Genomic DNA, 56420 nt, shown 5'->3' with positions numbered 1-56420 from the left:
ACCACGGTTTCGATTATGTCTTGGCAGCAGAACCGAGGTGAGGTTGGACTGCTAAAGTCGCGCATCTCGTCGGCAGTCGCCCACGAAGCCGCCTTTTAGAAGCCGATTAGCGATCATCGAAAGCTGACCTTCATTCAGGTTGAAAAGCCCGGACAGGGCCGACTGTTCGGCGACCGAGCGGGCGCTCATGCGTTAAGCGAGAGTGCCACCCAAAGAAGGTCGATTGATGTCCGAAGACTACGCCCACGGCCGACGCGATGGACTTCGATTGGCTTTGGCAATCCTGGCCGCGGAAGAAGCCAAATGGGCCGTCTTACTGGGCCAAAGCCGCTCGTGGCGTACTAATTTGACCCGAGAGGTGCGGTATAAGGCGCTGCACGTAGCACAGCAACGGATACGCACCGCTCTGAATCGCCTGACACCCAAGAACGCAGGCAAAATTGATCCTGAGGTGGCTGCGGCGCTCGATGAGATCGGGCTGTAAATGGCTTTGATGGGCGGGATGCGCAGGGATTGATTCTGACGGTGCTCACCGATCGCGAGCCTGGCGCAACGGCGGCTTACTTCGCCCGGAAGCGACGACTTTGCGGACGGAGTGACGCCCGTTGGCCGTTCCCAAATCCTGCCATTCCACCGTTCGCATCGCGGCCTTCGCTCAAGCCTGCCCGACATTTCCCCGGAACGGCCTCTGCCCCAGCATAAACGGCCTGAGCCATTTGGTCACCCACGGTTCCGCCCATCGTGTCATGGCCCATGCCGTGGCCATCATCATCATGAGCATCAGAACGGGAATTGCGGGCCACACGAAGCGGGGGAGTATATGCGGAGAGGCGGCGATCAGGCCTATGCCGATCTCGTTGTGGAGCAGGTAGAGTGGGTAGCTGATCGCGCCCGCGAACAGCAGGAAGCGCGTCGACAACCCACGCTGCAAGGCTTCACTCTTCTGCGTAACGGCGAACAGGGCAACCACGGCCGACAGATACAAGGAGGACAGGAAATCACTCGGCTGCCAGAGGCCGGACGTGAATACGCTCACCAGTCCAACGAGGGCCGCCAGGACGAATAGCGGCGCCGAACCGCTCTGATGCGATTTGAGAAACAGGGCTCCACTGACAAACCAGCCGAAATATGCCGCTCCACTCCATTGCGCGACCTCGACCCAGGCGAGCACAGTAGCCGCGCCCGTCAACCGTGCGAGCGGCGGGAGAATGAGCACGGCCAGCCAGATGCCGGCTAATGCCAAAAGCCCCTTTTTCCATCCCAGTCGGAAATAGAGCAGGCCGAAAATGATGTAGAACCCCATCTCGACGTAGAGCGTCCAGAAGACTCCATCCAGTTCGTCCACCGGCGTCTGCAGCACTGCCTGCCAGAACGTAGGAATGATGAATGTAAGCCCCTGCAACAGATTGATGGCATCCGGTTGCCCGTGCGGCATGTATGAGCCAAGGAAGCGGGAAATCGCGAAGATGCAGAGCGAAGCGATCAACATCGCAGGGAACAGCCGAAGCCATCGCCGACCCATGAACTGCCCAAAAGTTGAGCAGCGCTCCAGCGTCAAAAGAATGACGTACCCGGAGATCAGGAAGAAGAGGTTCACCCCTACCCAGCCATGATCAAGGACGGGGATCCCTGCAAACAAGGAGCCGTAGGGAAAGAAGCGGACATAATCCCAATTGGTGTAGTGCCACAGCGTTACTGACAGGATTGCGAGACCCCGCAGGCCATCAAGATAAGCGATGCGGTATCCGCGATCATCCATGACAGCTCCAAATACGTCCCGATCCGTGACGGCGAGGTTCCTGCGTCCATATATCGACGTCACTGGCCGGCCAAGGCGGTGTGGTACGCATCATACTGTTCGCGAAATCGTCGCGTTCCCGGTTCCCGATCCTGGTTGAGCCTGCTTGCAGCACCCGGGTAGCGCCGCGGCCGTTGCGTCGACAAGGCGACCACTCTCCACCGGCATCGCGCCTATTGCGGACACTTGCTTTCGCTGCTCAAGTGGCTGGTCGAGGAAGCACCTGCGGCAACGCTGCGATCCCTCTAAGCCTCCGCCTTATAGGTCATGGGGGAGGGGCGGTGACGATTGTCAGGAAAGAAAAAGCGCCGCCGGCCTGTTGGCCGACGGCGCTTTTCCTCACCCCTAATGATTTTCAGGCGGCGAGCGCGCGACGCGGCTGACGCATGCGCATCGCGCCGCCGACCATGCCGAAGCCCGTGATCAGCATCGCCCAGGCGGCGGGCTCCGGAACCGGGCTGCCAACGCCTTCGCTGATCAGCGTGACAGTTGCCTTGACCTTGGGATTGGAGATGGAGAGGCCCGCGAGGTCGCTGAATTCAACCTGGTAGGTGGCTCCGCCGATCGTGATCGGCGCGATGTCTTCCCAGTTCAAGCCGCCGCCGGAGACGACGAAACCCTTGACGTAGAAGCCGTCGCCCTCGCTGGTGCCGGATCCACCCGGCGTCAGGAAGGAAAGCTTCGCTTCGAGCGAGGCGGTGCCGGCGCCCAGGAAACCGCCAATGTTGAGCGTGGCGAAGTCGAACGTGAAGCTCTCGCCTTCTTCCAGCGAGAAGGCGCCCGGAAGGCTGGCGAGGCTCGCCGTGAAGTTGGTGAAGCCGATCTGATCGAACGACGTGACGTTGACATAGGTGTCGGCAGCGTCGGTATCGATCTGGAAGGTGGTCGCAGCCTGCGCCGGAGCGACGGCGGCAATGCCAAGAGCAGCGGCAGCAGCGAACTTCAGGAACGCGAATTTCATACTAATCCCCCGGTGTGTTAACTTGCCGTTTACCGATAGCAAGAAGCGGGCCAGCCGAGGCAGGCCTTCTTTTGTCAACGGCGACGCGCCAATTTTGTAAATGTCGCCGACATTCAATGCGATCTTGGCTTGATCTATGTTGCTCGAGGGCCTTCGGCCCCACGGAAGAATTTGCCGAAAATGGAGGGTCTTGCCGCTGCCCGACCTTGGGAGCGCACGAGAGATCATCTTTGTGGTCGACACCGCGACCACTGGCAGAATGTTGGCATGGATCTGCATCTGGAAGGGCGCGATTCAGTACGTGGCAGGTAAGCCCATTGAAAGCAGTGTTCGGACGATCGCCCCTCAAGGGCCTTGGGTAGGTGCGGCGCCTGGCTGGAACAAATCCGATGTCATTCGTGTCTGTCATCCTATGGATCTGTTCGAACCTGACCTGGCGCTTCCGATATTGGGGGCCGTTCTCGCGGGAGCCGTGATCGGCGCCGAACGGGAGTTTCGTGCGAGCCCGGCGGGGTTTCGTACCCACATTCTCGTGAGTTTGTCCTGCGCCTTGCTGATGCTGGCGGCTGTCCATCAGATCCGGTGGCTGACGGACACGCCCGATGAAATAATCCGGATTGACCCGGTGCGCATGGCGCATGGGGTTCTGACCGGTATCGGCTTTCTGTGCGGTGGCGTCATTTTTCGCGAGGGGTTCAGCGTACGCGGCCTGACGACCGCGGCGTCCTTGTGGATGACCGCCTCACTGGGAATTCTGTTTGGCGTTGGCTTTTACAGCCTCGCCATCGCGGGCGCGGTCGCGACCGTTCTCATCCTCGCCGCGGTCGGCGCTACCGAGAAGATCCTTCCTCAGCGCCGCTACGCGCACGTCAAACTATATTGTAGCCGAGATGCTTCGCTTTCCGAGGAAAGCCTCGCCTCGCGGCTGGCCGGCTTCGGCCTCCGGGTCGAGGCCACCGGCATTCGTATGGAAGGCGATTGCGTGGAGTTTCAGGCGACGGTCAGAGGCGATAGCGAAACCAGGAGGCAACTCCTGGTCGATGCCTTGAGGCGGGATTCTGCCATCAGGGGGTTCGAGTATCTCCTCCAGCATCCCTGACATGACGAACGACGTCTCCGCGGCCGGTGCGAGCGAAGACCCTCAAATTTCTAACGTACCGTCGGGACAAGGAAATGAATCCGTTGGCGCGCGCAAGCTCACGGTGGGGTTGCGTCTCCGTCACGTGTGACTGGTCCGCTTTTGAGCCAACATACCCTCATTCGTGAATTGTCTTCGCCCGTCACCTTCGGGTCTGGCGGTCGAATGCAGCCTCCCGAAATCGGGTGCATTGAAATATATCGTAATACGATATAATCGCCTCGATCCCGGAGGTGAGGAAGAGGCACTTTGAATGTTAGGTGGGGCGGCCGAAGAAGCCGGGAGGCTGGGCGACCACAGTGCCGATCGGCGGATGATCCTGCTGACCGGCATGGCCCTGATCGTGGGCGCTGGCGGAGCCGGAGCCGCCTGGATCCTCCTCAAGCTCATTGCGCTGGCATCCAACCTCTTCTGGTATCAGCGGATCTCGACCCTGGACGTCGATCTCGCCGACAGGGCGATTGGATTGAGCACATTGATCATACCGGTCATTGGCAGCCTCATCATCGGCCTGATGGCACGCTACGGGTCCGAGAAAATCCGGGGGCACGGCATTCCGGAAGCCATCGAGACTATCCTGTTTGGCGAGAGCAAGCTCTCCTTCAAGGTCGCAGTCCTGAAGCCTCTGTCCTCGGCTGTCTCGATCGGCAGTGGGGGCCCTTTCGGCGCGGAGGGGCCGATCATCATGACGGGCGGCGCGATCGGATCGCTCTTCGCTCAATGCTTTCATCTGAGTGCGGCCGAGCGGAAGACCCTGCTTGTCGCCGGTGCGGCAGCCGGGATGACCGCAATTTTCGGGACGCCGTTCGCCGCCATCTTACTGGCCGTCGAAGTGCTTCTGTTCGAATGGAAACCGCGAAGCTTCGTGCCCGTGGTCGTCGCGGTGCTGGTCGCCTTTGCCGTGCGACCCTGGTTCATCGGTACGGGGCCGATGTTCGCGATCGATTTGGCCGTTCCGCACGGATCCTGGGCACTGGCGACCGCAGTCGGCCTCGGCCTGCTCGTGGGCGTGGAAGCCATAGTTCTGTCGAAGGCGCTCTACCGGATCGAGGATGGCTTCCATCACCTGCCGATCCATTGGATGTGGTGGCCCGCGCTGGGCTCACTCGTCGTCGGATTGGGAGCCATGATCGATCCGCATGTGCTGGGCGCGGGATATGCCAATATCCAGGCTCTGCTCGACGGCCGGATGGATATCCGAGCCGTGGCATTGCTCCTCCTGATGAAGGCGATCGTCTGGCTGGTGGCGCTGGGCTCGGGGACTTCGGGTGGCGTGCTGGCGCCCCTCCTGATCCTGGGCGGTGCCTTGGGCTGCCTGGTGGGACATTTTGTCCCGGGCGGCGCGGGTTTCTGGGCCTTGATCGGAATGGCGGCGATCATGAGCGGTGCCATGCGCGCGCCAATGACCGGTGCCCTGTTTGCCGCTGAACTGACCCGGCAATTCGACGCCTTGCCTCTTTGCATTGCCGGTGCCGTCGGCGCCTATGCGGTGAGCGTGCTCATGATGCGCCGGTCGATCCTGACGGAGAAGATCGCCCGGCGCGGGCGGCATATATTCCAGGAGTACAGCGTCGATCCACTCGACCTGATGCAAGTCCGCGAACTGATGACACCCGATCCCGACACGCTGTCCCACGCGATGACTGTGGGCGAAGTAATTGAGTTCTTTGCTGGCAATGCCCGCCATCGCAGCTATCCCGTCACCGATGACACAGGGGCTCTCGTCGGACTTGTGTCCCGTTCCGACGTCCTGCGGTGGCAACTCGGGCCTATCGACCGCAAGGCGTCGCTTGCAGAGAGCCTCTCCGACGCGTCCCAGCCGGTGGCCTTTCCCGACAGCCCGAGTGGCGTGGTTGCAGACCTCATAGTTCAATCGGGGACGGGTCGCGTGCCGATCGTCGAGCAGGGCACCCGCAAGGTTGTCGGCATCCTGTCACGCCAGGATCTGCTGAAGGCCCGGCAAAGGATCCGAACCGGGGAGTGGGCGCGTGCGAAGCACATCGCCTGGGGTCGGGCCGGCCGCTAGGTCATGGCCGCTTGGGCGTATTGGAATATATATCGTAGTGCGATATAAAAGCCCTGTGGGCCGTTAAGCTCACAATGACGAAGCCAGCCTGAGGAGTGCTGGTCGATGTTCGTGCTCCGGATCATTGCGGAAGCCATGGCCCTTGTGATCGGAGCCCTGGTTGTCGCGGGCGTGATATGCGTTCTGGCGGCAAAACTGGCGCTGCGACTGAAACGTAGCGGATGGATGGCATGGCCAGCGCTTTTCCTCCTCTCGATCCTTTGTCTTGTTGGACCATTGCAGAGTCCGTTCCTTCGCCTGAGCGCCTGCTGTTGCGCCCTGGGCGCGGCCTTTCTGTGGGCATCCGGCGCGGGACGAGACCAGCGTTCGCAAATTCACGCTGATCAAGGAGACCGTCGGTGGTGAAGCCTTGCTGGGAATATCCTGCGCTCATGGCCAGTATTGCGGGCGGGCACGATCCCGGCTTTGCGGCTTTGCACTATCTCGTTCGCCGAATCAGGCATGAGACCTATCCGCGCGTGCGTGAATCCGCCGAGCTCCGCCGGAGAGTGCGAGCCATCATTTCCGCCCTGGCGGCATGATCCTGGATCCGAAGGCGTGCCTCACACCGGCGATCCGGCGGACCATTCAACTCGGCTATTGTCGAACGTTCGCGCGACGCTCGCTCGTCGCGCTACGAGAGCCTCGTCTATGATTGCGATCCATTGCTGTGTGACGCTTTCGACCGAGTAGCGCTCGGATGCTCCCTGGGCTGCCTGGCCCAGGGTGGCACGAAGGCTCGGATCCGCCATCAACCCTCGCAATGCCTCTGCCAATGCGTCGACATCGCCGTTCGGCACCAGCCAACCATTGACGCCATGGTCGATCATGGTGCGAGGCCCCCAATCGCAGTCGAAGGCGACCACCGGCAAACCTGCCGCGAGGGCTTCCATGAGCGCATTGCCCCATCCCTCGTAGCGGGAGGACAGCACAAACATTGACGACCTGTCGACCCAGCCGCCGGGCTGATACGAAACCCCGGGAAGGGATACCCGGTCGGCGAGGTCCAGGGACTGCCTGAGATATTCGAGCGACCCACGTTCTGGACCTTCACCCCAGATAACGAGCCGCCAATCGGGATAGTCTGTCGCCACCTTGCTGTAGGCGAGCAGGAGCAGGTCGAGGCCTTTCTGGGGGACGAGACGGCCGACCGCGGAGATCGTCCTGCTACGATCGACATTCCTGCTGACGGCGGCACGAGGCTTTACCGGATTGGGAACAACCCATTCGCGCCGACGCATGTAGTTTGGGAAAGCGTGCATCGCCTCGCGCGTCATTGTCACAAGGCCGAAAGCTTGGGGGTAGAGACAGGCGCGCAGCCAGCTCCACATGAAGCCAAATCGCTGTTTCCTGGGATTGTTGCGCTCGGAGACGATGATCGGCACCGACGAGCTTCCGAATGCGAGCAGAGTCAGGATGTTCATGCGGGTCAGGAAGGAAACCACCACGTCCGGCTGGAGTGCGTTGAGCGCGTCGCGCAGCGCCTTCACCCGCCGGAATGTCATCGACAGGCTGGATAGCAGGGGCCGCCGGCATGGCGGAATCCCGATCCGAACGAGATCAACGTGCTCGTCATAGTCAAAATAGGAACGGTGATCCTCGCTCGACAGGGTCACCACGCTGACGTCGTAGCCACGCGCCACGAGATCATTGGCGACGATGTTGACGACGCGTTCGGCGCCACCGGCATCGAGGGCGGGCAGTAGAAAGCTGATCCGGATACGGTCCCGCTTGGTGCCCTTATCTTCTTCGCGGGGCGGGGGCACGACCCCGTCGCCGGAATGGCGCCGCACGACGCGATGCAACCCCACGACCGTAAGCGCCCGGCTCAGAACACCCATAATCACGCCCCCCGAGGCTGTTCACCTCTTTTGTCGGACGCCTATGGCCCGCCGAGCCCCGAACATTGCGAACCACAATTCCCCGGGCCTTAAGGACAGACGCCTCTTGTATCGCAACACGAATATATCGCTATACGATATGAATTGCCCCGTAGCCGCAAGCCTCTCGGACGGGGTAGCCGAGGCTATTCGGCACGATCCAGTCGTCAGATGCGAGGTGGGAATGCGCTCACGCTTAAAGGCCGGCCATCAATTCCGGATAGGCGGGATCGCCGGCGTCGCTGCTTATGGCTGCAAAGGCGTTCGGTTAGCCTAGTCCAGGCGCCCCAAAAGCTCCGAAAGCAGGGGTTTCAGGCGGAGGATCTCTTCGCGATGGGCGGTCGACAGCGCAGCCAGCAGCGCCTCGGCCTTGTCACTTAGGAAGAGTTGCGTTTGGCGGCGATCATGTTCCGCCGTCTGCCGTGTCACGAGCTCCAGATCGACGAGGCGATCGACGAGGCCGGTGGCGCTATGGGGCTTAAGAAACAATCGTTTAGCAACATAGCCGATCGTGGCCGCGCCACGTTCGGCGCCACGGATCGCCAACAGCCCCTGATGCTGTTGCGGCGTAAGCCCAACCTCTATCGCACGCTCCTCGCTAAAGCGCACGAAGCTCCGCAGCGTATATCTGAAATCGCTCAGCGTAGCGTAATCGGCATCGCGCAGCTTGTTGGACTTTTTCATGGGGGCCTAGCTCTGCTCATCGCGGTTCGGTCAGTTCTAGCAAGCCTCGACCGGAAGGGCGCCAATTATCGCCTATAAACTATGATGTTCGCGACAGATCATCAATGAGGCCTGACCAGGAAGGAGCGGCTTTGGTCTCCGCTTTTCACTCGCATCTTGCATCGCGAGCTTCGACGAGAGGTTCACAGGTTCAATCGCTGCAATCCGCTCACGACGTACGATGTAATCAACGGGAACCTTTGCCACCCTAGAACGCTTCTGCCGCGCGTAGAAACGACGCGTGGGGCGTCGTCTCACCAGGGTATTCCGTCGACGAGGGCGCGGAAATGCCTCGTCGGCGGGTACTCGGTCCTTGGATGCCCATTGCCAATTTGTGACGTGGCCAGGCGGCGCGACGCCACTCGAAAACCGTCAACCGTTCAGCTTTGGATGCGTGCCGAAATCACGGGCAGCAACGCGAACTCCTGGGAGAACGAGCATATCGCTGCGGCGTCACGCGACAAGCTTGCCCGATCCGTTTCGGCAGGGCAGGGGCGGTCGCGTCCCGGATTTAGCTTCCCTCGGTAGCCAGCGGAGCAAATCCGTCGTTCGGCACGTAAGGTGGATCCAATATTCGACATTTCCATTCTTCGATCGGATCACTGGTACCTGGACAGGCAAACTCGGCAACAGAAGATTTATTCACTTCCACGCCTCCTCGACCGAGATAAAGCGCGTCAAATCCGGTACAGGCGCGAGTTGTCCTAGGATCGCAGGCGGCCTCTCGCATTCCTACAATCTCATAGCCCCGTCCTTCTATCGCTTTGACCGTCGGGGCATCGGCGTCGGTGACGGGTGAGAGCATGGGATCTGGAACGCGACCCATCGGATCGCGACTAGAGCGTTCCTGACAGGCGCATAGAAGGGCCGGCATCAGAACAAAAAACCATTTCCCCATACAACACCCAATTGGCACTGGCTGATTGCGTCACGCCGCATGATTTATGTCCGAACGCGGGATAGCTGCAATTCGGCTCACGATAAAATGCGGTGTAGACATCCGCGGGATTTTCGAAAGGCTTTTAACTGCACTCCCTTTCCCTCCTGTTCGCTTACGTGCGCATTGTCCCTCCTGGTTGGAACGAACGGACCGCACTCGCCGCCAAAGCGGTCATCCGGAGTTCAAATTCGGCTGCCCGATAGCCGCCATCCATTCAGCTCCATGAGAAGACGGGCCGCACGCGATGTCCTGACGGAGGGCAAGGTCCGGCGTGTCGGAGAAGGCGGAAGATTAGGAGAACCGGTCATCCGGCTCGGCCTCGACGTTGTCCTGTCGCCGCGGTGAGCACCGGGCAGGACCACCAACAAAGAGGATTCGGGTCTCAGTTCGCCCTCTCCAAAAGATGAATCACTATCCAGGCGCGGCTCGTGAGCTTCAATATTTGTAGGATTGCCCTCCGTCGATCGGGATGGTGGCGCCGTTGATAAAGGCCGCCTCGCCCGACAAGAGAAAGGCGACGAGGGCCGCCACCTCTTCGGGTTTGCCGAAACGCTTCATTGGATTGACGGACACGAACTGACGTCCAGCCTCCTCCCAGTCTTCGCCGCCAATTTGACGGAGCGAACCTTCGACCATCGCGGTCATAATCGCACCGGGCGCGATGGCGTTGATCTGGATCCCATAGCAGCCATACTCGACTGCTGAATTGCGCGTGAGCCCTACGACGCCATGCTTGCTGGCCGCATAGCCGCTCTGGTTTCCAACCCCTCGAATGCCGCCCACCGACGCGGTGTTCACAATGGCGCCGCTGCCTTGCGCGCGCATCACCTTCAGCACGCTGGCCATTCCATAGAACACGCCGTCAAGGTTGACCGAAATTACGCGGTGAAACTCCTCGGCGCCGAATTGCTCGGTCAGGTTCTGGCGGCCCTCGATGCCCGCATTGTTGAAGAAGCCGTCGATTCTTCCATGCGCCGCGACCGCAGCGTCCACATAGGCTTCTACCTCTGCGAGTTGAGAGACGTCTGCCCTGAAGATCGTCGCATTGGTGCCGACCGGAAGGCTGTTTCGCGCTGCCTCCAGCCAGTCCTCCCGCAGATCGACCAATACCAGCGTGGCTTGTTCGTCGGCCAATCGTTGTGCCGTGGCGAGCCCCAGGCCAGAGCCCGCCCCTGTGATGACCACCACCTTGTCCGCGAAGCGCTTCATACGCTCTCCCTTTCATCGCTATTGTTCGAGATTCGGCTTCTCCTCATCGTCCCGGCGCTACAACTCGCACTAAAGGCAGCCATCGCCGGCGGGCGCATGGGACTTCGAGCCGTGTAATTCATCGACCGGCATCGTCGGCACGCACTATTGCCGGCGGCACCCATGCCTTGGTCAATGCGTCAGAACGAGGAATGTAGAGCCGCATCATGAGATAGAATGGGCCATCGGGAGTCGGCAGCCAGTTCGACTGCCGGGCGGCCTCGGGTTGTTCGTGCTGAAGTGTGATCGTCAGCGAGCCGTCGTCGGAGTAAGTAAGGCCGCGGGTCCGGTCGCCAATCGAGTAGCGCTCGATAGGGTTCGCGACCATGTAGCCGTCGTCTCCATAAAGCGTGATCGACCAGAAGGCATCGGCCGGAGGCAGCTGGTTGCGAGGAAAGACGATTTCATAGGCGTTCCGACCGTCGAGAGGTCGATCGTCCGCGTCGGCGCGCGCGATCGGATAAAGCGCTTCTTCAGGCAGAGTGACGAAGATCTGATCTTTGGCGACACCGGCACGGAGCAGGTAGTCGCTGCCTAACCGCGCGCCTTGGTAGTTAATCGTCCAGCCGTTGACGTTTTCGCCGAGGTGCAGCGACTTGCGGCGAACAATCTCGGCACCGTCGGCGAGACCGCGTGCAATCTCCGCTCGCATCGCAGGCTCAAGCTGACCGGGGTCGAAACCCTGATTACTCGTCAAGCCGATTGTGGCGAAGGAGGCGACCAACGCGCCATCCTGCGGTGGCACGGTCCAGTCCTTCAGCACGGCCCCCAATTGGTAGAGGAAGGAGAGGTCCGCATCGCCTGGTGGAACCGCGGGAAGAGGACGCTGAGGTGGAGGCGCGACCTGGCTTCCGTTGAGCGGTCGGAGGTGGATGCCCGATTGCAGCTTGCGCACCGCGGCGACATCCTCTTCGCCGTCGACAAGGAAGCGGCCGGCGATCAGCGCATAACGCGTGGCAATCCGCTGTCCGAGCATGCCATCAGGAACAGGGCCCTGATAGTTCGACCCATAGATGAGGACGGGCGGTAGTTTCGCACCATGGGTCCGCTGTCCGGGTGAAAATTCGGTCGAGGAATCCGCCAGGCCCAACTGGAACGTATAGTAACGCTTCCCGAAATCAGGCGTCTCGAGCACCAGCGGGCCTTGCGAGAGATCGATCCAGGCGAGACTGTACAGTGTGTCGTTGTTCGGCCCGACCCCACCTCGCCAACTGGGATCGACGAGGCGGGTCGCGTGGCCGAACTGGTTGAGCGGTGCAGGCGGAAAGCTGGGAGCTCCCTTCGAAGAAGTGCGGGCCAAGCGGATCCTGGCGGCCTGCACCAGGGGCATGCCCCAGACATAGGCCCGGACCGCGAGATCATGCGCGTCGCTGGTGGCGCCGTCGAAGATGGCGGCGGTGGTGGTAGCTTCGATCGAAATGGCGGCGGATGCCGCTCCGGGTGCGACAAGCGCCAGGGCGGCCAGTAGCATATAGCGGCTCATTTCGGCTCCACCGGTGGTGGCGTCCAGGCACCGGACAGAATCTCTGGCTCCGGCCCTTGCGCGCGAAGCGCGAGATAGAAGGGACCACTCGGCACGGGCAGCCAGTTGGCTGAACCGCCTTTGACAGGAGCGTGCGGTCGCAATTCGATCGTGACCGAGCCGTCGGGCCCCCGCCGCAGGCCCGGGGTGCGATCGCTTATGAGGTAACGGTGGATCGGATTGGGATGCAGCTCGCGTGTCTTCGCGTCGTACACCGTCACCGACCAGAAAAAGCGGACGGGCGGCGGCGGGGCGAGGACCAGGCGGTAGGTATGTTGTGCGCCATCCAGCGCATCCCCCTTGCCGTCTTTGAAAGTCGTGAAGGCGTAATTCTCGTCCGAGACGTTGGCGCCAGCACCCAGGGTCGCAGCCGCGGCTCGATAAAGATAGTTGAAACCGTATCGCCCGGCATCGACAGCCGAACGCCAGGTGCCGACCGGCCAGCCCGTCTGGTTGACCGTGCGACCGATCACGGTCTGGGCCTCGGCATAGCCCTCGGCGATTGCCTCCCGGACGACCGGATCTTCGCTCGCCTTCGCCAGGCCGACCGCACCGCCGACGCCAATCCCGTGGTAGCGTTGGACAAGGGCCTCCTCGCCCTCGGGATGGCCATTGCTGCGCAGCACGAAATCGAGGATGCGGAAGAAATCGAGTGCGCTCTCGATGCGGGCGGGAGGATATTCGACTGCCGTGTCAGCCCTGGAGCCGGCGAACGGTGTAAAGCGGAAGCCATCCTGCAGCGTATTGGCTGCTCCTATATCGGCGGCGTGGCCATCGACGAGAACGCGCAGCAAGACCCACATATAAGGCGTTGCCACACGGAACAGTTCCACTCCCTCGGGGACCGTTCCCTGCCAACCCACGGGTGCGATCAGATAGCGACCGGCCGCAAAGCCACGGGTGCGCGCGCTGATATTGGAAGCGTTGCCATAGGCGTCGATGAAGTTGGCGGTGAAGTAGCGCGTGCCCATCTCCGGCACGTCGAACAGCACGGGTCCGCGGGTCAGATCGAGCCAGGCATTCGAGTAGAGAGTATCGGCATTGGGCGTCTTGAAAGCGGCATAGCCCGGCCCGGCGAGGGTGCGGCTATGCGCGAAGCGGTTGAAGCCGGTATAGTCCGGCGACGTCCGATCGACTGCCTGTCGGTGCATCTCCTGATATTGGATGACGGCCATCGTCCCGTAGATCGTGGCATCATATGCGAGCGAGCGAGCCCAGATGCGGCGCGCTTCCGGGTCGGCAGGAATGCGATCAGGATGGACCGGCATCTGATGCTGGGCGGCCCCGCCCGGGTCATAGGACGACGACACTTCATCCGATGCCGCCGACGGCGAAGCCCCCACCATCAAGGCGATAAGCGAAACGAGGAGCGCACCTGCCTTCATGTCCACCTTATCCGGGAAAGCCCAAAAAAGGCCCCCGCCGAAGGGTAAGGCGGGGGCCAGAGGGGAGCGATGATCAGTATTTCCAGGTGAGTTGCAGTTGCACCGTGCGAGGCATGGCGATGAAGCCGATTTGATCTGCGAGACGCCCGCCCGGGGTGCCGGTGCCGGATCCCGTGCTCGGCGCATCCGTGCCGCCGGTTGCGTAGAAGTGATTGGTCAGATTCTTGCCAATCAGCGCCAGCTCCCATTGATCGTCGGCAGTGCGGACGCGAACAGAAGCATCGAGATTGACGTAGCTGCCCTGGCGGGTGAACTCGTTACCGAATGCCGAGGTCAGATAATCGTCGCTGTAGCGGCCATCGACCGAGACGGCGAAATTGAAGTTGTCGGTCAGTGCCGTTTCGTAGCTGACGCCGAGCGAGCCAGTCCACAGCGGCGCCATGGCTGTCGGCAGGCCATCCAGATTCTGTCGCGGTCCCTGTCCGGGAACGATGGTGCAGCCCTGTGCCGGCGTCGCGCCTTGATAGCAAGGCGAGTTCGGCGAATTGCCATAGCGTGCCTTGTTGTAATTGATGCTGCCATGGACATCGAGGCCGTCGACCGTCCGCGGCGCGTACTGGAATTCGAGCTCGATGCCCTTGGTTGTCGCCGAACCGGCATTGATGGTGCTGAACGCGAAGATGTCCGAGCGGAAGAAATCGAGCTGCAGATTCGTGTATTTGTACCAGTAGGCGCCGACATTGAGGCGAAGCTGGCGGTCGAACAACATCGTCTTGACGCCGCCCTCGAACCCTTCCGCCTTTTCGGGGTCGAACGCGAAATCCTCGACGCTTGCCGACGGGCTCAGGATGCCTGAATTGGAGAAACCACCGGATTTATAGGCCGTCTTGTAGGCGCCATAGAGAGTGATGTCGTCGGTCGGCTTATAGGTGATCGTCGCTTCCGGCGACCAGTTGTTGAAGGTCTGGTCGGCATTGATTGTCACGTTGGGCAGGAAGATTCCCTGTGCGACGCGGATCGGGTGCGAGTAAGGCTGGACGAAATAGCTGTCCTTGGTCTCGTGCGTGTAGCGCACGCCGGCCGCGACTTCGACCTCCGGCACCACTTGCCAGATCACCTGGCCGAAGGCGGCGATCGTCTCACCCTTGGTCTGGGAATCCTTGCTGTTGGCAAGATAACGCTGCGAAGGATCGGGGGCAGCGCTGTTTTCCAGGCCGCCCGAGGCCGTCCAGGCCAGATAGTCGCGCTTGGTATTTTGGTAATAGGCACCAGCCATCAGGTTGACGGGGCCGTCATAGGTGGTGAGCGCGCGGAATTCGGTCGAGAAAGCGTGGAATTCCGACCATTCGGTCGCGAACACGCTGGCCGCGGACACGCTGGATGAGCCGCTGTCCGCGTCGAACACGAAGACGTTGCGATTCCAGTTATAGTTGGTGACCGACGTCAGCGTCAGATCATCCATCTCATAGTTGATGGTGCCGGTGATCTGCCAGGAGCGGTAGTCATTGCCGAGATCACCGCCATCCTTGCCATAGGGGATCGAGTCCGCGATCGCGGTGGGAAAGCGGTTCTGATAGACGTTGAACTTCTTCTCGCACGGCTGGTTCGGGTTGAACTGGTAGGTTCCCGAAAGGCAGCGATAGATGACCGAGTTCGAGCTCGGGCTGTTGGTCTCGACGTCGCCGATGCTGCCCTTCAATGTCACGGTCAGATCGTCGATCGGTTCCCATTTGAGCGTGAGGCGAGCGAGCAAGTCACGCGTACCCGGCACTTCATTCGCGGCAGCCGGAGACGCATGGACCGTCGGCGTGCCGGGGACCGCGGTGCTGGTGCGATCGTTGGAGGTATAGGTCTGGTCGACCGCTTCATTGTCGAAATAGCCGCCCCACATCTTCGAGGCACGGATTGCGAGACGCGCGCTCAGCGTGTCGGTGAGCGGGCCAGAGGCGATCGCTTCACCGATCAGATTCTTCGTGCGGAACTCATAGCCCAGGCGCGCCTGATATTCGGGCTTGTCGGTGGGATCGGCCGTGCTGATCGAAACCACACCAGCGGTCGCATTCTTGCCGAAGAACAGGGCTTGCGGACCCTTCAGGATTTCGATCCGTCCGAGATCGAAGAAGCCTTCGTTGATGATGCGGCCCTGGCCATAATAGACGCTGTCGACCACGACCGCGACCGACTGTTCGAGGCCGATCGACGTGGTGTTGGATCCGATGCCGCGCAGCACCAGCGTCGCACCCGATCCGGAAGGAGACCGGCCGATGACGAATTGCGGGGTCGTCGCAGCGACGCGCTCGAGATTGGAGAGGTCGTAGCGCTCGATCTGCGCGGCTCCCAAAGCGGTAACGGAGACAGGCACGTCCTGGGTCGTCTCGACGCGCTTGCGGGCGGTGACGACGATATCCTCGATGCCGCCGGACTGGGCCTCCGCCGGCGCTTCCGCGGCAGCCGGCGCCGCGGGCGCGGGCGCGGGCGCGCCCGATTCCTGTGCCTGCGCCTGGCCAGTCATTGCCAGCAACGCCAATATGCTGGTCGCCGTCACGGTTACGCGGGTGGTCCCGCCGCGACCTTCGATCCGTCCGTATTCAACCATGTTCCTGGCCCCTCATCCTGTTTTCTATCCGTCCGCCCCACGCGGGCCGGCGTCATTTCACGTCGAAGATGATCTTGCGGAGGTCCCCGTCGAACCTGCTGGCGGGGATCGTGTAGTCGTCGTTGATCGGCGTGATCGTGTCCTCGCCGACGTCGAAGCCTTCGGTATGGGAGACCCAGCCGAACAGCGTGTGTTCGACGCGGCCGCTGCCGATGATCTTCCCGTCGACCGAAAGGGTGAGGGTGCCGCCGCCGCCACGCGCTGCGCTGTCGGCCTTGAAGTCCGCCAGGATCTTGTGCGGCCCAGGTGGCAATGCCTCGGTCGCACTGATCTTGTACTGGCGCGGACCGACCGCGTTGTAGTGGAAGATCGGCCGCCCGTTCTTCAGGTAGAGCGCATAGCCGCCGAACCGGCCGCCCTGTGTGACCAGAACGCCATTTGCCGGCCTGTCGGGTAGTACCACATCGGCTGTGATCGCATAGGAATGGCCGATCGTGTGCGGAACAGCGCTTTCTGCCGCGCGCGTCAGCCCCGGATAATAGACGAACTGATCACGCCCCTCGGTAAGGGTCGGTCGTCCTTCGGTGCCTTCCGCGAAATCGTGGATCGGCAGGATCTTGCTGCGCGCGGCTTCCGCCCAGAAAAGCTGCTGCATCTCCTGCAGCTTGGCAGGGTTGGACGCCGCGAGGTTCTTCGCCTGCGAGAAATCCTGACGGATATTGTAGAGTTCCCATTTGCGCGTATCGAGATCGATCTTGATGTTCTTGGTGACATCCCAGGCGGATCGTGCGGGCGTGGTGCCCGCCCACCAGCCATCCTGGTAGATCCCCATATTCTCCATCATCTCGAAGACCTGGGTCTTGCGGTGTGACGGCTCCGCCTTCTGCGTGAAGCTGTAGGCCATGCTGACGCCATCGATCGGCTGCTGGGCGACGCCATTGACCATGGAAGGCGCCTTCACCCCCGCGGCCTCGAGGATGGTGGGCATCACGTCGGTGACATAGTGGAACTGATCCCTCACGCCGCCGGCATCCTTGATGCGCGCCGGCCAACTCACCACCAGCCCGTTGCGGATCCCTCCGAAATGCGACGCCACCTGCTTGGTCCATTGGAATGGCGCGTTCAGCGCCCAGCCCCAGGCAGCGGGATAGTGGTTGTAGAGCGTCGGCGAGCCGATCTCGTCGATGCGGCTCAGCATGTAATTGAAGTCTTCGTCATAGCGGGCGATGCCGGATTGTTCGAACAGTAACCCGTTCAGCCCGCCTTCGCCGCTGCCCCCATTATCGCCCTGGATGAAGATGATGAGCGTGTTGTCGAATTCGCCCTTGGCTTTCAGATCAGCAACGATCCGGCCCATCTGCTCATCGGCATAAGCAAGCGAGGCGGCATAGGCCTCCATCAACCGCGAATAGAGCCGCTTCTGATCGGCCGAGAGGGAATTCCATGCGGGCAGCGATGCCGGCCGCGGCGTCAACTGCGTCGTCGGCGGGATGATCCCCATCCGCTTCTGGCGGAGATAGGTCTCTTCGCGGATCGCATCCCAGCCCTGATCGAACTTGCCGCGGAAGCGGTCGAGCCACTCCTTTGGCGCATGATGCGGCGTGTGCGCGGTACCCGGTGCATAATAGACGAAGAAGGGCTTGTCCGGCGCGAGCGCATGCTGTTCCTCGATCCAGCGGATGGCGTGGTCGGCCATGTCGCGATCGAAATGGTAGCTCGGATCGTTGTGCGGGGGCTCGACCGGACGGCTGTTCTCGACCAGGTTCGGCGACCACATGCTCGCGTCCGCCGAGAGGAAGCCGTAGAAATATTCGAACCCGAGGCCATTCGGCCAGCGATCGAACGGACCGGCCTGGCTCATCTCCCACTCCGGCGTGAGATGGCTCTTGCCGAACATGGCGGTATTGTAGCCGTTCTGCTTCAGCACCTCGGCGGTAGTGGCTGCCGACTTGGGGATGACGCTGGTATAGCCGTCATAGCCGGTCGGCAGATTGGTCACATTGCCCATGCCGACATTGTGCGGGTTACGGCCAGTCAGCAGGGCCGCGCGAGTGGGCGAGCACAGGGCCGTCGTGTTGAACTGGTTGTAGCGCAGACCCTGCTTCGCCAGCGCATCGAACGTGGGTGTGGGAATCGGGCCGCCAAAGGCACTCGATGCCCCGAAGCCGACGTCGTCCGTCATGATCAGCAGGACGTTGGGCGCGCCCATGGGGGCGGTGGGATTTCGAGGCCACCGCACTGGCCCCGATTCTGCCGGCGTGCGGCCAAGTTTTTGGGGCGGCGCTGTTTCGATAGCGGGAAACACCGTTTGCGCGGCGGTGACGCTCGGCATGAAGGCCGTGCCGACCAGCAGCAGCCGTGTGAGGCTTGCGACGGATGCACCTCGGACGAACTGGCCTGCTTGCTGCACCACGCATCGCTCCCCTTAAACCGAGCCCTTCGCGGGCTTCGAATTAAGTCATATGCGTTCAATAGCGCTGGCGCACCTATTGGTAGTTGCAGGCCGGAATACGTGACAGAATCGCGTGATGAGTGGTGCTTCATTACATGTGAGGAGGAGGATTGCGCGACAAGGTGGGCCAAATGGCGTTGTTTTATAACGCATATGACTTATATTTTCGACAGTCGCGGGAACGAGTCGCTCGGATAGGATGGGCTCGATGAATGCTTCGCCCGATTTTGTGTCGTCGACATCGCCCGACGAGGATGTGCCTCGGCTGGGGCGTCGTGCCACGAGCGCTGAAGCGCGAGAGCGGATCATCGCTGCCGCCGAAATCCTGTTCGCTGAACGCGGGATCGAGGCGGTGTCATTGCGCGAGATCGCCGTCGCCGCGGGACATGGCAACAACAATGCTGTGCAATATCATTTTGGCTCCAAGGCGGGACTCGTCCAGGCGATCTTCCATCACCGTGTCGGCCAGATGGAAGAACCGCGTCACGCCATGCTCGCGGAGGCCGAGGCACAAGGTCGGCTCGGCGACGTCAGAACACTCCTGGATATCCTGTGTCTGCCGCTCCTTGACCTCGTCGATGGTGATGGTCGGCACACTTATGCGGGTTTTCTCGCCCAGTATGTCACGCGCTATCGGCCCGGCGGCCTCCAGCACGCAGCCGATGAGGTGAGCGAGGTCTCCACCTCGATCCGGCGGCTGCTCGAGTTGATTGCCCAACGCATTAGCTACGTGCCGCCCGCACTTGCCCAGTCGCGTATCGCGCTTTGTGCTCTCGCGTTCCACAATATGCTGGTCCGCGCCGATGCCGAGCATCTGAAAACCAGGGATCGTGCAGCTTTTGATGCTCTGGTGCACGACACGATAGAGATCATGGCTGTCGCGCTAAGCGCGCCCTATCGTCACAGTTAAAGCTCATCCTGAACAAGCCGCCTTAAACGATCCGCCCCGCTTTTGGTGGAGCGGTGCGTCCTCGGCGGCCTCGGGCGACCTTGATGAGACGCTGGAAAGTCGGACATTCCATATGGTCGGGAGCCGGACATTCGGCGGCATGGCGCAGTCCGTTCCTGAGAGCGATCATCCGCCGAATACTGAGGTCGAGCTCGTCGGCCTTAGAATGAAGAAGCTGGCGATCAATGCGTGGTGGCGCATCGGTCGCGAACATCGCCCTGATCTCATCGAGCGAAAAGCCCGCCCCTTGGCCTAACGTGATGAGGGCAAGCCGGTTGAGCACGGCCGCGTCGAAGACCCGTTTCAAGCCGCGGCGTCCAATCGACTGAATGAGGCCGCGCTCCTCATAGTAGCGCAACGTCGACGCTGGCGTTCCGGATCGCTTGGCGAGTTCGGCAATGTCGATCGCTTTCATCCTTGACCTCAAGTCGACTTGAAGTGGCACTCTCAGCTCATCAAACCTTCCGAACAAGGGGAATCAGCATGGTCAACAAGCTGTCGGCGAACGATGAGATGTCGGGGCTGTGGAACGCGCATGGCGGCGAGACATGGGTTGAATTGCAGGCGCTGCTGGATCGGCTGTTCCTGCCGTTCGAGAATTTTCTTGGCGACGCGGTGAGACAGAGCGGGGCATCAAATGTCCTCGACGTGGGCTGCGGGACGGGCGCCACGACGCTCGCGGCCGCGCGCGCGGTTGGCTCTGCGGGCATGGCGACCGGACTCGATATCTCGCGGCCACTCATCGAGGCCGCGCAGTACCGCGCGCAAATCGCCAATGTGGCCAACGCCCACTTTCTTCTCGCCGATGCGCAGACCGCGCAGCTCGCGCCCGCCACATTCGATTCGATCATTTCTCGCTTTGGCATCATGTTCTTCGATGACCCGACGGCAGCCTTCGCCAATCTGCGCCAGGCTGCGGTCAGCGGCGCCTCGCTTACCGCGTTCGTCTGGCGCAGGCCGTCGGACAACCCCTTCATGGTGGCGGCCGAGGTCGCTGCTGCATCCTTTATACCCGAGCTTGAGCCGGTCGCTCGCAATGCTCCGGGGCAGTTCGGCTTTTCCGACCCCGAGTATGTTCAGGGCATCCTTGACTCCGCTTGGCGTGATATCCGCATCGAGCCCATCGATGCGTTGTGCGAACTCGAGGAAGGGGATCTCGACCGATACATCCTCAAGCTGGGCAGAGTGGGTAAGATGCTCCCGCATTTGAGTGAGAACCGCCGAGCCGCCGTCGTTGATGCGGTGCGGCGGGCATTCGTTCCGTTTGTGAGCGGCGGGCTGGCCCGCTTTACTGCAGCTTGTTGGCGGATCGAAGCCAAGGCCGGACAGTGACTAGGCGGATGTGCGAAATCCGAAGCCGCCGACACAGCAGCCATTCCGCGGTCGATCTCGGCTGCCTGTTACCTTCCCTGCGTTCAGGTTGAGCACGATGACCGCTTCCAGGGGTGTCGAAGGCTTCAGAAGGTTCTCGGCTTCAGAAGAGGTCTAATTCGGCATCGCGAACAGATGTGCAAGCTTGTCAGGATTTTTGACGATGTAGATCGCGACGATCTGACCCTCGCTTAGATCGAGGGCCGTCGTCCGAGGCAAACCAGCTTCATCGATGCTTAAATACCCTGGCAAGCCGTCGATCATCGCTGTCCGCAGCAGAATCGGTGGACGCACAATCTTTCGACCAAGGCTTGCGAAAAGGCGTAGCGCATTGTCCACGCCGCTAACGACGTTGCGGAATGCCAGAACGTTTCCGCCACCATCGGCGTGAATCTCGACGTCCTCCGCCAGAAGCATCGAGAGGGTCGCCATATCGCCGTCCCGCGCCGCAACGAAGAAGGCACGCGCGATCCGGTCCGCTTCCGCCGCGTCGACGCTGAAGCGCGGTCGCGCGGTCTGGATGTGTTTGCGCGCACGGGACGCAAGCTGACGCACCGCAGCAGGTTGTCGTCCCAGCGTTTCGGCCACCTCGGTTAATGCCACTTCGAAAATGTCGTGGAGGAGAAATGCCGCGCGCTCCAATGGTGAAAGGCGTTCCATGGCAAGCATGAGCGAAAATGGGATGTCGTCAGTAATCACTTCGTCCGGTTCTACCGGATCCACCAGGGGATCGGGGAGCCACGGCCCGATATAAGTTTCCCGCCTGGCCTGCGCTGACTTCAGCCGGTCGAGGCAGAGACGGGTGACGGTTCGGGTGAGATAGGCAGCTGGGGCATCACTGGCGGACTTTGCCTGAGCCCAGCGCAGCCACGCATCCTGTACGGCGTCCTCCGCCTCGCTGACCGAGCCGAGCATGCGATAGGCAAGGCGTAACAAGTGCTTCCGCTGGGCCAGGAAGTCAGCCGTCCGTTTGTCGAGCTGCAGCAGCCGCCGGCTGTGACCATTTCTGCACGTGCCCACAGACACTGATACCTCCTCGGCAGACCGTTGATAAGACGATGCAGCGCGCGCTGGTGTGACACGAGGCAGGGCCAGGGTGAAAATAAATGTCGGCGGGCATGTCACACTGCCTCCTTCTGCCTCGTCAAGTAGGCGAGCGTCAGAGCGGCGCCCCAGACGAAGGAGATTGGTATGAGCCAGGACAAACGCGCTGTCTGGCACGAGGTCGCGCCGGAGGGTGCCAAGGCGCTATTCAGCATCCATCATTATGTTACCACCGGCACCAAGCTTCCGGAGGAACTGATACATCTCGTGTTCCTGCGTGTTTCGCAGATCAACGGCTGCGCCCATTGCATCGATTTGCACACACGCGATCTGCTGAAGACGATGCCGATCGATAAGGTCGCGCTGTTACCAGTCTGGGCTGAGGTACCTCACTTGTTTTCCGACCAGTATCGCGCGGCGCTGGCCTGGGCCGAGGAGGTGACGCTGCTCAGCGAGACACACGCATCGGATAGAGCGTATGCAGCGGCGGCGGCCACCTTTGAGCAGAAAGATCTGGTCGATCTCACCATCGCGATTGCGGCGATGAACGCGTTCAATCGGCTCGGTTCACCGTTTCGTCTACCGGTGACGGCTCAGGCCTGATCCGTGCCAGCGATTTCCGTACCGCGCAGCGAACGAAGCTCTCCTCACCATATGCAACGAGAATTTTTCCGAGCAATTCAAGGGCTGAGCTTTGCCGCGCGTCGGAAAGATTCATCGTCGTTCCTCAGGATTTGAACTCGATGAATGTGCACTATTCGCTTGCGCCGTGCGCGCGATCGGAAGCATTCGCCGCCATAGCGGTCGTCCACGCCATCTCGCGGACCCCCCGAAACCCGCCCTCTGTTCATGCCAGAATCCGTGCAGCCGACGTGCCGACAAGCGCGGCGACCTTCCTCAACGCTTGATCAGCGTCGGCGGAAAATAGCTGCCATCCGCGACTCCGCCGCGGGGACCATAGAAACGGAAGGTGAGGCTCCAGGGTTTGCCTTTGGTGGGAAGCCAATTGCCTTGTGGCGCGTCGGTCGGTTGGTCGGGCGCAAAATAGAGGGTGAGTGAGCCGTCGTCCGAATAGGTCAGCTTCGACTCCTTGTTCAGAAGGAAGCGATCAAGCGGGTTGGGCAGAACGCGACGGTGAAGCCGATCGACCGCGATCACCGACCAGAAACATTTGGCATATTTGGACGGAAGGTCATCGGCCGGGAAGGTGAGCGTGTAGGTTCCGTCGGCCTCCAGATCCTTGCCTTCGCTGTCCAGCGCGCCGCGATAATAGAGCACTTCCTCGAACACGTTGGCCCAGATGCCACCATAGTTGACCGTGGTCCGCGTCATCCAGTCATCGCCCCAATGGCCGCAGCATGCCGGACGGGCCCATCCGTTCCGGATCGAGCCTCGCCCGATATAGGGGGCAGCAGCGGCGAAATCCCGGTGGGCCTTTTGCCGGACGATTTGGTCGATCCGTTCGCGCTCAACCGGATCTTCGATAGCGGCGGCGATCGCCCGGCTATTGGCCTGGAGCGTTTTCATGCCGGGGCTCAGATCTGGCTCGGTATCGAGCGCGAGCTCGGCGGAATCGAACGCCTCGACGCCGGGGAGGGTTGCCATGTCGAACATAACCGTTCGCGGGATGTCGGGCAGTTCGGGATTGCCATGGATCTTGAACTTGAACTGGTGCTGGAGTGCGATGGCCTCATCCCAATTGGCACCAAGCTCGACACGGAGAAGCACGCGTGAGACCTTTACAGGCACATCAACGCGTTGTGCGCCGACCGGAATGTCGACATTGCTGCCCTTGAGGCAAACCGCGAACAGGCCGTTCGGGTGATCCGGATAGACCCGCTCATTGATATTGGCGACGGTCTCGCCCCAGCCGTTCAGGAATTCGACGACATAATAGCGGCCCTCGATGACGGGCACTGTAACCAGCAGAAAGCTGTGCTCGTCGACCGCCACCCACGCCTCGGAATATGCGACGTCGAGATTGGGGTTGGGCCAATCGACCTGGCCAGGCTTGCGATGGAGCAGTTCGTTCCAGACAAAGCCTTCCTCGTCGAAATCTACCTGTTGCTGGCGGGTGATGAGGAGTCGACCGAGCAGGTAGATCCAGGCATCACTGATGTCCTGATCGCCAAGCCCGGCAGCTGCCGACGGCGTGGACTGAGCTTCGACGGTCATGGCATCTCTCCGGATAGGGGCGGTGGGAGCGTCCTATGCCCTCGCCAAGGCGACCCGATGCACGTCGGGCAGCTTGTAGCTGCCGTCCAGCAGCGGTTCGGTCGGCACATACGCACGTACCAACAGCGCGAATTGCTCGCGCGGGGCGGGCAGCCAGTTAGCCTGGGCGTCGGCGTCGTTCGGCTCATCGGCCGAGATGGTGATCGTCAGCGAGCCGTCCGCGGAGAAGCGGAGTTCGTTCGCGGCGATGTTGACCGTGCCGATGTTGGTGCGACCATTCGGACTGTCGGGCAGCATGAAATAGTCCCGATCATACATGGTAAGCGACCAGAAGCCGCCACGCGGGCCATCCACCGGAGGCAGCGCACCTTTCGGGAAGGTCATCGAATAGGTGTAGCGGCCCTGCAGCAACGCGCCGTCAGCATCGGTGCCGCGGATCAGATAGATCGCCTCCTCGAACTGGTTCACGAAGATATAGATGGCGGCTGCCTGTGCGCGACCCAGCCAGTCGACATCCCAATGGCCGGCATTTTCCTGCTTCTGCCAGCCATTGCCGGCATCGGTGCCAACCTGCTCATAGCGGGCACTTTCGAACAATTCGGTATCGGCGGCGAGCACCGTGCGATCGAGCAGCGCGGCCCAGCGCGGATCGCTTTTCCGCAAGGCCACGAGGACACGCGCCTGCTTCGCCATCGCTGCATCGTCAGGGCCTACCACGGGATTGAGATCCAGCGCCCTCTCGAGATCGTCCCAGAAACTTGTCCCGTGTACCGGGCGGTTACGAAGGAGATCGGGATCGGCAGCGAGCATTTCGGCGTTGAGGTTGGGCGGATAGACCTTGTTGCGCGCGCTTGCCTCACAATCGAAAGCGAGCCGGCCCGGCTTGTCCGCGCTCAGCGGCACGACCCCCATCTGGTTGAGGACGCGGCGGGCCTCGGCCTTTCCCTCCGGCGTGCGGGAGGCGAAGCTGCGCGCCATGATGACCGCGACATTGGTGGGCGAGCGCAGGACGTCGAGAAAGCCTTCGGGTTTCTCGCCCTGCCATTCCGGGCCGACCATGAGGATCTTGCCGCCGGGTGTTCCGGCGGTCGAACCCAGCTGGCGGATAACAGTAGTGAAGGCGTCGACGATCTGGATCGTCCAGTAATGCCCCGCCGGAGCATCGTCGGGCGTCTGGATGACGACCGGTTCCTCGCCGAGATCAGCAAAGCAGGCGCCGTAGATCGTGTCGTTGTTGGGCGTGACCACCTTGCGCTGGGCGGGCGGCAGATAATCGTCGACAAAGCCCATGTAGTTCTTGGGCGACCCCGGGAAGAGGCCCATTGCCATGCCTGGGCCGCGGCCTTTCATAAGTTCCCATGTGCTGGTCCGGCCGACCGCGTTCACAAAGGGATGGCCCCAGACATAAACGACGCGCGCCAGCGCCTCGACATAGCGTTCATTGGCGAGCTGCGCGGGGGCTCCGGCACCGTTGGCCAGGGCTGGATGAGCCGGTGTGAAGAGACAGGGTGTGTAAGGAAGGCTGCCGGCTTTGCTGGTCACGTGCGGCTCCGATCCGTCCAAGGAGTGCGGAACCGGGAAATGAAGGGCGGATCCGTGACATCAGCCTATCGCGTTGATCTCCCCCTTCAATCAGGTGACTCCCTGAGAATGGGTCGGGATTTCCCTTATGGTCTAGCCTGCCCACTGGTGCCGCCATTGCCGACGTTGGAGGGGTATTTGCGCCCCCCGATTGCTGCCCTGTGTTCAGATTGAGAACGAAGACCGGTTTCGGCAGGCGTCCGCACGACCCACACCCGGGGGCGCCAAGGCGCAAATAGTGTATTGAACACGAGCGCCCGTCACCGAACAGAAGGTAGCGAATGGTCCCCGCCGCGAGCTCAACTCGTACAATAAGTCGCAGGATGTTCTTCCGAGCGGGCGCCGGGGGCTTGGCGGCCTTCGCAATTGGTTCAGCGCCCGGCCGAGGCCTGACTGCCGTTCCCGTCGTTGATACGCTCACGCTGCAAGTTCTCGTCGACAACGCCACGTTCGGTCCGTTTCTGCCCGACCTCGTGCTTCCTGGACTAAGGGTAAAGCGCCACACCGGTGATCCTGTCGGTGGAGTCATGTCTCGAACTGCGCTTCATGCGGAGTTCGGGCTGTCGATCCTGGCAACCTCATGGCGAGATGGATCGACGGTCCGGGTGTTGGTCGACTTCGGCTACTCACCTGAGGCGGTTCGCACCAACCTCACGATGCTCGGCATCGACATCTCCGGGCTTGACGCCGCGGTACTGAGCCATGGACACCTGGATCACTATGGCGGATTTCCGGGATTTTTCCCGAGGGAACCGCGACCTCAGGTGCCGCTCTATGTCGGTGGTGAAGAGGTGTTCTGCGAACGCATCGCCCTCATCGGGAACCCGCCGCCCATCATGGGAACACTCGATCGAGCGGCGCTCGCAGAAGCTGGGTTCATAGCTCGCATTTCGCCCAAGCCCCAGATTATCAAGCAGCAGGCCTTTACCACCGGTGTGATCCCCCTTGCTGGGTTCGAGCGCGCGGCGATCCCAACGCAAATGCGGCCGGGTAGAGGTTGTGACCGGAACGCGCTGAACCCGTCCAAGCGCCACCTCGACCAACTTCCCGATGACGGCGAGCACGAGCTCGCTACGTGCTACAACGTGAAGAATCTCGGCCTGGTCGTCATTGCGTCCTGCAGCCACCGGGGCGTGATCAACAGCGTGCGGCAGGCACAGAGGGTGTCCGGCATCGACAAGGTACATGCCGTTGTCGGAGGATTTCACCTTGTACGCCCCAGAACCGAGGATGAGGCTCGCCGCACCGTCGCGGAATTCGCCACCATCGATCCCACTTACATAGTGCCGATGCATTGTTCCGGTGACGTGTTCATCCAGGAGGCGATGCGGGTCATGCCTCAGAAAATCATCCGTCCATATGTTGGAACTGAGTTGCAGTTCGCCGATAGGTAGCGGACTTGACCAACATTCGACGAACTAGTTGATGGTCACGCCAATGTGGCGGCAGCGGATGGCGGCTGGCGCCCACATAGCCGACATCCAGAGCTCGATTTCGGCCGCCTGATACCTGCCCTACGTTCAGATTGAGAACGATGACCGGTTCAGGGGGGGCGTCGGGAAGCGCGATAGGGTCAGCCTTGTCGGGTTGGCGGAGGTTGCCACCAGCCTTGATCGCATCCGCCTCGGGGTAAAAAGCAACCACTGCACGGGTTATTCCCGATGGCTGGTCTGATGCGGACGCACATATTGTGGGCGCGAAGGGAGCATTCATATGAAAGTTCAATGGCTTCTCGCTTTTGCTCTGTTGACTAGCTGTCAATCGAAGGAACCGGCACCCCACAATAATTCGTCGCAAAAGGTTACAACGGACAATTTTGTCCGCGCCGAGAGCGACAACTATTTTGCGGGCTTTGTGAAAGAAGGCGCGCTCGGCAGGTTCAAGCACAATCGCGAGTTGGCCGACGTCAAGAACCAAACGGTAGTTCGGCTCAATCGAGACACGCTCTATTCCTTTGGCGTTTTTGATCTGGATGCGGGGCCAGTCACCGTCAACTTGCCGGATACGAATGGCCGATTCATGTCTTTACTACTCATCAGCGAGGATCATTATAATCCAGCAACTTATTATGACCCGGGACCGCACACGATAACACGAGAGCAGGTCGGAACTCGATATGTGGCGTTGGCCATCCGCACATTCGCCGATCCAAATGATCCGGCCGATCTCCAAAAGGCCCATGCATTACAAGACGCGATCAGAGTTGAGCAGCCTGGCGGCCCCGGAAAGTTCGAAATTCCTGTTTGGGATCAAGCTTCGCTCTTGGCTATTCGCGAAGAACTGAAGAGCAGCGCCGCGGGCATGACCAATATGAGCAAGGCCTTCGGCACGCGCGAGGAGGTGGATCCCCACCAGCACCTGGTTGCGACGGCAGCAGGGTGGGGCGGCAACCCCGCTCGCGACGCACTTTACGTCCCGGTTAACCCAAAGGGCAATGACGGGAAGCAGGTGCATCGCTTGACCGTGAAGGATGTTCCCGTCGACGGCTTTTGGTCGATCACGGTTTACAACAAAGAGGGCTTCATGGAGCCCAACCCGCAGAACGCCTACTCACTCAACAACATCACGGCGAAGAAGGATGCCGGCGGGGCTTACACGATCCAGTTTGGCGGCTGCGACAATGGCGCCAGCAATTGCCTGCCCGTCATGCCGAATTGGAACTATCTGGTTCGCCTTTACCGGCCCCGTGCGGAGATCCTCAACGGCATCTGGAAGTTCCCGGAGGCGCACCCCGTCGGCTCGAACCGCTAATGGCCGAAATGCGTCAATAGCTGACGTAAGCAGCGGCGGCAGCTTCGTCATCGACTCCGGAACGGCCGCTCGTGGGCGAAAATTGGGAAAAACCGACCTCGTCACCGAACGTCTCCGCCCAGCCGGGTTGGGTAGGAGCCGCCCACAAAGCCGACATTGAGCATGCCTCGAGGCACTCCCAAAACCCGCCTTTGGTTCAGAGAGACGTCGCTACCCTTGGAAGCACGAGTGTCTACTCATCCGGGCAAAACTGGATAGTCGACGTATCCTTCAGGGCCCGGCGTGTAGAGCGTTGCAGGATCGAACTCGGCCAATTGCGCTCGTCGTTCGAGCCGGCTGACGAGGTCGGGGTTGGCGATAAATGGACGGCCGAAGGAAAAGGCATGGGCGACGCCCTCATCCAGAAGTCGCTCCGCTCGCTCGCGCGTGATCCCTTCATTGAGGATGAGCGGGCCTTTCCAATGCTCTTGAGCGAGAGCCAGGCTATCCACCTGCGGGTTGGATACATGGATCAGGTGAAGGTAAGCGAGTTGTAGCGGCGATGCTGCTTCCAGCAGGAGAGCGTAGGTTTCCCGTGGATCCTTGTCATAAATATCGTTGAACGGATTACCGGGGCAAATCCGGAACCCCACTCGCCCAGCGCCGACGGTCGCGGCCATCGCTGTCAGCGCCTCTATCACAAACCGGATCCGGTTGGCCGCCGGACCTCCATAGTCGTCCGTGCGATGGTTGGTATTCGACGACAGAAATTGCGCGGGAAGATAGCCTACCAGATCGGCGGCGTCGTGAATGCTCGAGAAAGGGGCCGCGATCTGCCGACCGCGGCCCTTCAGCTCAATAGTCCATCGCGGGCATGGCCGCCGCTGGCTTCTCGTCCTTGGGCAGTTCGGCGACGAGTGCTTCCGTGGTGATCAGCAGTGCGGCAACGGATGCGGCATCCTGCAGCGCGGTGCGCACGACCTTGGCCGGATCGATGACGCCCGCTTTGACGAGATCCTGATACTCGCCCGTCGCGGCGTTGAAGCCCCAGTTATAGTCCTGGTTTTCAAGCAGCTTGCCGACAATGTAGGCGCCGTCCTCGCCGGCATTCTCGGCGATCTGACGTGCGGGCGCGCGGAGCGCCCGCCGGACGATGTCGATGCCCGACTGCTGGTCATCATTGGCGGCCTTGATGCCATCGAGCGCCTTGATCGCCCGGAGTAGCGGGATGCCGCCACCCGGCAGGACGCCTTCCTCGACCGCGGCGCGGGTGGCATGGAGCGCGTCGTCGACCCGGTCCTTCTTCTCCTTGACCTCGACCTCGGTCGCGCCGCCGACGCGGATCACGGCCACGCCGCCGGCGAGCTTGGCGAGCCGCTCCTGCAGCTTCTCGCGGTCATAGTCGCTGGTCGTGGTGTCGATCTGCTGGCGGATCTGGACGACGCGGGCATCGATGTCCGCCTTCGTGCCGACGCCATCGATGATCGTGGTGTTGTCCTTGTCGATCGTCACCTTCTTGGCGCGGCCAAGCATGTTGACGGTGACATTCTCAAGCTTGGTGCCGAGCTCCTCGGAGACAACATTGCCGCCGGTCAGGATGGCGATATCCTCGAGCATTGCCTTGCGACGATCGCCGAAACCCGGTGCCTTGACTGCCGCGACCTTGAGGCCGCCGCGCAGCTTGTTGACGACGAGCGTGGCGAGCGCCTCGCCCTCGACATCCTCGGCGATGATCAGCAGCGGACGGCCCGACTGCACGACCTTCTCGAGCAGCGGCACGAGCGCCTGCAGGTTCGACAGCTTCTTCTCGTGAATCAGGATGTAGGGATCGTCGAGCTCGACCTTGAGCTTCTCGGCGTTCGTGATGAAGTAAGGCGAGAGATAGCCCCGATCGAACTGCATGCCCTCGACCGTTTCGAGCTCGGTCGCGAGGCTCTTGGCCTCCTCGACGGTGATCACACCCTCGTTGCCGACCTTCTCCATCGCTTCTGCGAGAATACGCCCGACCTCCTCGTCGCCATTGGCCGAGATGGTCGCGACCTGCGCGATCTCGCTGTTCGCCGAGACCTTGCGGGCGTGGCTCTCCAGATCCTTCACCACGGCACCGACGGCGAGGTCGATTCCACGCTTCAGGTCCATCGGGTTCATGCCGGCGGCGACCGCCTTGGCGCCCTCGCGCACGATCGCCTGAGCGAGCACGGTCGCCGTCGTCGTGCCGTCGCCAGCCTTGTCGTTCTGCTTGCTGGCGACCTCGCGCAGCATTTGCGCGCCCATATTCTCGAATTTATCGGCGAGTTCGATCTCCTTGGCAACGGTCACGCCGTCCTTGGTGATGCGCGGCGCGCCATAGCTCTTATCGATCACGACGTTGCGGCCCTTGGGCCCCAGCGTCACCTTCACGGCATTGGCCAGCACATCCACGCCGCGCAGCATGCGATCACGCGCGTCCGACGCAAATTTCACGTCCTTGGCAGCCATGGTATTTGTCTCCTGTCCTTTCAAAGATTGTGGTTGATGGTTCGGAGCAGGATCGGTCGATCAGGCCGCCTGCTTAAGGGGCACGACATTGTCGATGATGCCGAGGATGTCGCTCTCCTTCATGATGAGCAGATCCTCGCCATCGACCCGGACCTCGCTACCCGACCATTTGCCGAACAGCACCCGGTCGCCGGCCTTGACGGCCAGTTCGACAAGCTCGCCGTCCTTGTCACGCGCACCGGCGCCGACCGCGACCACCTCGCCTTCCTGCGGCTTCTCCTTGGCGGTGTCGGGGATGATGATCCCGCCGGCCGTCTTCTCCTCGGCCTCGACACGGCGCACGAGTACGCGATCGTGAAGGGGACGGAAATGCATGAGCACAAACCTCCTGTTGCTTCAGCGATGATAGGATCTGCCAGCGCTCGCGCGACGGCAGTCGCGGGCGGACCACAGGGGAACGGACAGCCGCCTCCTGGCACCCGCGCAGGGAATTTTTAGCACTCGTGATTTGGGAGTGCCAAGAGGAAATTTTTTTCGCGGACCCTGCGGCCGCCACTCTTGACCAGACGATGACCTCGACCAAAATCTGCCGGTTGCCGGCGCCACGCCGGCCGAGAAAGGAGCGGCAGTCAGACAGGAGGTATCGCCATGTCCGAACCTTTTTCCCACTATCTCCATCCCTTCGATGTTGTGCGTCACCCGAGCCTGGAGCCCGAGGTTAAACGTGCCATCCTCGCATCCTGGGCGTCCGATCGATCCGCGGTGACAGACCAGCCCGCCTTGCGTAGGCCACCGGGTGTGAAGCAGGCCGTTTCCGTCGATGACGTGTTTGCTGCGATGCGAGCGCTCGATGAGCGACTGGCCAGCGGCGCATCGCTGCAATGAGCGACCGGGCTTTCATCGCGCAGCTGGAGGGCTATGGGCTCACCACCGCCGAGATCCATTATTATCGGCCTGATGCGCCTTCGCTGCTCCAGCTGTTCGTCTGGCAGGAATATGACCTCGCGCCCGACTTCCCGGTGCTGTTCGACTTCCTGGGTTATTGGGGTCTCGAGATCAGGGCGGCGCTCCATTCGGTGAGGATCGCCCACGACCGGTTGATTCGGCCCAGTGAATGGCAGGCGGCCAACGGGATCATCACTCTCCAGTGAGTTGTCGGATTACATCCCGCCTCGACGAAAATTTTTTCGTCGAAAATCTTGAAGGCCGATTTTCCGTTTCCTAGCTCATCGGTGCCGGGCGCCGTGTTCGGGTCCGGTGGGACATAGAGGGCGCTGGCTCCCGACATTGCCGGCGCTCCTCGTGCCCAGATCGCTTCATTTGGAGGATTTGGATATGAGGACCAACTTCGACTTCACGCCGTTCCGGCGTTCCACGGTCGGCTTCGACCGGCTCTTCGATCTGCTCGAAACGGGTACGCGTGCCGACACGCCGACGGATGGGTATCCGCCCTTCGACATCGTGCGCGAAAACGAAGACGGCTATCGCATCACGCTCGCGGTCGCCGGCTTCGCGCCGAACGAGATCGAGATCGTCGCCCAACAGAATCAGCTGACCGTCATCGGCAACAAAGCCGACCAGGACGACCAGCGTCAGTATCTGCATCGCGGCATCGCGACCCGCACCTTCGAGCGTCGTTTCCAGCTCGCCGACTTCATCGAGGTGGGCAATGCCCGCTTCGAGAACGGTCTGCTTTCGATCGAGCTCAAGCGTGTCGTCCCCGAGGCGATGAAGCCGCGCAAGATCGAGATCGGTGGCAGCCATCCCGCCAACGATCGGATCGAGGCTCCGAAGGCCGCACACCAGGCGGCTTGATCTTATTCCGAACTGGCTCGTCGGCGTCGCCCCTACGTGGGGCGGCGACCGGCGGGTCGCTGGCCTGGTTCAGGGACACAAGCGGGACGCCAGACAGGTCCCAAAAATCCGTTGCCGCCGTCGCCGGCATAACCAGCTGGAGCCGGCTCACACCGCCATCCTTCCGCCTTGGCTAGCCGAATAGTCGCATCATTCCGACGGCGGGGTCGATCCAGCCCTCGCAGATCATTTTGACAGCCACATAGAGGATCACGGCGAGGCCGACATAAGCGATCCACCGGTAGCGTTCGATATATCGGGCGATGAAGTTGGCAGCTAGGCCTCGACGGGCTCGCCGTTAACGTTGCTCAAGGGCGCCTTGTAGGTGGGAAAGTCCGTGTAGCCGACCTCTCCGCGGCGGGTGTAATAGGTCGAGCGGTCCGCCTCGGTCAGCGGCCAGCCATGCTTGAGACGCTCGGGCAAGTCCGGATTTCCGATGAACGGCCGCCCGAACGCGATCAGATCAACCAGGCCGGTGTCGAGCGCTGCCTGGGCTTCCTCGCGGGTGGTGAAGCCGCCGCACCATATGATCGCGCCTGGAAAGGTCGAACGGACCCGGCCGAGAAACTCATGCTCGACATGGTGCTTCTCGAACTCGGCGGTCTCCATGTTGCCCGTGGGCATCAACTCGTAGACGATGTGTAAGTAGGCGACGCCGCGGAGGCCCAGTTGCTCGCTAACCGCGCGTTCTCGCCGGATCCGACCCAGTTAGGCTCAGACGATTTGAATTCTGCGCTTGGGCAATCGGTCACAGGACATCGGCATCTTCATGCGGGAGACGGCACTCGAGTCCGTGTTCGGCCGCGCCTACACGAACTCGACTAAGCCAAAGGCGACGGCACGGCGCACGCTCGGGGCCCTCCGGGATCTGACAGCAATGTGGTGCGGCGGTCGAACGCTGGTCGAGATCGAAGAATGGCTGCTCGCATATGTTCGAAAGCATGAAGGTGAAGTCACGAAGAGTGCACCTCGATCGTCAACGGCCCAGCGGGCGCGTCGGTTTGCCATCCGAATTGCTCCTGACCTCGGCTTTCTGTGTGGCGTTCTGGGACAGGTGGTTGCTCACCGAGCTGCCACCGGGGAAGGTCCATTGCTTCCCGTTGTTGAGATGCTGCCGCAGATGGTGCGCGCCGGCGACCATGACCGCCATCATACCGCGCTTCGGCAGATGAGGACGGTAGCGTCACGCGTCGCGACTTATGAAGCGTCAGTCACACTAGCCAAACATTTCTCGGCCGGATCGACGGCGGAAATGGACGCGATCAGGGACGAGGTCACCCAGGCGATGATAATCGAATCTCTCGAGGACTTCGGAGAGGAAGACTAAGAGGCGCCCGTTGCCGTGCACGGCTGTCAGTGTACTCTAACTCGACGATCGACCGATGGAGCTGCGGGAATTCTGCGCTAACTACGTGCCCTACGGATGACCGCTTTTATGAAATTTGGTAGGCGCTTCGAACTACCGATATTAGGGCGCATTGCTGCCGAACGGTTTGACGCCGACCGAGCGGCAGGTTTTGGCCGAGGCTGTCGTTGAAAGCGCGACCGGCGAACGACGCATCTTGGTCGGATGAAGACGCGGCGCCGTCCGTAGGGAATGTCCGCTTCCCGCGATTGGCACCTAAGTCCTGACTTTCCGGATCGTCCGACGAAGCGGCCCATTGTAATCACCACTGAAATTAACAGGGCTCGATACGATCTACATCGACCAGATCGAACTCCGAGCGCGTGCCGGTGATGCGCACGCGGCATCCAATTAGTTCGACAGGGATGCGATTGACGTCAAGGCGCCAGGTGCCGCCAGCATCACGCTGGAGGATGAGCCCGCGATCCCGGATGAGGAGCCCCGTGTCAGCAACCCGTTTTCCGCGCGGCATCAGCTGCAAACCTTGTCGCCATGATAGGCTTTCCAGCGAAGTGCTGTCCCGGAACGCACCATGGCACAGCTAAGATCGCCGACGCCAGGCAGGTTGCACAAGGCCTGGGTTCGCTCCCGCATACCTGAACCGTCGGATCGGCAATGCATGGTGGGCGCTACTACCAGGATATGGCCGGAACGCGTGCGCCCCCTGGCACCTCCAAGCAGCATGACGAGCTGATCTCGCGCTGCCTCGCCGCTGGCGCTTGGGCAGGGGTGGCCGCGACGGCAGCTGCCGTCAATTTCGCGCGCCGCGATACCTTCCAGTCTGATCTTTGGCCCTTCCGCGCACCAGATCGGACCGTCGCCGTCCCAGACGCGTGTCGGCGTGCAGTCGAAGCTGGCGCCCGCGGGCACGACGGCAAAAAGCAGTGAGAGCAGAATTGTCATGGAGCGATGGTGTCAGTTGAGTTGGGCAGATGGTGGTGGCGCGGCTTCGAGGGCATTGATCCGTGCAAGAATCCGCAGCCATGTGCGCTGGCCCTCAATGTCGCCGTTTACCAACAGCTCCTCCGCGCGCTGCGCCGCATGCAAGGTCGCCGCGTCGCCATACTGGCTCAAAATTTGGTTGGCGCAGGCCCATATCTCGCGGATCATGGACATCCGATAAGCGGGGAACGAAGCCAGTGGCAAGCGGGTGATAAATCCGAGCCAAATCTCGGCACCGATGGCGATCAATCGACCACACGGAGTTCCGGCTTATAACGAAATCCCTTCAGCTCGAGCGTCTCCATATCCAGGGTCCATCCAAACCGCGGGTCGGATACTGGAAGCAAAGTCCAGAAAGGCGGACCGGAAACCTCCACACCGTCATCGAAGCCACATTCGTAAGGCGGGAGCATGAGTTGCCATTCAGCCGGAATCCGATCGGTCCTGCCATTCTCCCATTCGATCTCGACCGACTTATGGGCAGGCCGGCGAATAACATGTGTCTCCCGATCGACAGTCACATCGGGATAATCGTGCAGCGTAATGCCTGTAAAAATGGGGTCGCCACTGACGTCGAGATAATTGCCATCGGCATCGCGCTCCGGCGCCTCGGATGCGTCGCGCGATTTCAGGCGAAATATGTGGTCGCCGCGGGCAGGAATGTTCACATCGATTATCACGTCGGGAACCGGCCCAGCGATGAGCACGCGGTGCGGTGGGCCGGAAACGTAAGTGTCGCAATCCCAGACCGGGCTAAGGGCCGTCGGCCAGCGCAATTCGTAATGAGCCGGAACTCGTGCCGCACGACCATCGGCGCCGCGTGTCATGACCGTCAGCCTCGCCGAATCCATGCCGCCGAAGGGATCGAATCCGAAGAAACCATAGGCGATGTTCACATCCCCCTTGGCCTCGGCAATCCCCATGAGATCGACCGCATCGATCCTGTTCGCGCGGGTCAGGGCGATTAGATCATCAGTGTCTGCCGAATGACCCATGACAGTCTCCTCGAATCTCCCTCGGCCAACTGCCTAATGTCGAGCGAACCAGTATAACGGGCTTTCGAGAACAAAAAAAGAACAAACTTATGCGGCATTCAAGAGATCATCGGACCTTCACGCTGGCGCCCGAATGTCCAGCTGACGCGATCCTCGCGAACGATCCCGCTGACCTCCTTGCCGATCTGTCGATCTAATACGCGGCGCCAGGGCACGAGACTGAATTCGCGACCATTGTCGATCAACGCAAAGCGCCCACTGACCAGGTCGACACGACGGCGGACGACACCTTCGATGTGCGAACCATCTTGCGGCTCGGTGAAGGGTATGCCCAGCTCACCGGACAGTCCTGAAGCGACCCGCAACAGCTCTCGCCGCTGCAGCTGGGCGACGAGGTCGCGGGGATATTGGATCGTCGTGCCTGAATGGTCGGCCAGACCCTGCTCGACGAGCCAGACCTGTCGCGATGTCTGCGCCTGCCGTATCTCGCGCCCGAACCCGCCGTCACGCAAATGCACCGGCTGGCTACTCGTCATCTCGCGGTCGAGCCAGGTCGCGCCGTCGGCATGAGTGAGCGCTTGAAGCGGCGACGCTGACAGGACCTCGACGGCGAAAGGTCGTCGAGCTTGAGCGAGAGATAGTCGCGGCCCTCGCGCGAGGTCTTGGACCAGCCCGCGCCGAACTCGGTGACGCCGGCATAGACCCGATGGTCGGGGGCCTTGTCATTGTCCGTGGCGACCGGCTTGATGCTGGCCTTGACGTTGAGGGTGAGGGTCCGGATGGTCCCTGCGAAGCTGCCGTCCTCGCCGCGGGTGAAGGTGCCGATGGTAGCCATGATATGCTCCTGTCCTTGGTCGCGCCGCCCAATGCGATTGCGATGACGGTCGACGGTCGCGGGTTCCGGCCGCGCGCACCCGGCAGGGCCGCAGCGCCAGCGAAGGAGGGCAGCCGAGCGGTCTTTTTGATGCGCGAGGAGCGTGGGGAACCCGCGCGGGGAAAAAGATTGCGAGCAGCCGTTGCGCGCCCGAGGCCGGGACCGCGGCAGACCTCAATCATCGTGATCGAAGGGCAGTGAAGCGCAAGGAGAGGAGTGAAGTTGCAGCGCCGTGGCGCCAGCCGCGGAAGGACGGCAGATCGTGTGCCGGGAGAGTCCTTCAATCTCGGTGGAGCGCCCGCAAGATGGGGGCAGGGCCAGAGCGTCATGCGGTCCTGATCAATTCCGGTGTGGACATCACCGGGTTCGGCGCGGGCGGCGGGCGGACCTTCGCCGACGATGTCGCGGCCCAGCGTCCCTGCGATTTCCGCGAGGGTTTGACGCATATCAATTCGAGGGCGTGGAGCAGGGTGCTAGCGGAGGAAGTGTGCTGCTGCCGGTCGTGGGGCTGGCGCGCGCGCTCGTGCCGCACGATCCCTCTCCGTTAGGCACGGCCTCTGCATCTTCCACAGGGGGATCGCAGCATTGCCGCGCGCCGCATATATGCGGCGCGCGGACTTTTTGGGAGCCTTCGATGGCCCGATCCCGGGCAGCGGGCGGGCTCTGATCCGAATCAAATCGCGCGCCGCCGGACGATGCTATAGGAATATCCGACGTCCGCTGTGTGGGGCACCGGACGCTCTTCGCTCCGCTACCCCCCGGAGGCGGACCGGGAGACTGCAGTCGATATCCAGGCGGCTTGCAGATGCGCCGCGCGCCACTTTCGAGTGGCGCGCGGCGACCCAATTTCAGGCCCATCCGATTGATGGAAAGAAACGGGGCGGCCGATGGCAGCCCCGTGTCCGTCACGCCGCGATGGCGTGATCGGGAGCATCGTCCGGCGGAGCATCGCCATCACCGGAACCGGTCGGAACGGCGGCTTCCTTGCCGGCGTCCGGGGCATCCCCATCGCCGATGAGATCGGCGATGGTGGCATGGGACGCGACCGTCCCGACGCCACCGCGTGGCGTGTAAGCGGATGGTGGAAACGCCATCCAGCGCGGCACCCATTTCTCCACCCTGTTGCGGCCATTCTCGCCGTTCAGATGGTCCGTGATGACCGATTTGATGAGCTTGCCCTTGGCATCGGCGTGCGCGCTGGCGACGGTTTCACCACCGATTTCGGCGAGCATCCGGGTCAGCACCTCGCGGTCGCGAACGCCGTCGAAGAAGGCCTGATCGGCTTCCCACCACGCGGCCATGTCGACGTTGAGGCGATGTCCGAGCAGATCGACGATGGCGCTGCCGCACGCCAAAGTCTCGCCCATCACGACCGCGACGACGGCGAGGAAGTCGTCGTCCGAAAGCGCCGCCAGCACCGTGAACAGCCGCGCCAGATCATGCTCGCCGCCATGGCTGCCGGCGACGTTGGGCGTTTCCGCATCCATGTCGAGCAAGGCCAGCACCGCGCGCCGTTTTGCATCGAACACGGCCTCGGCCGGGGCTTCGTCCGCACTCGCCTGCACCGAGTCGTTGCGCGACAGGCGCGGGTCGGTGCGGACATGCCAATGGCCGGCGGACAGCAGGACATGCGCGACCATCAACCGCAGCGCCAATGCCGGAGCGTCGAGCAATGTCGCGCGCACGGCGGCGTGGCGATGGAGATCGACATAGGTCTGCATATTGCCGCTGATCTCGGGTCGGGTGGCTCGCGCCACCTCGCCCGAACCGTTGTTCGCGCGCTCGCGACGCTGGGCTTCCGTGCGCGACAGATAGCCTTCGTGGAAGGTCACCTCGCCATTGGCCCGGACATCGACATAGATGCGCCCGCCTTTCCGCTTGGGCGTCTTTTCATATTCCCAGCTGTGGAAATGCGTGTCCGGCGGGACGATGACGACATCGCTCCACCCGGCCGCGATATAGGCGTCGCGCCGCGCTTCGATCTCGGCGTTCTGCGCGGTCCAGAACTGGTCGCAATCGACGAAATAGCCGCCCTCGCCGAACAGGTCGGCGACGATCGGACCGGTGAAGCAGCCCATGTCGAACAGGGCCACGCCGGTCGCGATCGACTGGCCGCCGAACAGCCATGCCTTCAACTGATGACCGCGCGGCAGACAGGCGTCGGGATCGTCGCGCAGCGCGAGCCACGCTTTCTGCTGCGCCTTGGATGCGAGCGTCAGATGCCGGATCGAAGCCGCGTCCACTTCCTGCCGGGCATAGAGGTCGCGGATGCGGGGCAACAGATTGCCGAGTGCGAGCGTGCGGCGGACGGCAAGCTCGGGCAGGCCGAAGGTCGAAGCGATTTCCTCGACGCTCCGGCCTTCCTTTACCAGCCGGACGAAGCTCGTCCAGCGCGTGACCTCGTCGGGATCGGCGCGCGCGACATTCTCGATCAGCGAGGCTTCGAGCGCGGCCGCATCGTCCGTTCCTTCGTCGCCGTCCATGATCGCGCAGGGGAGTTCCCCGACCTCGCCGGTATCTGCCGCCAAGGTCTGAGCGCAATGATAGCGCCTGCGCCCGGCGACGATCTCATAATGGCCGTCCGCGCAATTGGGGCGGACGAGGAGCGGCACGAGCACGCCGCGCGCACGCACGGACGGGAGGATGTCGGCGATGTCGGGTGCCTTCTTCCCACAGCGCATGTTGGCGGCGGAAATCGAAAGCTTGTCGAGGGCGATATATTCGAGTTTCATGGGAACACTCCTTCGTGAGTGCCGGTCCCGTCGATCTTTGCCGAGAGGACGGGGCCGGTTTTCCGACGGCGAGACGCGCCGCCCGCGTCATCCGTCCGGACGGTCCTCGCCATCATCATTGCTGGCGGGAAAACGCCGGTGCGGATCGATTCGCGCAGGCCGAAAGGCCTCGCGCACAAGCTCGGTTTCGGCGGCGCGGATCGAGCCGGCGCGGCGCGCCTGGTCGACCCAGACCGAAAGCGGATTCTGACTTTGGAACGTCACGTCGCGTTCGATCCGCAAGCCGAACGGAAGCCGGACCGAGGCGATGGCGCGCAGCGAGAAATAGCCCAGCTCGGGACAGCCGAAGCCGAGATCGGCCAGCCCGAACAAGGTGTCGCCATCGCGGCCAAGTTCGGTCGCGAGCCATGTCGCCGGCCCCAGCGGGTCGAACAATTTGAGCAAGGGCGCGGGATCAAGGGCGATGCCACGCGCTTCGGCTGCGGCGGCACGGTCGGACTGAAGGCGCAGCGCCAGCCGCAAGGGTTCGGGGAGCAGGATCATGGCCGCTCTCCCAGCAGGGCGGCGACAGCGGGACCGCCGAGCGCCAGCAGATGGTCGGCCGCCTTCGAGGCGGCGCTGGCAGCGCGGAAGATGGCACGGGCATCGCCCTTCAGCACGTCCAGCCACGCACCCACATAATCGGCATGGCGGACGGTGGGCGTGATGCCGAGCGACGCGCAGAGGAAAGCTGAGCAGAGTTCGGCGATCAGTTCCTCGCGCGCATAGCCATCCGATCCGAACGGATTGGAAAGGTCGCGGGCCAGCCGCGTGCCATGGCCGGTCCAGTGGCCGAGCTCATGGAGCGCAGTGCGATAATAATTGATCTGATCTGTGAAGGCCGGTTGCGGCGGCACAGACACGAAATCCGGGCCGGGCGCATAGAATGCCTTATCTCCGCCGATCCGGAAATCAGCGCCCGTGGCGGCGATCAGCGCCTCGGCGACGGGGACGATTTCGCGGTCCGGCAGCGGCGGCGCATCCTCGCTCAAGCCTTCGGGCAAGTCCTCGCATTGCGCGACATTGAAGACGGTGAAGCGCTTGAGAAAGGCGATGCCGCGCGCGTCGTCGCCGTCGCGGCTGGCGCGTTCACGTTCGGCCTCCGGGGTGAAGCGGTCGGCATAGACGACGGTCACGCCTTCCTCGCCCTTGCGGACATGGCCGCCGGCCATCAATGCCTGCCGGAAGGTCAGCCAGCCTTGCCCGGAATAGCCGCGCTCGATGACCGCGCCCCACAAGAGCAGGATGTTGATTCCCGAGTAAGCGCGACCGCTCAGCGCATTGCGCGGAAGCGAGACCGAGGCGGCGGCATTGCCCCATGACTGGACCCACGGAATGCGGCCATCCTCGAGTTGGGCGATGATGCGACGGGTGACATTGTCATAGAGGTTTTCACGCGCTTCGCGGGGTTCCCGACGCGCGCGAGGGTTGGCGGACTTCGCCATTGCATCCTCCTCACTTCTCAAAAAACCAAAGCCACCCCGGAAAGCGGGGGAGGGCGGCGACAAGCGAGGGAAGGGGCCCGGTCGAGCGGTCGGGAACACCCGAAGGGCCGTAACGAAGAGGAGGAGTCCGGCTGGTACAGCCGGACTTGGTCCCGGCCGCGCCGGGCCCAGGGACGAGCGTCGCCCGCACCCGCTTTTTCGGGTGGCGTCGAACAGGGGCGCCACCGCGCGGCAGCGCTGTGTCCACATTCGGACCGGGGCGAAGCCACGATCCTTCTCATGCGCAAAGGATCGTTACCGCACGGCCGAGACCGCGCGCGCCGCGGGCTCGGTGGCGCGAATTTGCGCCATAGAGCCTGGTCGCGTCAGCGAGGCGCCCGATGACTTATGCGGTGAAGGACATTTGTTGGTGGGAAGGCGGAGATTTTGCTCGTCCGAACACGGTCCATCGCAACAGAAAGGCAAACAAGCGCGTTTAGAAAGTCATGATCTCCGAGGCCGAACCGGACCTCGGGAGAGGCGGAGGATGGCATGATCACGCTCGCCGATCTCAATCATCATCTCAGACGCGAAAAGGAGGAGAGGGCGCGAGCGGACGCCGCGACCGACCCCGCGGTGCGCCGGTCGCATGTGGAGCTCGCCGAAAGTCACAGCCGGCGCGCAGCCAGGGCCCGAGCCATCCTGGACGGGCATCAGCTTCCCGGCGCGCCTGTTGCCGAGGAGGGCGCGCCGCGCCGACGGCTCTCGTTGAAAACGGCCTGAACCGACGGGTCGGCCACTGGCCCCCCCCCGTACGATTGCGATCAGGCCATCCCCGCACCGGCGCGAGCACCGTGACGCAGCAGGCGAAGCCAGCCTGCCCGAATGTCGGCCAGCTTCATGCTTTCAGATGCGCCCGGACCGCATCGGCATTGTTGCCGACGGCATCCACCGCCTGTTGCAATTTTTCGCGGCTCACGCCGAACGTCTTCGTCCAATAGGCAACTTCATACTCCTCGCCCATCGCGATCCGCGAGCGGTCCTGCGGCGATCTGAGGGATGTATCATCGACGATCGAGTCCTCTCGCAGTGGGAATTCCGGTGCATCGCCGGCGTTGCATGATGGCCGGGACTGCGCCGGGTGTTGGGCGCAATCTCCGCGAAAATTACCGGACGGCTTTCAGGATCTGGCGATCGCCGATACGAACGGCGACCGATCCGTCGGGTTCGACCAGGCCGCGGCGGACCTTGGCGGCAGCGAGATCGAAGATCTCGCGTTCCAGCAGTTTGAACAAGTCGACCCAATTGTCCGCTGGTGGGGCCGAACCCCACAAGTCCTCGAGCGCCTCACGCGTGATCAAGCCCGAGACCTGCTGGTCCAGATAGCTGCCCTGGAAGCTGATCACCTCTCCCTCAGCCTCGCGGCCGGAGCCCAGTTCGAAGTAGACCGGCATGTTTCTCACTCCCCCCGGCGCAAGATGGCGCAATCTCTAGCCTGTCACCATCAGGCCTGCGGCGTGAATGTCGCCTGAAGGTCGGTCGTCTCGACGGTCACCACGCGATGCTGTCGATTCGAGCCATCGCCGTCAGCAACGTACGAGGTTCGGCCGCAAGCCAGTGCGCGACGAATGGCCGTCTCGAACACGCCGGCGAGGCCGTCCGTTGCTTCAAGCAGATCATCGGGCGCGGTTTCGGCAAATGCGTCGACCGCATCGTACGGGATCTTTGCATAGAGCGAAGCGCCGTCATTCTCGATTGGCACCCAATGGGCATCCTTGCCGCGCAGGGCGAGCTGCCAGTGGCAAATCAGCGTGTCGAAATCGTCCATGCGGGATTGCTCCAGCCTGCTCGGACGATGATGCTGCCTTGCCCGCGCGCCGATGTCGAGCCGCGCGGAGCGGTGCCGCCAGGCCAGCAAAGCGAGTCGGGAGACCGAGGCCCGGGATTTTTACCTATCCGGAACATGATGTGCCGGTGGTCTGTCTACGCCACGACGGACTGAAGTCTGGGTTTGTCAGAGTTGGACCTGATGACACGCCATCCTGGTGCGGTCGGGCTTCGATCCGGTCGAGTTGCCGGAGGAGGTGGGCAAAGATGTCATCCTGCGGCACCGCAAAATGCCGTCGAAATCCGGTCCCCAGATTTTCGAGATCCCGGGTGGATAGAAATCCTGTGCTCACCACCCGCCCGTTCGACATCCGCGGCTCCTGGCTTGAGAAATGGACGAGACCCAACAACGTGCCGTTCGTTGCACCTGCGGACCTCCAGGCCGCTTCAGCCTGTCGGCCAAGGGAGACCCACGAGTTGCGGAACATGGCCACGCCGGCGTCTCTGCCCTCGATTCCCCGTGGTCGGCTTGGGGCTTGCGCTCGGGATTCGATTGGGACAGCTTGAGCGCCGTCGCCGCAACAATCGGCGACAGGGGCGTGGAATCCCCTGCGGTGAAAGGGACGTGGCAGCGCGACGCTGTCTTCACGTCCCGTCGATACGTGCGGGTCATCGGCCTCGCGCGATCATGTGCGTGTCTGTTGCGCGCATCCCAGGCAATTCCCCGCCCCCGGCAAGGAGAGCTAGGTCGTGGCGCGCGTGGACAGATGCGAACTGGAGAAATCGACGACGGGCTCCTCCGTCGCCGGGCTGGACGGATTGTACCGGCTTTATGCGGGTTGGCTCGGCGGCGTGCTCCGCCGCCGGCTCGGACGAGACGGGCATCTGGCGGAAGACATGGTCCACGAAGCCTATATCCGGGTGGCGCGCTACGACGCGGAAGATGCCGGGCGGCATCCCAAGGCTTTGCTCCGCCAGATCGCGATCAATCTCGCGCGCGACCATATGCGGCGCAACGTCATTCGCGGCGGCCTGGTTGCCGATGGACTGGACGATGCGGCGGCCCTGCCAGGTCTTTCGGCGCCCGCCGAACAGGAGGCCGAACTGCTTCTCAAGCAGCTGGTGCTGGGCTTGCCGAAGAAATTGCGCGACGTCTTTCTATTGAGCCGGTTCACGCAGATGACCTATGACGAGATAGCTCGTCATCTAGGCATCTCGGTAAAGGCGGTCGAATGGCGCATGAGCAAGGCGCTGGCACGTCTGGCGGAACAGCTGCGGGACTAGGCAAGGCATTGCCATGACCGAGGGGGATCAGGCGCGCGTCGAGCGCGAGGCGGCCGAGTGGGCGGCGCGGCTCAACCAGCGTCAGGTGGACAGCCAGTCGATCGAGGATTTCTACGCCTGGCGCCGCGAGGGCGCCAATGCCTCGGCCTTCGAGAAAGTGACGCATATCTGGGAGCGCTCGGGGCAATTGGCGGCTGACAGCGAAATTGCGCGTGCGCTCGCCGGTGCGCTCGACCGGCCGACCGTCGGCGAGCGCCTGACGCGCTGGCTCAGTCGTCCGGGGACGCGCCCGGCGCTGGCCGCGGCGCTGGCGATCGCGCTGGCCGGCGTCGCCGCCTTGTTCCTGCTGGCGATGCCGACCGCCTATGAAACCGCGGTCGGCGAGCAGCGACTCGTCGTGCTGGACGACGGTTCGCGCATCCGGATCAACACCGATTCCCGCCTTGAGCAGCGTTTTACGAGGCACGAACGGCGGATCGCGATCGATCGCGGCGAGGCTTTCTTCGAGGTCGCGCACGATGCCGGCCGTCCGTTCGTGGTGGATGCGGGCGAAAGCCGTGTGACCGCGCTCGGCACGCGCTTCGATGTCCGTCGCGATGCGAAGAGCGTTCAGGTGCTGCTTGCCGAGGGCGCGGTCGAGGTGCGCGACGGCCTCAACCTGGGATCGCTGCCGATACGGCTTGTGCCCGGAGACGGCCTGACGCTTCGCGCGGGCCGGAAGGCTGAAGCGGTGCGCGTCGACACCGCCGCGCTGACCAGCTGGACGAGCGGCAAGATCGTGCTGACCGACACGCCGCTTGCGGCAGCCGTTGCCGAGGTCAACCGATACGCGAAGGCGCGGATCGAGCTGGCCGCACCCGGGCTCGCCGATGCCAGGGTCAATGGCAGTTTCGACATCGGCGATACGGATGCCTTCATCTTGGCGGTGACCGAGCTGATGCCGCTCAGGGCCGAACCGCTTCCCGGCGGCGGGAAGCGCCTGGTTCCCGCCGTGTAAACTCTTTCCAAGTAAAAAAATCCGTTCACCCACTTAGGGTCGGGACTTGCGGCCAACGTTTCCCCATTATCGCAGGTCATCGTGACCTGCCCCCGGCCGGTCGCCCTTACGACCGGCCGGATCGGGGGACGAATATGGTGAGCGAAACAGAAGAGGCAGGCCGGGGCGTCAATCATCTGCTGCGCGTTTCTGCAGCGGCGATGATCCTGTGCATGGGGATACCCCTGGTCGCGCGCCCCGCGCCGACAAGTTTCACTTTCTCGCAACTGTCGGTGCCGCTCGACCAGGCGCTCAAGATCTACGGGCGCCTGAGCGGTCGCCAGCTCCTTTATTCGTCGGACCTCGTCGCGGGAAAGATCGCGCCGCCGCTCCAGGGCAGCATGACCGCCGACGCGGCGCTTGAGCGCCTGCTCGCGGGCAGCGGCATCGAATATAGCAAGGTCAACGACCGGGTGGTGGTGCTGCGGAAGGCCGGCACCGCACGCGCGAAGCGGGCGAAGCCCGCAAGCCCGGCGCCGGCGCAGCCCACTCGCGGCCCCACGTCCGGCGCCCTGCCGGCAGGCGAGCAGGCTGCGCCGGCGACACCCGATATCATTGTCACCGGCACGCATATTCGCGGGGCCGGCCAGGAGAGCTCGCCCGTTGCAACGTTCGACCGCGACGATATCGACAAGGCAGGCTATGCATCGGTCGCCGCCGCCATCTCGGCGGTGCCGCAGAATTTCATCGGCGCCGCGACCGAGCAGAGCGCGCTGACGCTTGCCGACGGCTCGGGCAGCAATTCGACGCTCGCGACCGGCGTCAACCTGCGCGGCCTTGGCCCTGAGGCGACACTCGTACTGATCAATGGCCGGCGGATGGCGGGGGCCGGCGCCAATGGCAGCTTTTCGGACCTGTCGAGCATTCCGCTGGCTGCAACCGAGCGCGTCGAGATCCTGCTCGACGGCGCCTCGGCGCTTTATGGTTCGGATGCGGTCGCCGGCGTCGTCAACATCATCCTCAAGGATCGCTATGCAGGGCCCGAGACGCGGATGCGGGTCGGGACGGTGACCGACGGCGCCCTTCACGAGGCCCAGCTCGGCCAGTCGATCGGGACCAACTGGTCCTCGGGTATGGCGATGCTGGTCTATGAATATCAGCATCGCACCGCACTCAAGTCGGCGAGCCGGGACTTCGCCCAGAGCGACGATCTGACGCCGCTTGGCGGCACCAATCACAGCCTGTTCTACAGCCATCCCGGCAATATCCTCGCATTCGATCCGGTAACGGGCGCGTTCGCGCCGGCCTTTGCGATCCCGGCGGGCCAGGACGGGACGGCGCTCGGCGCCGACGATTTCCTGCCCGGGGTCGTCAACCTCGAGAACCGGCGGCTCGGGACCGATCTTACCCCGCGCCAGACGCGGCACAGCCTGTTCGGACTCTTGCGGCAGGAATTGAGCCCATCGATCAGCTTCTCCGCCGACGCGCGCTATTCGCACCGCTCCTTCCGGGTCCGCGGACCGGGGACGCAGACGGTGATGGTGGTGACGCCGGCCAATCCCTTCTTCGTCTCGCCGACCAATGCGCCGATGGACCTTATCGCTTATTCCTTCACCGACGAGCTCGGACCGTCGACCAGCTCGGGCAGTGCCGAGACGATCGGCACGAGCGCAGAACTGAAGGCCGAGCTCGGGCGGGACTGGCAGGTCCGGGCCTATGGCGCTTATGCCAGCGAGCTCGGCAAGAGCGGGGTCGCCAATGTCCTCAACAGCAACGCCCTGAGCGAAGCGCTGGGTACGACGCCCGACAATCCGTCGACCAGTTATGATCCCGCGGTGCACGGCTATTTCAATCCCTATGGCGATGGCGGCGCCAACAGCCCGGCGGTGCTCGATTTCGTCGGCACCGGTTTTCAGCGTCAGCGCGTTCATATGCGGGTGGCGACCGCCAATGTGGATGGCGACGGGCCTTTGTTCGCGATGCCGGGCGGCGAGGCGAAGCTCGCGGTGGGGATCAACTATCGCACCGAGAAATATGACCGCTCAGCCGCGAATTTCCTGTTCACGGCCGTGCCGGTCCCCGGCGTGCGCATCTCGGCCGATCGCGACGTGATAGCGGCCTTTGCCGAGCTCCGGCTGCCGCTCGTTGGACCCGATAACGAGATGGAGGGCGCCTATCGCCTCGAATTGTCCGCTGCTGTCCGGGGCGAGCGCTATAGCGACTTCGGCACCACGGCCAATCCGAAGATCGGGCTGGCCTGGTCGCCGGTCGAGGAGGTTCGGCTGCGTTCGTCCTTCGGTACCAGCTTCCGCGCGCCGGGCCTGCGCGCGGTGCGAGATCCGCAAGGCGTCGACGCCACCTTCCTGACCGACGCCAATGGCCTGTCGACCGCCGTGCTGTCGCTGGCCGGTGGCAATCCCGACCTCGAACCCGAGAAGGCGCGCTCGTGGACGGTCGGCGTGGATGCGACCCCGACCGACGGCCTGACGCTGAGCGCGACCTGGTTCCGGACGATCTTCAGCCGGCGGATCGGCACGCCCGCGCTCGACGATTTCGAGAATGCGCTGACCAATCCGGCGCTCGCGCCCTTCGTCGAACGGATCAGTCCCTCGACCAATCCGGCGGATCTCGCCCGCGTGACCGAGCTGATCAACCGGCCGGACTCGACCGTCGGCGGGATCTTTCCGCCGGAGGTTTTCGGCGCGATCATCGACTCGCGCTACGTCAATACAGGGCGCACCGACGTGAGCGGCATGGACCTGACGATCGCTTATGCCTTCCAGGCCGGTATGGATCGCTTCGACCTGTCCGCCAACGCGTCCTATCTGTTCCATTATCGCCAGCGGCTCACGCCCGATGCGCCTTCGGTCGACCTCCTCAACCTTGCGGGCCGGCCGATCGACCTGCGCGGGCGCGCAACGGCGAGCTGGACAAGGGGGCCGTGGACGACAAGCGCGTCGCTCAATTATGTCGACCGGTATCGCGATCTGGCGGGCAACCGGATCCATGCGTGGCCGACGGTGGATTTCCAGATCGCTTATGAGGCGCCTGATACCAGCCGGCTCAAGGGCCTGTCGCTCGCCTTCACGATCCAGAATTTCTTCGACCGCGATCCGCCATTCTACGACTCGCCTGGAGGTGTCGGCTATGACGCGGCCAATGCCGATGCGGTCGGGCGGTTCATCGCCCTCCAGCTGACCAAGCGCTGGTGAGGCCGTCTCATGACCGGATGGCCGCGCACCTTGGCCCATGCCGCTGGCATGGTCGCACTCGCCGCCTTGAACGGATCGCCCGTCACGGCGCGACCCTTTGTCGTCGACGATCTCCTCAAGGTGCAGAGCTTTGGGGCGGTCCTGGTCGCTCCCGGCGAACGCTGGCTGGTGCTCGAAAAGCGCAGACCCTGGGACGAGGCGGTCGCCTTCGATTTCGAGACCCAGATGGATATCGCGCGCAGCGATCTGCTGGTTGTCGATCTCGACCGGCCCGGTGAAGCAAAGCCGCTGATCGCGAGCCGGCGAGACCGCGGGCATGTCGCTTTGGCCTTCGCGCCCGACGGCGCCCATCTTGCAGTGGCCCGATTGCAGGCGCATCGCTGGGAGCTGGGGCTCACCGACATGGCGACGGGGACAACCCGCTGGCTCGGCATCACGCCCGGGCTGGCGCTTGACGGCCGATCGGTGCAGTGGCGGAACGCGACCGAGTTCGTGGTTCTGGCGCACCGCCATGGCGACATGCCGGCCGCGTTGCGCGAAGGTCGGCAAGCGAGCGAGCGGTTGCCCCTGCACTGGGCGGCGACCGCGAGCGGTGAGAAGGCGGCTGCCACCGCGATTGGCAGCGGCCGGTTCCGCGATGTCCGGGGCCGCGCGCCCGATCGGGAGCTATTGCTGGTCCAGACGGGTGGTCGGATCGACCGGCTTGCATCCGGCGAGTTTGTCGACTTCGAGCTCTCGCCCGATGGCAGCCGTATCGCGGTGCTGGCGGAGGGCGACGAGGTCCAGCAAGCCCCGCAAGACATGGTAGGTGTCGGAACGCAGAGCCGGCGCCGCACGCTCTTGATGGTCGATCTCGACCATCGTGACATGCGGTCGGTTTGCCAGGCTTGCGACGTCGCGACCGGCCTCCTGACATGGTCACCGTCGGCCAAGGCCCTTCTGATCTTTGCGCGCAAGGCGAGAGACGACTGGCGGTCTGGCAAGCTCTACCGGATCGATCGGTCCGGCGGTGCGCATCCACTCGATCTCGGCGAGCTCCAACCCGAACTTTTCGGCGCCCCGGATTTTCCGCCTTATGTCGCGGCCGACTGGATGGGCGACACACCGATCGTGCTGGCCCGCACGGCAAGCGACGCGCGAGCCGACTGGCACCTGCTCGATGGCCATGTTTCGCGCAATCTGACGCAGGGACTGCCCTGTGCCGGCGCGTCGGTCGTCGGCGCCTATCGCTGGGGCCTGACGGCATCGTGCGATGGCCAGGCCTGGATGGTGCATGCGCAGGGCGAGGCTGAAGCCGTGCTCGAGGGCGGGTGGGAGCCGCTGCCGCGCGTGAACCAGAAGGGCATGCGGGGCAAGGTCAACGCGCGCGAGAGCGAAATGCCGGTGGCTTTCTGGGCGAGGGGGAGCGCCATTCAGATCGCGCGCTGGCCGACCGACCGCGCGCCGCTCCGGTTCGACATGCCCGCCGAAGCGGTTCCGCGGGCCTGGCTGCCGGGGCGCGAAAGCGCGGTGTTCGAGACGCTCGACGACCATAAGCGTGCGAGCCTGATGGTCAGCAGGCGTGGCATGGCACCCGTCCGGCTCGCCAGCATCAACGCCCATCTCGGCGCGGTCGAAGGCGCGCACGCCGTCCCGATCGAGCGCCTGAGCGGCGAGGACAAAAGGCTCGTCGACTGGCTCTACCTCCCGGCTCGCCCCCGGGCCGGGCCGCCGCCGCTCGTGGTCATCATCTATCCTGGCAAAATGTTCAGTGATCGGCGCCCGACGGGGCAAGGGGTCGAGCTCGATCGCTTCCATGCCAATGCCGAGCTTCTCGCGGGCGAGGGCTATGCCGTGCTGCTGCCCAGCCTGCCGGCACGGCCGCGGGGCGAGCCGGCCAGGGATCTCGCGCGCGACACGCTTGCTGCCGTCGACAATGCCGCGGGGCGTGGCCTCTTCGATCCGGAGCGGCTGGCGCTGTGGGGGCACAGCTTCGGCGGGTATGGGGCGGCCGTCATCGCGACGCAGACGGACAGGTTCAAGGCGATCATCGCTTCGGCGGGTCTCTATGATCTTGCCAGCATGCGGGGCACCTTCCTGCCGTCGCTCCGGATCGCGCCGGAAGACGGCATTTCGGTCAATGCCATGTCGGGCTGGGCTGAAAATGGCCAGGCGCGGCTTGGCACCACACCCTGGGCCGACCCGATGCTCTATGCCCGAAATTCGCCGATTTTCCTGGCGGACCGCATCATGACACCGATGCTGCTGCTGCACGGCGAGCGCGACATCGCGCCCTTGTCGCAAGCCGAAGAGATGTTCTCTGCGCTCTACCGGCAGAACAAGGATGCGATGCTTGTCACCTATTGGGGCGAAGGGCATGTCGTGACCAGTCCGGCCAATGTTCGCGATTTCTATTCGCGGGTGTTCGGCTTTCTCAACCGGACGATGGGCGATGCCCCGGCTGGCGGTGCGCGCGATTAGGCCGTGCATATATCCGTGCCCATCGGGTCCGAGACTCCGCGGCTCGCATCTGCTCGTGCCTGCCATCGCCGGGCCCAGGTTTCGACGATCGCCGCGGTGAGGAGCTCGACATGCGCGTCCTGCCAGGCGATCGCCTCGGCATCGAGCATAGGTTCAAGCGCGCTGCGGTCGATGATGCCCTGTCCGGCCAGCAACCCGTCGAGCAGCAACGGGCGGAGCGTGTCGAGGCTCGCTGCCACAAGACGCCCATAATAAGAGGTCAGATCACCCTTGCCGCGGCGTCGGACCACCTCTTGCGGCAGGCGGTCGGCGAACGCCTCGCGCGCGAGAGCGCGGTCGCGGCGGGCGTGCGTCAGGTCGATCACGGGGATGGAAAGCGCCAGTTCGACAAGGGGCTGCGACATCAGCGGATGGAGGAGCCTGGCGCTCTGGTCGCGATAGCTCGGTACGAAATAGAGCCGGCTGTTGGCGAGACCCCAGATCTGGATCGCCTTGGCCGGCGAGACGCTCTCGCTGCCCTCAAGCCAGAAGCTTTGCCTCGCGACGGGCTGCCGGCCGAGAAAGGCTGGAGCCGGCGAAACGGCAAGCGCGGTTGCGCGCCGCGATATTGCGGTTCCGAGCACGGTCCAGATCGGCACGCGTGTCCATCGGGCGATGCCGATGGCAAGGTCGAGCTTTCGCCTGAAGCCGGCGCACGCGTGGAGATCGGCTGCGACCGTCGGGGTCGGCATCTGGAAGAAGATGGCATCGCCGCCCTGGCCGGTGAAGAGTGCGTTCGCCCCCAACTGGCGAAGACGGCGGCCAAGGTCGCGATCATAATGCACGTCCATGCCGGTGAGCCCCGGTCGGACTCCATCGGCGAGGCCCGCCAGATCGGCGGCAGAAATCGCCTGCCGGTCGCGCTCGATCTCGACCAACTGCAACCCGAGCGCCTCGCTGATCGAGCGTGCGAAGCATCGCTCGTCACCTTCGCGGTCCTGCGTGAAATAATGGAAGGCAGGCGATGGCGCGGTACCGGCACGGTCGAGGCTTGCCGCGACGATCGCCGAATCCAGTCCGCCCGACAGCTCGGCCGGCGCGGCGCCATAGAGTGAGGCCCAGGCAGCGATACAACGGTCGACGCACGCCTCGAGCTCGCGGGCGTTGCCCGGGTGGGGGCGGCTCGCGAACGCAACGGGATGCCAGAGCTGCTCGCGCTCCATGCCGCCGCGATGAAAGGTCGTGAGCGAGCCCGGCCGGATGGCCTCGACGCCATCGAGGGCAATGTCTTCGGCAACCGCAGGTGCGGCAACCAGGAAGTTCGGAACAAGGTCCCAATTGATGCCGAGTGCAGGTGTTGCGATTTCAGGCAGCCAGTCGGGCAGGTGCGAGGCGACAATCGTGATCGTATCGCACCGCCAGGAGAGGCAATCCAGTCCCCCGATCGGATCGCGGACGACATGCAAGGCCGAGCCCGGCCCGCGCAAAATGGCGACATAACTGCCCCAGCACCCCTGAATGAGCGCCTCGGCAAAGGCGCGCGGCGCCAGTCGCTCGATACCGTTTAGACGCGCGGGACCGACCTGGTCGGCATCGGTCGCCGCACGGTCGAACAGGTCGCCGAACAGGACTGCCTGGCCCTCGCCCAGTGTAACGGCCGCTGGACCGGGGCGGTGCCGCCATTCCGCGGCGAGAAAGCCAGGCAGATTGACCAGTATCGTCCATCCTGGCGCCTGCCGTTCGATGACGTCTGCGAGCCGGCGCGCGCGCATTGCGGCGGTGTCGTCGAACGCAGGCCAGCTTGCGGCGACGAAGCGCGTCACCGGGCAAATCCGCTATGGACAAGGATGGGCCGGTAGGCGCCAAGTCGATGCGCGTCGTCGCCGACAACAATATCGCCGCAAGCAAGCCAGCAATGCGCCTGGAAGGGATAGAGCTGGACACCGATGATCCAGTCCGCACTGAGGTGGGAAAGCCGCAGGAAGCGCAGCAGCAGGAAAGAGTGGAACAGGCATAGCGGTCGGACGGGCAGCCACATCATCATCGTCTGGAATTTGCGGACCGCAGCCGAGAGTTCGTTCAGGCAAGGGGCGGTGACCCGATCGCCTTGTCCGGCAAGAAGCTTCATCAGTCCGGGAAGCCGATGCCGGCCGAAATGCGTTCGCGACCATATCAACGCCGCGACAAAGCGCGCCACGTCGATCGCGGTGATCCGGACCGGTCCGGCTGGCGGCAGGTCGTGCCAGTCGCGCATCGGCGCCGGCAAAAGCCGGTCGAGGGGTATCGTTGCCCCGGCTGTTGCGCGCAAAAGCCCCGCGTCGACAAGCGCGGCAGCGGCGCCCTCCTTCAGCACGGGATCTGGCCCATGGTCGGTCAGCGCGTCGACGATGCAGAAATAGTCGTCATGGGGAGCGTCGAGGATGACGAGATCCGTATGGATCGCGACCACGTGGACGCCCTCGCGCAGCAAATCACTCATGAGACTGTACTCCACCGCGGATCCGGCCTGGCCAGTCGGACGGCGGAGGCGCCGATCACGGATCGGCGCCTCGCGATGACGATCAGGGATCGTAGCGGATCGCGCCTTCGGCCGATTTGCCCATGAAGCTCGCGCGGGTTTCGCGCGTGGCGGCTCCAAGGCGAACGAGCCGGATGGGCCGGGTGGAAGGTTGCATCTTCATCTTCAGTCTCCCCATGGTGGAACGCAAAGGTCTGCCGGCGCCGGCTGCTTGCGCCTGCCGGCACCGGCAGGGCGGTGTCACGGCCAATATTTGAGGACACCCTCGCGATGCGTGCCGTCGAAGCTGGCATGGGTGGCGAGCTTGGCTGATCCGACGCGGATCAGGCGACGAACGAGCTTCGTCTTCATGATGATCTCCATCTTTGATGTTGTCGCAATCATCGCGACACGGAGAAATTCGAGCCATCGGCTCCAATATTCAAACTATACTGGAGCTATAGGACAAATATAGTCAGCGGCCATTGTCATTGACCTGCGCGAGGATCAGGTGGGCCGCGCGCTGCCTGCGCTGATGATACAGACGGATCGCGCGTCGAACCATGCTGCGGCTGCCTGAGCTGAGGATGCCGGAAAGCTCGTCCGCCTCCAGGGCGAGGTCGTCGAAGACCTTCTGTTCGACATTGCGGAGGGGTCGCAGCCGCAGATCGACGAGCATCGCGGTCTGGGCGAGCGGCGGATCCTTCGCTTTCTGGACGATCCGCTGCAGCAAGGCCGCAACGCGAGCGGCGATCGTCTCGTCGGGTTCCGCCAGGGGAAGGGATCGCGGATAGTCGTCGCGCGGGCACCGGATCGTCCGGAGGCCTGCGTCGAGGAGCGTCTGGTAAAGACCGTATAGTCCCGCGATCTGGGGCGCATCGATGCGGGGGACATAATAGCCTTCGCCACGCTGATCGAGGAGCAGGTTCTGTCCGACGAGGCGCGACAGCGCCTCACGGATCGGCGTTTGGCTGAGGCCGAGCTCGCTTGCGAGCAACGAAATCGAGATCCGTTCGCCCGAGCGGTAATGGTGATGTTCGAGGCGCGTGCGCAGGGCTGCATAGGCTCGTTCGAAATGATCCCGTCCGTGCAGATCCGGCGCCATGCTGCAGTCTCCATCGAAGTCGCACTGTGCGGGTGACGCCTTGGGGTGTCGAGCAGTCGGCAATGAGGAGGGAGTGCGAAGGCCTTTCGTCCTCTCCGATCTCGCCACTGCAGCCCGCGTCGGCGAAGGTCCGCAAGTGGCGCGCAGTTCAGCCGCAAGATTCTTGCGGGTGAGCCGCAGAGAATCGGCAGTGCCGCTTGACGCCGGCCATTGTCATCGTTTCTTAATGGACAAGGGTGAGCAAATATCGTTGCGAACGAGGGCCGTAGATCAGCCAAGAGGCGGCCACGGACAAACAGTAGCGTACCGAGGTCCGTGGATGGACGTGCCGACGAGCCAATCCCTGCCAGGCCATGCGATGCTCTCGCGCGCCATGCGCGATATTCGTCGGGAACGGCGGCTGCGCGCCGTGGATGTCGCCGAGCGCATGGGGATGCCGCTTCGATCCTACGAGCATTTCGAATCCGGGCGCGGCAAGCTCAGCCTCGAGCGCCTGTTCGCCTTTGCCGAGGCAACCCGGAGCGATCCTTTTGCGCTGGTCGCCGCAATGCTGCTCGGATCGCCCGAATTCGCGCAGCGTTGCGCCGACAACAAGCTGATGCAGGTGGCGATATTGTCGTTGAAGGAGCTCAACGAAGAGCTGGGGGACGATCTGGTCTATCTCGAGACCGGCAAGCTGATCGGCGGATTCACCAGGCTCGTGAAGGAGCTTGTCCAGGATGTGCGCGGCCGCGACACCTTTGCCGAACAATGGCTGGCGGACCGCAAGCCCGGCAAGTGGTGAACGCTTGGCCCGCAAGGGCGATCAGGATGCCCGGTCGGTCTCCGGGAGCCGGAGAAGGTCGAGGTGATGGCCCTTGAGCATGTGACGGGCGACCTTCACCAGACGCTGGACCCGGGTGCGCAAATAGCCCGAGCCGCTGTTCCAGTCGCGCCGCACGCACGCGTCGCCGAACAGCGCGCATGCCGTCTCGCGTTGGGTCGCACCGACATTGATGGCATCGATGGTGGTGATCACCTGTCGCCAGCGTGCCTGCCGCGGAAGCGCGGGAAACAGGCTCCGGGGCAGATATCCATATTTGAGCAGCCGGTTGAGGCGTCGGATCGCGACCAACTGCTGGCCGAGCCGCGAGACCCCCTGAATCTTCAGGTGCAGGCGAACCGGTCCCGATAATATCGGATCGCCTTCGATATCGAGCCGCAGCGACAGCTGGCCGTCGCGCAGGAGCAGCTGCTCATGACCTTCTGGATCGACCAGGAGGGTGGCCATGCTGGCGAAGTGCTCGAGCCGAAAACCTTCTGCGTCGCCCGCACGGGTCCGGACGGCCGTTGCCCGTATCACGCGCGGATCATGCTCAGCGCGCCAGAACAGTCGCGCCGTCTCACAGGACATCGTCGGGGCCTCCGCGAAAATGGAATCCCCATGGCGCGGCATCGGGATGTGCTTCGAGGATTTCGATGCCGTATCCGCGGTTCGGCCGTGCCGGTCGCAGCTCGGCAAACAGCCGGTAGTCGGGCGAGCGTCGCAGGATTTCCCAGCTGAGATTGCCCGCGCCCATCAGTTGCAGTTCACCGCCGCCCGGAATGATCGATGAAAACGCCATGGCCCGTCTCCCTTCATGACCGTCATCAAAGCCGAACCACGGCCGGACCGCATGGGAAAGCGGCTCTGGTGTATGCATGGCCTCGCCATCAGTGGGTGGGCCGCAGGCTTTTTGCGGCTTGCGACGGACCGGATTGCGGGTGCGTTGCGGGTTGCTTGCGGCGAGGCCGCAGTCA

At 63.0% G+C, this 56420-nt stretch carries 53 protein-coding genes and 1 pseudogene (1 of these 54 cut by a window edge); 19 read left to right on the top strand and 35 right to left on the bottom strand.

The features are described from left to right. Both ACFB49_RS11320 and ACFB49_RS11315 read left to right on the top strand, forming a co-directional pair. Window positions 1-41: the end of a hypothetical protein gene (locus ACFB49_RS11320; protein ID WP_380879483.1), read on the top strand. 703 nt of this gene lie to the left of the window's left edge; the window shows 41 of its 744 coding nt (coding positions 704-744); its start codon lies beyond the left edge, outside the window; it ends in the stop codon at window positions 39-41. Window positions 42-226: 185 nt separating this feature from the next. Beyond that, window positions 227-484, top strand: coding sequence for a hypothetical protein (locus ACFB49_RS11315; RefSeq protein WP_380879481.1), 258 nt, complete (start codon window positions 227-229; stop codon window positions 482-484). A 171-nt stretch (window positions 485-655) separates the two neighbouring features. On the opposite strand, the gene ACFB49_RS11310 is transcribed toward ACFB49_RS11315, so the two are convergent. After that, the gene (locus tag ACFB49_RS11310; protein ID WP_380879479.1) at window positions 656-1759 is read right to left on the bottom strand and encodes an acyltransferase family protein; all 1104 of its coding nucleotides are present in this window, start codon (window positions 1757-1759) and stop codon (window positions 656-658) included. A gap of 394 nt (window positions 1760-2153) precedes the next feature. Continuing rightward, entirely contained in the window at window positions 2154-3038 is an 885-nt protein-coding gene (locus tag ACFB49_RS11305) for a PEPxxWA-CTERM sorting domain-containing protein (RefSeq protein ID WP_380879477.1), read from the bottom strand. Window positions 3039-3171: 133 nt separating this feature from the next. Between ACFB49_RS11305 and ACFB49_RS11300 the strand changes: the two genes are divergently transcribed. Both ACFB49_RS11300 and ACFB49_RS11295 read left to right on the top strand, forming a co-directional pair. Continuing rightward, on the top strand, window positions 3172-3858 hold the full coding sequence (locus tag ACFB49_RS11300) for an MgtC/SapB family protein (protein ID WP_380879475.1): 687 nt from the start codon (window positions 3172-3174) through the stop codon (window positions 3856-3858). A gap of 352 nt (window positions 3859-4210) precedes the next feature. Continuing rightward, the gene (locus ACFB49_RS11295; RefSeq protein WP_380879473.1) at window positions 4211-5923 is read left to right on the top strand and encodes a chloride channel protein; all 1713 of its coding nucleotides are present in this window, start codon (window positions 4211-4213) and stop codon (window positions 5921-5923) included. Between the two features lie 602 nt (window positions 5924-6525). Here the strand turns inward: ACFB49_RS11295 and ACFB49_RS11290 are convergent. The 7 genes from ACFB49_RS11290 to ACFB49_RS11260 form a co-directional block, all read right to left on the bottom strand. Continuing rightward, on the bottom strand, window positions 6526-7803 hold the full coding sequence (locus ACFB49_RS11290) for a glycosyltransferase family 4 protein (RefSeq protein WP_380879471.1): 1278 nt from the start codon (window positions 7801-7803) through the stop codon (window positions 6526-6528). A gap of 312 nt (window positions 7804-8115) precedes the next feature. After that, a complete protein-coding gene (locus tag ACFB49_RS11285) occupies window positions 8116-8526 on the bottom strand; it encodes a MarR family winged helix-turn-helix transcriptional regulator (protein WP_380879469.1) in 411 nt (136 codons plus the stop codon). A gap of 1414 nt (window positions 8527-9940) precedes the next feature. Then, complete coding sequence (locus ACFB49_RS11280) at window positions 9941-10714, bottom strand: glucose 1-dehydrogenase (RefSeq protein ID WP_380879467.1); 774 nt, start codon at window positions 10712-10714, stop codon at window positions 9941-9943. A 118-nt stretch (window positions 10715-10832) separates the two neighbouring features. Beyond that, window positions 10833-12236, bottom strand: coding sequence for a DUF1254 domain-containing protein (locus ACFB49_RS11275; protein ID WP_380879465.1), 1404 nt, complete (start codon window positions 12234-12236; stop codon window positions 10833-10835). After that, a complete protein-coding gene (locus ACFB49_RS11270; protein WP_380879463.1) occupies window positions 12233-13660 on the bottom strand; it encodes a DUF1254 domain-containing protein in 1428 nt (475 codons plus the stop codon). Before ACFB49_RS11270 ends, ACFB49_RS11275 begins: the two co-directional genes overlap by 4 nt. Window positions 13661-13733: 73 nt before the next feature. Next, window positions 13734-16256 (bottom strand): TonB-dependent receptor, encoded by a 2523-nt coding sequence (locus ACFB49_RS11265; RefSeq protein WP_380879461.1) that lies wholly within the window; start codon window positions 16254-16256, stop codon window positions 13734-13736. Window positions 16257-16308: 52 nt separating this feature from the next. Further along, window positions 16309-18669 carry an arylsulfatase gene (locus ACFB49_RS11260; protein ID WP_380879459.1) on the bottom strand — a complete coding sequence of 787 codons (2361 nt, stop codon included), beginning with the start codon at window positions 18667-18669 and terminating at the stop codon, window positions 16309-16311. Window positions 18670-18916: 247 nt separating this feature from the next. Between ACFB49_RS11260 and ACFB49_RS11255 the strand changes: the two genes are divergently transcribed. Next, entirely contained in the window at window positions 18917-19618 is a 702-nt protein-coding gene (locus ACFB49_RS11255) for a TetR/AcrR family transcriptional regulator (protein WP_380879457.1), read from the top strand. 22 nt (window positions 19619-19640) lie between these two features. On the opposite strand, the gene ACFB49_RS11250 is transcribed toward ACFB49_RS11255, so the two are convergent. Then, window positions 19641-20072, bottom strand: coding sequence for a helix-turn-helix domain-containing protein (locus ACFB49_RS11250; RefSeq protein ID WP_380879455.1), 432 nt, complete (start codon window positions 20070-20072; stop codon window positions 19641-19643). Between the two features lie 68 nt (window positions 20073-20140). Between ACFB49_RS11250 and ACFB49_RS11245 the strand changes: the two genes are divergently transcribed. Next, on the top strand, window positions 20141-20989 hold the full coding sequence (locus ACFB49_RS11245; protein ID WP_380879453.1) for a class I SAM-dependent methyltransferase: 849 nt from the start codon (window positions 20141-20143) through the stop codon (window positions 20987-20989). Between the two features lie 153 nt (window positions 20990-21142). Here ACFB49_RS11245 and ACFB49_RS11240 read toward each other — a convergent pair whose 3' ends face one another. After that, complete coding sequence (locus ACFB49_RS11240) at window positions 21143-22015, bottom strand: sigma-70 family RNA polymerase sigma factor (protein WP_380879944.1); 873 nt, start codon at window positions 22013-22015, stop codon at window positions 21143-21145. Window positions 22016-22219: 204 nt separating this feature from the next. On the opposite strand from ACFB49_RS11240, the gene ACFB49_RS11235 reads away from it, so the two are divergent. Further along, window positions 22220-22675 carry a carboxymuconolactone decarboxylase family protein gene (locus ACFB49_RS11235; RefSeq protein WP_380879451.1) on the top strand — a complete coding sequence of 152 codons (456 nt, stop codon included), beginning with the start codon at window positions 22220-22222 and terminating at the stop codon, window positions 22673-22675. 294 nt (window positions 22676-22969) lie between these two features. Here the strand turns inward: ACFB49_RS11235 and ACFB49_RS11230 are convergent, their stop codons facing one another. Both ACFB49_RS11230 and ACFB49_RS11225 read right to left on the bottom strand, forming a co-directional pair. Further along, a complete protein-coding gene (locus ACFB49_RS11230; RefSeq protein WP_380879449.1) occupies window positions 22970-24247 on the bottom strand; it encodes a DUF1214 domain-containing protein in 1278 nt (425 codons plus the stop codon). A gap of 33 nt (window positions 24248-24280) precedes the next feature. After that, a complete protein-coding gene (locus ACFB49_RS11225; protein ID WP_380879447.1) occupies window positions 24281-25789 on the bottom strand; it encodes a DUF1254 domain-containing protein in 1509 nt (502 codons plus the stop codon). A gap of 389 nt (window positions 25790-26178) precedes the next feature. Here ACFB49_RS11225 and ACFB49_RS11220 point away from each other — a divergent pair, with 389 nt between their 5' ends. Together ACFB49_RS11220 and ACFB49_RS11215 are read left to right on the top strand one after the other, a co-directional pair. Beyond that, window positions 26179-27222 carry an MBL fold metallo-hydrolase gene (locus ACFB49_RS11220; RefSeq protein WP_380879445.1) on the top strand — a complete coding sequence of 348 codons (1044 nt, stop codon included), beginning with the start codon at window positions 26179-26181 and terminating at the stop codon, window positions 27220-27222. 319 nt (window positions 27223-27541) lie between these two features. After that, entirely contained in the window at window positions 27542-28579 is a 1038-nt protein-coding gene (locus ACFB49_RS11215; RefSeq protein WP_380879443.1) for a DUF1254 domain-containing protein, read from the top strand. Between the two features lie 236 nt (window positions 28580-28815). Here the strand turns inward: ACFB49_RS11215 and ACFB49_RS11210 are convergent, their stop codons facing one another. From ACFB49_RS11210 to groES, 3 genes are all read right to left on the bottom strand, one after another. After that, window positions 28816-29352 carry a hypothetical protein gene (locus ACFB49_RS11210; protein ID WP_380879942.1) on the bottom strand — a complete coding sequence of 179 codons (537 nt, stop codon included), beginning with the start codon at window positions 29350-29352 and terminating at the stop codon, window positions 28816-28818. Window positions 29353-29413: 61 nt separating this feature from the next. Then, on the bottom strand, window positions 29414-31036 hold the full coding sequence (groL, locus tag ACFB49_RS11205) for a chaperonin GroEL (RefSeq protein ID WP_380879441.1): 1623 nt from the start codon (window positions 31034-31036) through the stop codon (window positions 29414-29416). A gap of 60 nt (window positions 31037-31096) precedes the next feature. Further along, the gene (gene groES / locus ACFB49_RS11200) at window positions 31097-31411 is read right to left on the bottom strand and encodes a co-chaperone GroES (protein ID WP_380879439.1); all 315 of its coding nucleotides are present in this window, start codon (window positions 31409-31411) and stop codon (window positions 31097-31099) included. 273 nt (window positions 31412-31684) lie between these two features. On the opposite strand from groES, the gene ACFB49_RS11195 reads away from it, so the two are divergent. The 3 genes from ACFB49_RS11195 (at window position 31685) to ACFB49_RS11185 (ending at window position 32851) form a co-directional block, all read left to right on the top strand. Then, a complete protein-coding gene (locus ACFB49_RS11195; RefSeq protein WP_380879437.1) occupies window positions 31685-31921 on the top strand; it encodes a hypothetical protein in 237 nt (78 codons plus the stop codon). After that, a complete protein-coding gene (locus ACFB49_RS11190) occupies window positions 31918-32187 on the top strand; it encodes an usg protein (protein ID WP_380879435.1) in 270 nt (89 codons plus the stop codon). The genes ACFB49_RS11195 and ACFB49_RS11190 overlap by 4 nt, the downstream gene beginning before the upstream one ends. A gap of 184 nt (window positions 32188-32371) precedes the next feature. Next, entirely contained in the window at window positions 32372-32851 is a 480-nt protein-coding gene (locus ACFB49_RS11185; RefSeq protein ID WP_380879941.1) for an Hsp20 family protein, read from the top strand. A 172-nt stretch (window positions 32852-33023) separates the two neighbouring features. Here ACFB49_RS11185 and ACFB49_RS11180 read toward each other — a convergent pair. Together ACFB49_RS11180 and ACFB49_RS11175 are read right to left on the bottom strand one after the other, a co-directional pair. Continuing rightward, window positions 33024-33182 (bottom strand): annotated as a pseudogene (locus tag ACFB49_RS11180) (TerC family protein); the annotation flags it as partial. Then, a complete protein-coding gene (locus ACFB49_RS11175) occupies window positions 33167-33499 on the bottom strand; it encodes a hypothetical protein (protein WP_380879939.1) in 333 nt (110 codons plus the stop codon). The pseudogene ACFB49_RS11180 and the gene ACFB49_RS11175, both read right to left, overlap by 16 nt. Window positions 33500-33626: 127 nt before the next feature. Here ACFB49_RS11175 and ACFB49_RS11170 point away from each other — a divergent pair, with 127 nt between their 5' ends. Beyond that, window positions 33627-34217, top strand: a complete 591-nt coding sequence (locus ACFB49_RS11170) for a hypothetical protein (RefSeq protein WP_380879433.1) — start codon at window positions 33627-33629, stop codon at window positions 34215-34217. 352 nt (window positions 34218-34569) lie between these two features. On the opposite strand, the gene ACFB49_RS11165 is transcribed toward ACFB49_RS11170, so the two are convergent. From ACFB49_RS11165 to ACFB49_RS11125, 9 genes are all read right to left on the bottom strand, one after another. Next, entirely contained in the window at window positions 34570-34767 is a 198-nt protein-coding gene (locus tag ACFB49_RS11165; protein ID WP_380879937.1) for a DUF5818 domain-containing protein, read from the bottom strand. Continuing rightward, complete coding sequence (locus ACFB49_RS11160) at window positions 34767-35198, bottom strand: thermonuclease family protein (RefSeq protein ID WP_380879431.1); 432 nt, start codon at window positions 35196-35198, stop codon at window positions 34767-34769. Before ACFB49_RS11160 ends, ACFB49_RS11165 begins: the two co-directional genes overlap by 1 nt. Window positions 35199-35210: 12 nt before the next feature. Next, the gene (locus ACFB49_RS11155) at window positions 35211-35486 is read right to left on the bottom strand and encodes a hypothetical protein (RefSeq protein ID WP_380879429.1); all 276 of its coding nucleotides are present in this window, start codon (window positions 35484-35486) and stop codon (window positions 35211-35213) included. After that, window positions 35483-36160, bottom strand: a complete 678-nt coding sequence (locus tag ACFB49_RS11150; RefSeq protein ID WP_380879427.1) for a hypothetical protein — start codon at window positions 36158-36160, stop codon at window positions 35483-35485. The genes ACFB49_RS11155 and ACFB49_RS11150 overlap by 4 nt, the downstream gene beginning before the upstream one ends. A 170-nt stretch (window positions 36161-36330) precedes the next feature. Then, on the bottom strand, window positions 36331-36831 hold the full coding sequence (locus ACFB49_RS11145; protein ID WP_380879935.1) for a DUF3363 domain-containing protein: 501 nt from the start codon (window positions 36829-36831) through the stop codon (window positions 36331-36333). Next, complete coding sequence (locus ACFB49_RS11140; protein WP_380879425.1) at window positions 36765-37067, bottom strand: DUF736 domain-containing protein; 303 nt, start codon at window positions 37065-37067, stop codon at window positions 36765-36767. Before ACFB49_RS11140 ends, ACFB49_RS11145 begins: the two co-directional genes overlap by 67 nt. 944 nt (window positions 37068-38011) lie before the next feature. Continuing rightward, complete coding sequence (locus ACFB49_RS11135) at window positions 38012-39838, bottom strand: ParB/RepB/Spo0J family partition protein (protein WP_380879423.1); 1827 nt, start codon at window positions 39836-39838, stop codon at window positions 38012-38014. Window positions 39839-39925: 87 nt separating this feature from the next. Next, window positions 39926-40381 (bottom strand): DUF2958 domain-containing protein, encoded by a 456-nt coding sequence (locus ACFB49_RS11130; RefSeq protein WP_380879421.1) that lies wholly within the window; start codon window positions 40379-40381, stop codon window positions 39926-39928. Beyond that, on the bottom strand, window positions 40378-41322 hold the full coding sequence (locus ACFB49_RS11125; RefSeq protein ID WP_380879419.1) for an ArdC family protein: 945 nt from the start codon (window positions 41320-41322) through the stop codon (window positions 40378-40380). The genes ACFB49_RS11130 and ACFB49_RS11125 overlap by 4 nt, the downstream gene beginning before the upstream one ends. A gap of 531 nt (window positions 41323-41853) precedes the next feature. Between ACFB49_RS11125 and ACFB49_RS11120 the strand changes: the two genes are divergently transcribed. After that, on the top strand, window positions 41854-42084 hold the full coding sequence (locus tag ACFB49_RS11120; protein ID WP_380879417.1) for a hypothetical protein: 231 nt from the start codon (window positions 41854-41856) through the stop codon (window positions 42082-42084). Between the two features lie 115 nt (window positions 42085-42199). Here the strand turns inward: ACFB49_RS11120 and ACFB49_RS11115 are convergent, their stop codons facing one another. The 3 genes from ACFB49_RS11115 to ACFB49_RS11105 all read right to left on the bottom strand — a co-directional run bounded on the left by ACFB49_RS11115 (window position 42200) and on the right by ACFB49_RS11105 (window position 43129). Continuing rightward, window positions 42200-42376 (bottom strand): DUF3606 domain-containing protein, encoded by a 177-nt coding sequence (locus ACFB49_RS11115; protein ID WP_380879933.1) that lies wholly within the window; start codon window positions 42374-42376, stop codon window positions 42200-42202. A 91-nt stretch (window positions 42377-42467) separates the two neighbouring features. After that, window positions 42468-42755, bottom strand: coding sequence for a hypothetical protein (locus ACFB49_RS11110; RefSeq protein WP_380879415.1), 288 nt, complete (start codon window positions 42753-42755; stop codon window positions 42468-42470). 50 nt (window positions 42756-42805) lie between these two features. Beyond that, the gene (locus tag ACFB49_RS11105; RefSeq protein WP_380879413.1) at window positions 42806-43129 is read right to left on the bottom strand and encodes a hypothetical protein; all 324 of its coding nucleotides are present in this window, start codon (window positions 43127-43129) and stop codon (window positions 42806-42808) included. Between the two features lie 749 nt (window positions 43130-43878). Here ACFB49_RS11105 and ACFB49_RS11100 point away from each other — a divergent pair. From ACFB49_RS11100 to ACFB49_RS11085, 4 genes are all read left to right on the top strand, one after another. After that, window positions 43879-44412 carry an RNA polymerase sigma factor gene (locus tag ACFB49_RS11100; protein WP_380879411.1) on the top strand — a complete coding sequence of 178 codons (534 nt, stop codon included), beginning with the start codon at window positions 43879-43881 and terminating at the stop codon, window positions 44410-44412. 13 nt (window positions 44413-44425) lie between these two features. After that, window positions 44426-45409: a FecR family protein gene (locus ACFB49_RS11095; protein WP_380879409.1), complete on the top strand. Its 984-nt coding sequence runs from the start codon at window positions 44426-44428 to the stop codon at window positions 45407-45409. A gap of 134 nt (window positions 45410-45543) precedes the next feature. Then, window positions 45544-48600, top strand: coding sequence for a TonB-dependent receptor (locus ACFB49_RS11090; protein ID WP_380879407.1), 3057 nt, complete (start codon window positions 45544-45546; stop codon window positions 48598-48600). Window positions 48601-48609: 9 nt separating this feature from the next. Continuing rightward, window positions 48610-51060 (top strand): prolyl oligopeptidase family serine peptidase, encoded by a 2451-nt coding sequence (locus ACFB49_RS11085; protein WP_380879405.1) that lies wholly within the window; start codon window positions 48610-48612, stop codon window positions 51058-51060. Here ACFB49_RS11085 and ACFB49_RS11080 read toward each other — a convergent pair. From ACFB49_RS11080 to ACFB49_RS11070, 3 genes are all read right to left on the bottom strand, one after another. Beyond that, window positions 51057-52862 carry an asparagine synthase-related protein gene (locus ACFB49_RS11080; protein ID WP_380879403.1) on the bottom strand — a complete coding sequence of 602 codons (1806 nt, stop codon included), beginning with the start codon at window positions 52860-52862 and terminating at the stop codon, window positions 51057-51059. The two genes, ACFB49_RS11085 and ACFB49_RS11080, sit on opposite strands and share 4 nt — an antisense overlap. Further along, window positions 52859-53518 (bottom strand): lasso peptide biosynthesis B2 protein, encoded by a 660-nt coding sequence (locus ACFB49_RS11075; protein ID WP_380879401.1) that lies wholly within the window; start codon window positions 53516-53518, stop codon window positions 52859-52861. Before ACFB49_RS11075 ends, ACFB49_RS11080 begins: the two co-directional genes overlap by 4 nt. Window positions 53519-54011: 493 nt before the next feature. Beyond that, the gene (locus ACFB49_RS11070) at window positions 54012-54641 is read right to left on the bottom strand and encodes a GntR family transcriptional regulator (protein ID WP_380879398.1); all 630 of its coding nucleotides are present in this window, start codon (window positions 54639-54641) and stop codon (window positions 54012-54014) included. Between the two features lie 319 nt (window positions 54642-54960). Here ACFB49_RS11070 and ACFB49_RS11065 point away from each other — a divergent pair, with 319 nt between their 5' ends. Beyond that, window positions 54961-55425, top strand: coding sequence for a helix-turn-helix domain-containing protein (locus ACFB49_RS11065; RefSeq protein ID WP_380879396.1), 465 nt, complete (start codon window positions 54961-54963; stop codon window positions 55423-55425). A gap of 21 nt (window positions 55426-55446) precedes the next feature. Here the strand turns inward: ACFB49_RS11065 and ACFB49_RS11060 are convergent, their stop codons facing one another. Together ACFB49_RS11060 and ACFB49_RS11055 are read right to left on the bottom strand one after the other, a co-directional pair. Next, entirely contained in the window at window positions 55447-56034 is a 588-nt protein-coding gene (locus ACFB49_RS11060; protein WP_380879394.1) for a DNA -binding domain-containing protein, read from the bottom strand. After that, window positions 56024-56323: a hypothetical protein gene (locus ACFB49_RS11055; RefSeq protein WP_380879392.1), complete on the bottom strand. Its 300-nt coding sequence runs from the start codon at window positions 56321-56323 to the stop codon at window positions 56024-56026. Before ACFB49_RS11055 ends, ACFB49_RS11060 begins: the two co-directional genes overlap by 11 nt. Between the last annotated feature and the right edge of the window lie 97 nt (window positions 56324-56420).

The sequence above is a fragment of the Sphingomonas sp. DBB INV C78 genome (assembly GCF_042693015.1).
Taxonomy (GTDB): Bacteria; Pseudomonadota; Alphaproteobacteria; order Sphingomonadales; family Sphingomonadaceae; genus Sphingomonas_E.
Note: the sequence above shows the minus strand (reverse complement) of the source record. Positions and strands in the feature narration are given on the sequence as shown.

Excerpts from the sequence above, each read along its gene's own strand:
- ACFB49_RS11315 (WP_380879481.1), top strand. The coding sequence starts at position 227 with ATGTCCGAAGACTACGCCCACGGCCGACGCGATGGACTTCGATTGGCT.
- ACFB49_RS11310 (WP_380879479.1), bottom strand. The coding sequence starts at position 1,759 with ATGGATGATCGCGGATACCGCATCGCTTATCTTGATGGCCTGCGGGGT.
- ACFB49_RS11305 (WP_380879477.1), bottom strand. The coding sequence starts at position 3,038 with ATGCAGATCCATGCCAACATTCTGCCAGTGGTCGCGGTGTCGACCACA.
- ACFB49_RS11300 (WP_380879475.1), top strand. The coding sequence starts at position 3,172 with ATGGATCTGTTCGAACCTGACCTGGCGCTTCCGATATTGGGGGCCGTT.
- ACFB49_RS11295 (WP_380879473.1), top strand. The coding sequence starts at position 4,211 with ATGATCCTGCTGACCGGCATGGCCCTGATCGTGGGCGCTGGCGGAGCC.
- ACFB49_RS11290 (WP_380879471.1), bottom strand. The coding sequence starts at position 7,803 with ATGGGTGTTCTGAGCCGGGCGCTTACGGTCGTGGGGTTGCATCGCGTC.
- ACFB49_RS11285 (WP_380879469.1), bottom strand. The coding sequence starts at position 8,526 with ATGAAAAAGTCCAACAAGCTGCGCGATGCCGATTACGCTACGCTGAGC.
- ACFB49_RS11280 (WP_380879467.1), bottom strand. The coding sequence starts at position 10,714 with ATGAAGCGCTTCGCGGACAAGGTGGTGGTCATCACAGGGGCGGGCTCT.
- ACFB49_RS11275 (WP_380879465.1), bottom strand. The coding sequence starts at position 12,236 with ATGAGCCGCTATATGCTACTGGCCGCCCTGGCGCTTGTCGCACCCGGA.
- ACFB49_RS11270 (WP_380879463.1), bottom strand. The coding sequence starts at position 13,660 with ATGAAGGCAGGTGCGCTCCTCGTTTCGCTTATCGCCTTGATGGTGGGG.
- ACFB49_RS11265 (WP_380879461.1), bottom strand. The coding sequence starts at position 16,256 with ATGGTTGAATACGGACGGATCGAAGGTCGCGGCGGGACCACCCGCGTA.
- ACFB49_RS11255 (WP_380879457.1), top strand. The coding sequence starts at position 18,917 with ATGAATGCTTCGCCCGATTTTGTGTCGTCGACATCGCCCGACGAGGAT.
- ACFB49_RS11250 (WP_380879455.1), bottom strand. The coding sequence starts at position 20,072 with ATGAAAGCGATCGACATTGCCGAACTCGCCAAGCGATCCGGAACGCCA.
- ACFB49_RS11245 (WP_380879453.1), top strand. The coding sequence starts at position 20,141 with ATGGTCAACAAGCTGTCGGCGAACGATGAGATGTCGGGGCTGTGGAAC.
- ACFB49_RS11235 (WP_380879451.1), top strand. The coding sequence starts at position 22,220 with ATGAGCCAGGACAAACGCGCTGTCTGGCACGAGGTCGCGCCGGAGGGT.
- ACFB49_RS11230 (WP_380879449.1), bottom strand. The coding sequence starts at position 24,247 with ATGACCGTCGAAGCTCAGTCCACGCCGTCGGCAGCTGCCGGGCTTGGC.
- ACFB49_RS11215 (WP_380879443.1), top strand. The coding sequence starts at position 27,542 with ATGAAAGTTCAATGGCTTCTCGCTTTTGCTCTGTTGACTAGCTGTCAA.
- groL (WP_380879441.1), bottom strand. The coding sequence starts at position 31,036 with ATGGCTGCCAAGGACGTGAAATTTGCGTCGGACGCGCGTGATCGCATG.
- groES (WP_380879439.1), bottom strand. The coding sequence starts at position 31,411 with ATGCATTTCCGTCCCCTTCACGATCGCGTACTCGTGCGCCGTGTCGAG.
- ACFB49_RS11195 (WP_380879437.1), top strand. The coding sequence starts at position 31,685 with ATGTCCGAACCTTTTTCCCACTATCTCCATCCCTTCGATGTTGTGCGT.
- ACFB49_RS11190 (WP_380879435.1), top strand. The coding sequence starts at position 31,918 with ATGAGCGACCGGGCTTTCATCGCGCAGCTGGAGGGCTATGGGCTCACC.
- ACFB49_RS11185 (WP_380879941.1), top strand. The coding sequence starts at position 32,372 with ATGAGGACCAACTTCGACTTCACGCCGTTCCGGCGTTCCACGGTCGGC.
- ACFB49_RS11175 (WP_380879939.1), bottom strand. The coding sequence starts at position 33,499 with ATGGAGACCGCCGAGTTCGAGAAGCACCATGTCGAGCATGAGTTTCTC.
- ACFB49_RS11165 (WP_380879937.1), bottom strand. The coding sequence starts at position 34,767 with ATGCCGCGCGGAAAACGGGTTGCTGACACGGGGCTCCTCATCCGGGAT.
- ACFB49_RS11160 (WP_380879431.1), bottom strand. The coding sequence starts at position 35,198 with ATGACAATTCTGCTCTCACTGCTTTTTGCCGTCGTGCCCGCGGGCGCC.
- ACFB49_RS11150 (WP_380879427.1), bottom strand. The coding sequence starts at position 36,160 with ATGGGGATTGCCGAGGCCAAGGGGGATGTGAACATCGCCTATGGTTTC.
- ACFB49_RS11140 (WP_380879425.1), bottom strand. The coding sequence starts at position 37,067 with ATGGCTACCATCGGCACCTTCACCCGCGGCGAGGACGGCAGCTTCGCA.
- ACFB49_RS11135 (WP_380879423.1), bottom strand. The coding sequence starts at position 39,838 with ATGAAACTCGAATATATCGCCCTCGACAAGCTTTCGATTTCCGCCGCC.
- ACFB49_RS11130 (WP_380879421.1), bottom strand. The coding sequence starts at position 40,381 with ATGATCCTGCTCCCCGAACCCTTGCGGCTGGCGCTGCGCCTTCAGTCC.
- ACFB49_RS11125 (WP_380879419.1), bottom strand. The coding sequence starts at position 41,322 with ATGGCGAAGTCCGCCAACCCTCGCGCGCGTCGGGAACCCCGCGAAGCG.
- ACFB49_RS11120 (WP_380879417.1), top strand. The coding sequence starts at position 41,854 with ATGATCACGCTCGCCGATCTCAATCATCATCTCAGACGCGAAAAGGAG.
- ACFB49_RS11110 (WP_380879415.1), bottom strand. The coding sequence starts at position 42,755 with ATGCCGGTCTACTTCGAACTGGGCTCCGGCCGCGAGGCTGAGGGAGAG.
- ACFB49_RS11105 (WP_380879413.1), bottom strand. The coding sequence starts at position 43,129 with ATGGACGATTTCGACACGCTGATTTGCCACTGGCAGCTCGCCCTGCGC.
- ACFB49_RS11095 (WP_380879409.1), top strand. The coding sequence starts at position 44,426 with ATGACCGAGGGGGATCAGGCGCGCGTCGAGCGCGAGGCGGCCGAGTGG.
- ACFB49_RS11090 (WP_380879407.1), top strand. The coding sequence starts at position 45,544 with ATGGTGAGCGAAACAGAAGAGGCAGGCCGGGGCGTCAATCATCTGCTG.
- ACFB49_RS11085 (WP_380879405.1), top strand. The coding sequence starts at position 48,610 with ATGACCGGATGGCCGCGCACCTTGGCCCATGCCGCTGGCATGGTCGCA.
- ACFB49_RS11075 (WP_380879401.1), bottom strand. The coding sequence starts at position 53,518 with ATGAGTGATTTGCTGCGCGAGGGCGTCCACGTGGTCGCGATCCATACG.
- ACFB49_RS11070 (WP_380879398.1), bottom strand. The coding sequence starts at position 54,641 with ATGGCGCCGGATCTGCACGGACGGGATCATTTCGAACGAGCCTATGCA.
- ACFB49_RS11065 (WP_380879396.1), top strand. The coding sequence starts at position 54,961 with ATGGACGTGCCGACGAGCCAATCCCTGCCAGGCCATGCGATGCTCTCG.
- ACFB49_RS11060 (WP_380879394.1), bottom strand. The coding sequence starts at position 56,034 with ATGTCCTGTGAGACGGCGCGACTGTTCTGGCGCGCTGAGCATGATCCG.
- ACFB49_RS11055 (WP_380879392.1), bottom strand. The coding sequence starts at position 56,323 with ATGCATACACCAGAGCCGCTTTCCCATGCGGTCCGGCCGTGGTTCGGC.